Origin of the sequence: Xylanibacter rodentium, from assembly GCF_013166575.1 — a bacterium.
Taxonomy (GTDB): domain Bacteria; phylum Bacteroidota; class Bacteroidia; order Bacteroidales; family Bacteroidaceae; genus Prevotella; species Prevotella rodentium.
In genome coordinates, this window is sequence record NZ_JABKKE010000019.1 from 1 (window position 1) to 57,671 (window position 57,671).

Consider the following 57,671-nt stretch of genomic DNA (forward strand, 5'->3'; position numbering starts at 1 on the left):
AGGGTAATGGGTTACCTCACCGACTGACCGGTTCTTCCTTAATACGACAAAGGTAAGAAACAGTCTTGAGTTGTCATAATTATAACTCCTGTTTTTTTAAATATGCGACTGCGTCGCAATCTTCTGCAAACTTAGAGCAAGGGCAAAAGCATAAAAACATACAATACATAAACTGTAAACACCTGATAATTAATGCTTTTGCCCTTTCAGGGCGAGTGCGTACAATCGTGTTGTTCCCAGGGTGCCGCTTCGCTCTGCCCCGGGCTATGTGCTTGTTGCCTTTTCAAGGCGCATCCATCCTATATCAGGACGATTATGTAGTTTAATTTTGTTGACTAACTTATATCCTGACATGGTTGATGGAAAAAGAACCAAGGGTCTTAATCCCATTTCTAATGATTAGGATTTCGCCATTATGTATTTCATAAAGTGGATTGGCCTTGACAGCCATCGCTGACACCCATGGTTGATGGCTGTTTATAATGCTGTTAAATTATATTTTTGTTTTTACTGGAGATAGTTATCAAAGGTTCGCGAACGTCCCGTCATGTCATTATACATGCCTCTACAATCTTGCTCTCAAAACCTAATAGCAGCTATCTGCAAAAGAAATGGAGCGGCAGCTTCATATTTCAACAGTTCATCTGGACGTCGGACCGGAGTATGCGGATTACATGTTAGAGGGTATCGCCTGAGTATTGGATAAAAAATATATAGATTTTTCCCAAAAACGACATGCACGTGATACGTTGGATCAGGTGATGAAGATACATACAATTCCTCTTTTAACTACTTTAATGTTATCATAACATAAATGTTGTTTGACGGTTTGTAGCTTTTTCTTAACTTTGCATCCGTATTAATTCAAGGATAACAAATAACACAGGAAAAGCTATGCAAAGACAACATCAGACCGCAATCGGAGAAAGGATCATTGCACCGGTGCAGCAGTTTATCAATCAGGAGAAGTCGGGCGTCGTTGTGCTCGGATTGGCCATCGTCGTGGCTATGGTGATGGCAAATACGCCGTGGAGCGACGCCTGGCATCACTTCTTTGAACAGAAATTCGGTTTTGTATTCAACGGTGACTACTATCTGTATTACAGTCTGCACCATTGGATAAACGACGGGCTGATGTCTATGTTCTTCTTTGTTGTCGGACTGGAGCTGAAACGCGAGTTCATCGGCGGAGAATTGTCAGACCTTCGCAACACGATATTGCCCATCGGGGCGGCTTTGCTCGGTATGCTTGTACCTGCGATGATATACTTGTCGCTCAATATCGGCACGGGTGCCGCTGGCGGATGGGGAATACCTATGGCCACCGATATTGCCTTTTCGTTGGCTATAATATCACTGCTTGGCAGCAGGGTACCGATGTCGGTCAAGGTATTCCTTACCACATTGGCCATTGTCGACGACCTTGGCGCCGTGCTCGTGATAGCCCTGTTCTATACCTCGGAGATATCGCTGGTGAGCATCGCCGTGGGCATGGCCTTTCTGTTGGTTATGTTTGCGGCCAACAAGATGGGCATAAAGAATGTGATCTTCTATGGAGTTATAGGAATCGGCGGTGTGTGGACGGCGTTTCTCATGTCGGGTGTGCATGCCACGATATCCGCCGTGCTGGCCGCTTTTATGATACCGGCCGACTCTCGGTTGCCGGAGTCGGCCTATATAAAGAGAGTGGGGCGGCTGTTGAGACACTTTCGTGAGTTGAAACCCAACGATGTTCCTACGCTTGAGGATAAGCAGGTGGAGATAATAGACCGTGTCATAGACAATTCGCGTGCTGCCATTCCACCCCTGCAGCGTCTTGAGCACGCCATGCATCCGCTGGTGTCGTTTGTGATAATGCCCATATTCGCACTTGCCAATGCCGGTGTGTCGTTCGACGGCATTAATCTCCAGGATGTTTTCTCTACAAACATTGCAGCCGGAGTGATGTTCGGGTTGTTGGTCGGCAAACCAGTGGGAATCGTTTTGTCCACGGTTATGCTGTCCAAGTTGGGTATTGCATCACCGTCAGGTGGTCTGACCATACGCCGACTTTTGGGCATAGGTTTTCTTGCATCCATAGGTTTCACCATGTCTATGTTCATTTCCACACTTGCCTTTGCCGACGGGGCATCTCTTGTGCAGGCAAAACTTGGTATTTTCACCGCATCTGTAGCAGGTGGATGGATTGGCTATGTGCTGCTGCGCAAATCGTAGGGAAGTGGTGTTGTAACCGCCGTGAGAAAATGATGTTAATAACTTTACTCAGTAATCTTATTAATATTGAGGTGTAATGTTATTGACTTTAAACAGTAAAGTTATTAACTACATTTTGCCACGAGGCCGCCGTGACAGGCTGGCGAGGTCTCCGAAATCACTTTTGATGAGCATGGCGGAATGTTTCCCTGCCCTCTGCCAAGGCTTATATGGTTCTCCTTATCCGCCTTGGTATACAACTCCTTTAATTCCTGTTATTTATACCTTTATTTTCCAACTCAGCCTTGAGGAACCGCGGGGTGTATCCCTTCGTGCTCTCGGCCACTTCCTCGGGCGTACCCACGGACAGCACCTCGCCGCCGCCGCGTCCGCCTTCCGGTCCCATGTCGATGATGTGGTCTGCCAGTTTGATGACGTCGAGGTTGTGCTCGATGATTACTACCGTATTGCCGCGGTCCACAAGACGGCCAATCACCTCCATCAGTATCCTGATATCTTCAAAATGCAGACCTGTAGTAGGCTCGTCGAGTATGTAAAGAGTCCGGCCCGTGTCTTTCTTGCTCAGTTCGGTTGCCAGTTTCACGCGCTGGCTCTCGCCTCCCGACAGAGTGGTGGAAGGTTGTCCGAGCTTTATATATCCAAGTCCGACATCTTGAATTGTCTTTATCTTGCGCAGAATGTCGGGCACGTTTTCGAAGAACTCCACTGCTTGGTTTATCGTCATGTCGAGTACGTCGGCAATGCTCTTGCCTTTGTAGCGCACCTCGAGCGTCTCGCGGTTGTAGCGCTTGCCGTGACACACCTCGCATGGAACCATAACATCGGGCAGAAAGTTCATTTCGATGGTCTTGTATCCGTTGCCTCCGCAGGTTTCGCAGCGTCCGCCCTTTACGTTGAACGAGAAGCGCCCCGGCTTGTATCCGCGTATCTTTGCTTCGGGCAGATTGACAAACAGCGAGCGTATGTCGGCGAATACGCCTGTATATGTGGCCGGATTGGAGCGCGGTGTGCGTCCCAAAGGACTTTGGTCGACGTTGACCACCTTGTCTATATGCTCAAGTCCGTCGATGCTGTCGTATGGCATCGGTTTCTTGATCGAGCGGTAGAAATGCTGCGAGAGAATGGGCTGCAGCGTCTCGTTGACGAGTGTAGACTTGCCCGAACCGCTTACGCCCGTCACCACAATCAGCTTGCCAAGCGGGAACTCGACATCCACATGCTTCAGATTGTTGCCCGATGCACCTCTTATCCACAGGCTGTTGCCGTTGCCGGTACGTCGCTTGGCCGGTATATTGATGTTGCAACGGCCGGTGAGATAGGCGGCGGTAGAGCCGTCGATGCTGTTCTCGTTATGGGAGGGGTGGGAAAGATGGGAGGGAGTGGAGGGATGTGATGGCTTGGAAGATTTGGAGGAATTGGACAAGCCAAGCAGCTCTGCCGGTGTGCCCTGAAACACTACTTCACCGCCTTTGCGTCCGGCCTTGGGGCCGATGTCGATGAGGTAGTCGGATGCCAGCATCATGTCTTTGTCGTGTTCCACGACGATGACTGTGTTGCCGATGTCTCGCAATTCTTTAAGAGAAGATATCAGCCGTTCGTTGTCGCGTTGGTGCAGACCGATGCTCGGCTCGTCGAGGATGTATAGCACGTTGACCAGTTGCGAACCTATCTGTGTGGCCAGACGTATGCGCTGGCTTTCACCGCCCGACAGCGTTGCCGACTGGCGGTTGAGCGACAGATAGTCGAGACCCACTTCAAGCAGAAAGTCGACACGTGTGCGGATTTCCTTCAATATCTCTTCGGCTATCTGCCGCTGCTGACTGTTCAGGTGCTCTTTCACATGATTGAGCCATTCGCGCAGTTCGGCGATGTCCATGTCGGCCAGTTCGGCAATGTTCTTGTCCCAAATGCGATACGACAATGCCTCGCGGTTGAGCCTTTGTCCCTTGCACTCCGGACACCGGCACACGGCCATGAACTGGTCGGCCCACTTCTGCACAGTGGCCGAATCGTCGCTGTCTATCAACGTGCGCAGGTACTTCACCACACCGTCGAATGCCACGAAATAATCGCTCGATGTCTTCACAAGATCCTTGTCTATGCGCACGTTCTCAAGCGAGCCATACAGGATTTCGCTCATTGCTTCGTCGGGGATGTCTTCTACGGGCGTCTTTATGTCGCAGTCGTATTTCTTCAGTATGGCGTCGATCTGCCAGAAAATCATCTGGTTCCTGTACTTTCCCAACGGAACGATTGCACCGGCGTGTATGCTCAGCCGGCGGTCGGGGATGACCTTTTTCATGTCGATCTCGTTGATCTGTCCCAGTCCCTTGCAGTGTGGGCATGCGCCTTGAGGCGAGTTGAACGAGAAGTTGTTCGGTGCAGGATCGCTGTATGATATTCCCGTCGTCGGGCACATCAGACGTTTGGAGAAATATTTGGCCTCGTCCGTCTCGTGGTCGAGAATCATTATCAGACCGTCGCCCTGCTTCATGGCCGTGGCCACTGTCTTCTTCAGCCGCTCGTTGTCCTTGTCCTTGGGCTGTACCTGCATCTTGTCTATCACCACCTCGATGTCGTGGTTCTTGTAGCGGTCGGTCTTCATGCCGCGGGCAATCTCCTTCACCTCGCCGTCCACACGCACATGCAGATATCCCTTCTTGCGCATGCTCTCGAACAGTTCGCGATAGTGTCCTTTGCGGCTGCGCACGAGCGGGGCCAGTATGTATATGCGCCGGCCGGCGTAGTCGTCTGTTATCATCTCGAGCACGCGTTCCTCGGTATACTTCACCATCTCCTCGCCTGTGGCATAGCTGTAGGCGCGTCCGGCCCGTGCGAAGAGCAGGCGCATGAAGTCGTATATCTCGGTCGTGGTGCCCACGGTGGAGCGCGGGTTCTTGTTGGTTGTCTTCTGCTCAATGCTTATCACCGGGCTGAGGCCCGTAATCTTGTCCACGTCGGGCCGTTCCATGCCTCCGAGAAAGTTGCGGGCATAGGCCGAGAATGTCTCGATGTAGCGCCGCTGGCCCTCTGCGAATATAGTGTCAAATGCCAGTGACGACTTGCCCGAGCCCGAAAGACCCGTGATTACGGTCAGACTGTTGCGTGGTATCTCCACGTCTATGTTTTTAAGGTTGTGCACGCGCGCACCCCACACGTTGATTTTCTTGTCTTCTCTTTGCATAATCCTTTACGCATTAATATTCTGCTCCCCCTTCGGTATAGTCGAGAAGCACGTTCACATCGCGCTTGATGTTATATTCCCGGCCGTCGGCTCCCTTGGCCTTCACCAGCACAAAATACACTCCGGCCTTGACTTTCTTGCCGCCTTGGGTGCCGTCCCATCCGCCGTTGATGTCGGTCCACTCGTATATCTTGTGTCCCCAGCGGTTGAAGATGTAGGCTTTGAACTCTACGATGCTCTTATGGTTGGGCTTGGCCTTGTATATGTCGTTTATGCCGTCGCCGTTGGGCGAGAATGCGTTTGGCATCTCAAGCAGGCTCGTGCTGATGCTCACGCGTATGGTGCCTGTCAGTTCCGGTTCGCCGTCGCCATAGCTCACGTAGAGTGACACGGCCGTTGTTCCCGACTCGCGAAACTCAAACTCCGTGTTCTCTTCGTAGCGCACGATGTAGGCGTCGGTCTGTCCGTCCTTGACAAACCGCCATTCGTATGCCGGTGTCACACCGTCGTCGATGTGCGACGGGTTGGCCCTGAATGTGACCCGCAGCGGTGCCTGTGCGTCGACAATGGCTTCGGTCTCTTCCATTTCGTCGCCGTCAACGGTATAATATGCCGTCGGATTGAAGTCGGCAAAAGCGCTTGCCGGCAGCAATGCTGCCAGCAATACGGCCAATATAAGTCTTGTTCTAATTGTCATGGTTGCATTAAATAAAGATGTGGAATGCAAAGTTAAGCAGAAATTTCCGATTATTACTTCTGTCACCGTGATAAAATGAATGAGATGCCGATTAATCGAAGTAATCGTATTGAGAGATAAAGAAATCTTCGATTTGCCTTATCATATCCTTGTTGTTTTTCAGTGCATTTTTGTTTATGAGCATATATGCACTTTTGCCGATGTTCTCCTTATGATGGAAATATTCGTCGCTGAAGTATGTGGCTACAAGTTTTGAATACACCCTATACCGTTTTGTCCCACATTCATTTTCTCCCAGATTGTTGGAGCCGATAAATCCAAAAGATGCGTTTGGGTTTTCTTTGAATATGGAGAGCATTATCTTTATGCAGGTATTTATAATTCGTCGCGGTTCATAGGTATAGGTCAGCAGTCTGTATTTATTTTCAGACAGCCTGTGATTTTTGAGGTAAAATTTCACTGCATAGACGTCATATTTATACCGTTCTACGCGAACAATATAAACTAATTTAGATTTTTCCGACTTGAATCTGTATAGATGGGTTTCTAAAATACAGGTTCCATCTCCCTTTTCTTTCTGTATATAATGAAAAGGGTATGCGTTTTTAAGCATTATAATAAGTATGAATATACGGAAATTCTTCTTTTAAGAAGTTCTTCTTTTGGCACATCAGATAATTTGAATGAATTTTTATTTTCATTCCGTGAAGTAACATTGTCTTTTTGACAGTGTCTCTTCTCAATTTGTTTTGATACGATATTGCCCATGATTTGGTTCTTAAACGTATTTGTTTGCAAATATACGCATAATGGAAGAAAGAAACAAATTTATATGCCTTATTCCGCTTTTTTTTGTTAATTTTGTAGGCGATTTTATGTTTTTGACATTACTGTTATTACAAAAATGAGAATGAAACTGACATTACGATACTTGTTGCCATTGTTGGTGGCCGCGTTCTTCTGCGGAACCGTGACGGCGCAGACCACAAAGTGGAAAGAGATACACAAGGTAAAGAAGAAGGAAACCATCTTCGGCATAGCCCGCGACAATGGGATTACCGTGGAAGAGCTGGTAAAGGCCAATCCCGAGATGGCCAGTCCCGACTATAAGTTGAAAAAGGGCGAAACCATATTTATTCCTTATCCCGCTGCCAATGCCGCAGCGAAGCCGTCTGCCGGCACCGCAGCCGTAGCCAAGCCGGAGCAGCCCAAGGATGTGGACATGAGGAAGAGGGAGATACGTGTGGGCGTGATGCTGCCGCTGCATGATGTGAATGGCGACGGAAAGCGCATGGTGGAATACTATCGCGGAATGCTCATGGCCTGCGACAGTCTGAAGCAGAACGGCATATCGGTGGACGTAAGGGCGTGGAACGTGCCGGAGGATGCCGACATTGCCAAGACGCTTAGGGACAAGAACGCGGCACGGTGCGACCTGATAGTCGGGCCGCTGTACTCCAAGCAGGTGAAGCCGCTCTCCGACTTTGCCCGCGAGCACGACATCAAGGTGCTGATACCGTTCTCCATCAATGCCCCCGAGATATCTTCCAACAGGAACATCTTCCAGGTGTATCAGAGCCCGTCGGAATATAACGAGGCGGTTATAGGTCGCTTTCTGGAGAAGTTTTCCGGATATCACACGGTGTTCGTCGACTGCAACGACACGACGAGCAAGAAGGGTGTCTTCACGTTCGGACTGCGCCGCCGCATGGAAACAATGGGCCGCAGCCATTCCATCACCAACCTGAAGTCGACAGAGCAACAGTTTGCCAAGGCATTCAGCGCCACAATGCCCAATGTGGTGGTTCTCAACACGGGCCGCTCGCCCGAACTGAATGTGGCTTTCGCCAAACTCAACAACCTGGCTATGAACAATACGAAGCTGACGGTGACGATGTTCGGATATACCGAATGGATGATGTACACGAAGTACAATCTTGACAACTATTACAAGTTTGATACATACATCCCAGCTTCGTTCTATATGAACCCGCTTTCGGCAAAGACCGCGCGCATAGAGCAGAAATTCCGGTGGAACTTCCATACGGACATGCAGCAGGCTCTGCCGCGTTTTGCCATCACCGGATTTGACCACGCATATTATTTCATCAAGGGGCTGCACATGCACGGAAAGCAGTTCAACGGTGCGCGCGGCGTGGTGGGATACACACCCATACAGACACCGCTGCACTTTGAGCGCGTTGCGGAAGGCGGCGGCTATCGCAACGGCAGCATACTTTTCGTGCACTATACCACGGGTCACAGGATAGAGACGCTCAACTTCTGATGCATATGTTCGGCAGATTCATATTGTTGGCGGCAATGGCCGTAGGGTTTTCAGCCGGTGTCAGCGCACAGGTGGGAGAGCACCGCAGCGAACTGAGTGTGGGCGTGAACGGCGGATACGTGATGAGCAACGTGGGCTTCAATCCGTCCATACCGCAGAAGAGCCTCGGTGGAATTTCGGGCGGACTGACAGTGCGCTACACGTGCGAAAAATACTTCAACAGCATCTGCGCCCTTGTGGGTGAGGTGAACTATACGCAGACGGGATGGAAGGAAGACATACTGACGGCTGAAGACATGCCGGTGATAAACCAGGTCACGGGATTGCCTGAGGAGTATCAGCGCAGGCTCAATTATATCCAGATGCCGCTTATGGCGCGCATGGGGTGGGGGCGCGAGCGCAAGGGATTGCAGTTCTTCTGCCAGCTCGGGCCGCAGCTTGGACTGTTCATGAGCGACAAGGCAAAGGCAAACTTTGACTGGGACAAGCGGAACACCGCCGACCGTATAGGGGTGCAGCGCGACGCCACACAGGACTCTCTGCCAATACAGCGCAAGTTTGACTACGGTATTGTAGGCGGTCTCGGACTGGAGTACTCCCATCCCAAGGTGGGGCATTTCATCATCGAAGGACGCTATTATTACGGGCTTGGGGACATATTCAACAATTCGAAGCGCGATTACTTCGGGCGAAGCAATCTTAACAATATCGTCGTCAAGCTGACTTATCTTTTTGACATATCACGGACTAATAACCCTAAAATTAAATAATTATGTTTGAAGGACAACCTAAAGGTCTTTACGCGTTGGCATTGGCCAACACCGGTGAGCGATTCGGATATTATACGATGCTTGCCGTATTCGCATTGTTTCTGCGAGCCAACTTCGGTTTGTCAGCAGAGGCAGCCAGTTATATATATGGTGCCTTTCTGATGACTGTCTATTTCTTCCCGCTTTTCGGTGGTATGCTGGCCGACAAGTTCGGCTTTGGAAAGATGGTAACCACCGGAATTATAGTAATGTTTGCCGGCTATCTGCTGCTTTCAGTTCCACTCGGAGGCGACACCGTAGCGCTGGCTGTTATGATAGCCTCGCTGTTGCTCATAGGGTTCGGTACCGGTCTGTTCAAGGGCAACCTGCAGGTGATGGTGGGCAATCTGTATGACGATCCGCGATATTCGGTAAAGCGTGATTCCGGCTTCTCGCTGTTCTATATGGCCATCAATATCGGTGCGATGTTTGCTCCCACAATGGCGGTCAAGATAAAGGAGTATGCCGAAGTCTCGCTGGGCTATTCGTCCAACGATGCTTATCATTTCTCGTTTGCTGTAGCTTGTGCCTCATTAATTTTGTCGATGGTCATATATTATGTTTGCCGAGGCATGTTCAAGCATGCTGAAGGAGCTGGACGGGCTGTAAGCAAAGAAGGCGAAACGACTGTTGAAGAGCTTTCTCCGGCAGAGACAAAACAGCGCATTGTAGCTCTGTGCCTTGTGTTTGCCGTGGTAATTTTCTTTTGGATGGCTTTCCATCAGAACGGTCTTACACTGACGTTCTTTGCTGATGAATTCACTGCTACAACGTCCGAGGGTGTTCAAGCCATGGCTTTCGATGTATGGAATCTTGTGCTTGTCATCTTTATTGTGTATGGAGGATTCTCTCTTTTCCAGAGCAAGACATCAAAGGCAAAAGGCATTTCTGCCGCAGTGATTGTTGTTGCAGTTGGCATTCTTGTATGGAAGTATCAGCAACTTGCCGGTACGGTCAATGTTTCTGCTCCTATATACCAACAGTTCAATCCGTTCTATGTGATAGCTCTTACACCGGTATTTATGGCCATATTCGGTGCACTTGCCGCTAAAGGCAAAGAGCCTTCAACTCCACGTAAGATTGCTTACGGTATGGTTATAGCGGCTTCTGCCTTTGCTCTGCTGGTATTCTTCTCGTTAGGACTGCCTGCTCCTGCCACAGAGGCGGGTCCCGACGGCAAGCCGGTCGCTGTGCATGTTGCCGATGTCACGCCTAATCTGTTGATTGGCACTTACCTGATACTTACTTTCGCCGAACTGTTCATTTCTCCTATGGGCATATCGTTTGTTACAAAGATTGCTCCCCCTAAGTATAAAGGAATGATGATGGGCGGATGGTTTGTCGCTACAGCCTTGGGCAATCAGCTTGTGACTGTCGGAGGATTGTTGTGGGGACCGGTCGCTCTGTGGGTATGTTGGGCAGTGTTCATGACTGTATGTATCGTTGCCGCCATCTTCATGTTTGCCATGATGAAACGTCTGGAGAAGGTTTGCTGATAATATAACGTCTGCTTGTAGGGACATTTTTTGTATTTGTCCGTATTATATAATTTTATTACCGACAAATGCAAAAATATGTCCCTGTAAGTTGGTGGCGTTTACAATTATCTTTGTTGCTTTATTGACGGTGTATTCTTGATGCAGGACTGTCAATCTTCAATTTCTCATTTTCAGTTTTTAATTCTTCACTTTTAAGTTTTGATTTAGCAATGTTTCTCAGTCTGCTGCTGTCTTCATATCTCACTTTCGTGGAGTTGAACTGCGAGAATATGTTTGACTGCCGCCATGACAGTCTGAAAAACGATGTGGAATATCTGCCCGATTCCGGGCGGCACTGGACGCCGTGGAAGTATTGGCGCAAACTGAACAATATTTCCCGGGCGATTGTTTCGTGCGGCATACCGGTAGACGACCGTTATATCAGTAGTGCCGGTAATGTCAGTGGCGGTGGTTTCGATGATATTGCCTATGGAGGCGATTACCGTCTGCCCGACCTGATAGCGCTTTGTGAGGTGGAGAACGACAGCGTGATGTCCGATCTCACACAACGTTCTTTGTTGCGTACGGCGCGTTACAGATATATTATGACAGATTCGCCCGACATGCGTGGCATAGATGTGGCCTTGATGTATTCTCCTTTTTCGTTCTCACCGATACGTCATTATCCGCTCAGGGTAGATCCGGTTGCGGGTATGAGACCCACACGCGACATTCTGTATGTGTCGGGACGCACCGTTACGGACGATACGCTGCATGTGTTTGTGGTGCACGCGCCGAGTCGTTATGGAGGTGAGAAGCATTCGCGTCCGTTTCGTATGGCTGTGGCGGGCAGGCTGTGCGCGGCCGTCGATTCGGTGCGGGCGGTGTCACCCGACGCGGTGATTATCATTGCGGGCGACTTCAACGACTATTCCGGTGACGCAGCCATCGGCTTTATCACGTCTCGCGGCGTTGTCGATGTCACCCGTTCATCGCGCGGCCGCAACGGTGTGGCCAAGGGTACGTATCGCTATAAGGGCCGTTGGGGCAGTCTCGACCATGTTCTTATGAGCCGCAATCTGGCGGAGCGGGTGTGTTCGGCGTTTGTCAACGATGCTCCGTTTCTGCTTGAAGAGGACAAGAAATATGGCGGGTTCAAGCCTTTCCGCTCATATACCGGCTATCGCTTTTCGCCCGATGGCACGAGCGACCATCTGCCTCTGGTGGTGAAAATCGGGTTGTGAAGGGTGTAGATGCGTGATGCGCTTTTATCTGTTATATCCTGATTCGGGATAAAAGCGGCTGTAAGCACGATATGGATTAAAAATAGTAGGGACTTCTTGTATTTGTCCGCCAAATATATTGCGAACGGACAAATACAAGAATATGTCCCTACAAGTTCAAGTTTTTAATTTTACCACAGTCCCTACAAGTTATAAGAACTGATTCTTATCTTATGCCTTGATATTGGGCTCCTCCAGACCGAAGTGGTTCTTGCGGTCGATGGCTTTCAGGTAGATAGCCAGTATGAGAGCGGCCACACCGAAGCATGCGAAGATGACGAGCGGCATGGTGTAGTTGTAGGGAATGAACTCGTCGCCGGCCTCCTTGGCTGCAATTACGGCGGGGTTGTTGGCGTTTGAGCTGGCGAGCACGCTACCTATCAGCATCGGCACGAAGCAAAGACCGATGTTCTGCACCCAGAAAATGAGGCAGTAGGCGCTGCCGAGCACTTTCTCATCGATAATCTTGGGCACGCTGGGCCACAGCGCTGCGGGTACGAGGGCAAACGAAATGCCGAGCAGTACGATGGTAGAGTAGGCGATGACGTGGCTGTGGGTGGCCGGCAGCACAAAGGCGAATATGAGGTGGCAGGCTATCAGCAGGATGGCACCCCACATGAGCATTGTGGCGCCCTTACCCTTGTGGTCGAGGAACGAGCCGAGGAACGGCGTGATAACGGCGGCACCGATGGGGAACCAACGGAAGATGTTGGAGGCAGCGGCGGGTGAGATACCGTCAAGGTTGCACTGCAACATATTGGCACCGTAACGCTGAAAGGGGAAGATGGCCGAGTAGTAGAGCACGCAGAGCAGTGCTACCACCCAGAAAATCTGGCTGGTGAGGATGTTCTTGAGGTCGGCCACCTTAAACTCTTCGTCGCTTGTCTCATTGCTGCCGTCGGCTCCGAGCTGTGCGTCGAGCTTGCGGTCCATGAATGTGAAGACGGTATAGGTGATGAGACCGATGAACACGAGGGCGGTGCAGAAGCCTACCGGTGCGGCTATCGAACCCATCTTCTCGGCCAGTATCGGCGAAATTGAGAAGATGGCGAACACACCGACGCGGGCAATGGCCATTTCAAGACCCATGGCGAGGGCCATCTCCTTGCCCTTGAACCACTTGGCAATGGCTTTTGATACGGTGGTGCCGGCCATCTCGCAGCCGCAACCGAATATCATGAAGCCGAACGAAGCCAGCTTGGCGCTTGCGGGCATTGTTATCCACCATGAGTCGAGCCATGTGGCAAGACCGGTACCGGGGAACCAATCGCTAACGGCGTAGAACTTGATGGCGGCGCCGATGAACATCATCGAAGCCGACAGCTCGCCGGTGAAGCGGATGCCGCACTTGTCGAGGATGACTCCGGCAATGATGAGGAAGCCGAACACGTTGAGCAGATACTCACTGGCGGCGTATGTTCCGAATACGCTCGGACTCCAGCCGCGCTCCTGCTCCACGAGTGACTGGAGGGGCGACATAACGTCTACAAACATATAGCCGAAGAACATCATCAAGGCTATAAGGATAAGGGCCGTCCATCTCATGGCTTTAGAATCATTGATTCTTTTCTGAATTGTTTCTGTCATATTCTTGTTTTATTTTATTGTTTAAACGTTCACGTTTGTTTTTCTGTTTCGTCTTGCAGATTGCTTATTTGAGCGTCTTGTTTCTTCAGACTTACTTCTTCAACCATCGGTCGAGCCATCCGAAGAATGTGCGTTGCCAGAGAATTCCGTTCTGAGGTTTGAGCACCCAGTGGTTCTCGTCGGGGAAGATGAGCAGTTCGGCAGGAATGCCGCGCATTCGGGCGGCGTTGAAAGCACCGAAACCTTGGTTGGCATTGATGCGGTAGTCTTTTTCTCCGTGTATGCAGAGGATGGGAGTGTCCCACCTGTCAACAAACTTGTGTGGAGAGTTATCGTATGTTTTCTTTGCGTTTGCTGTGAGTGGCTTGTTCCAATAGGCGTCTTCATACTCCCAGTTGCTGAACCAGGCTTCCTCTGTGTCGGTGTACATTGATTCGAGGTTGAAGGCACCGTCGTGGGCTATGAAACACTTGAAGCGTTTGTCGTGATGTCCGGCGAGGTAGTAGACGCTGAATCCTCCGAAACTTGCTCCTACGGCGCCGAGGCGTTCGCGGTCGACGAAAGGCAGATTGTTTGCGGCATCGTCAATGGCAGAAATATAGTCGTCCATGCACTGGCCGGTCCAGTCACCGCTGACTTGCTCGTTCCACTCGGTGCCGAAGCCGGGGAGGCCGTGGCGGTTGGGGGCAATGACAACGTAGCCGTTGGCCGCCATTATCTGGAAGTTCCAGCGGTAGCTCCAGAACTGGCTCACGGGACTTTGCGGTCCGCCTTCGCAGAAAAGCAGTGTAGGGTATTTCTTGTCAGGGTTGAAGTCGGCCGGCAGTATTATCCAGCAGAGCATGTCCTTACCGTCGGTGGTCTTTACCCATCGTTGTTGTACCTTTCCGAATGTCAGTTGGTCGAGTATGTGTTTGTTTTCTTTCGTCACCTGTTCTATCTTTGTCTTCTTCACTTCTTTGCCTGGCGTGATGATGTATATGTCGGTAGGGGCTGACAGACTCTGACGCATGGCGAGCAGTTTGTTACCGTCGTTGGCGGGGGCTATGGATATGTAGTCGGCCCAGTCGTTGGTCAGCTGTTTCACTTCGCCTTTCATGTTGGTCTGATACACATTGATGCAACCGTGCCATACACCGACGAATGAGAGTGTCTTCGAGTCGGCACTCCAACAGAAAGCATCAACGTTAGAGTCGAACGACTCTGTCACATAGTCTTTAGCACCGCTCTCAAACGTATATATGCACAGGCGGTTGCGGTCGGCCTCATATCCGTCGCGGGCCATGCTGAGCCATGCCACGTGCTTGCCGTCGGGCGAGAATTGCGGGTTTGTGTCGTAGCCGGGATTGTTCTTCAGATTCTCATCGCTGTTTACCTTCTGGTCTTTCATGGTATGTGTGGGGGATACTGGGATGGGGGTGTATCCTTTTTCCTTGCAGAGATTCTGTGTCTCTTTGGTGTCCACGTTATACAGGTATATGTCGGAGTCGGTGGAGATGGCATAGTCGCGTCCGGTCTTTTTCCGGCATGTGTATGCTATGGTCTTCGAAGACGGGCTCCATGCCAGTTGCTCGATTCCTCCAAACGGCTCCATAGGACATTCGTAAGGCTCACCGTCGAGAATGTCTGTCATGACCGAACTGATGGTTCCGTCAGTATTCACGTCAGCGATGAAAGGATGCTGGATACTTTCCACGTAATGGTCCCAATGACGGTACATCAGGTCGGTGATACGGCGTCCCGTAGCAAGTGGAAGATCGTCAGGATTCTTCTTTATGATGTCGTTGAATGGCAGTGATTTCACTATGATTACCTTTTTGCCGTCGGGTGAGAATTTGAATGCTTCGACGGTCCCTTTCGTGTCGCTGATTCGGCGTCGGTCGGTGCCGTCATGTTCCATTGTCCATATCTCACCGGCCGACAGGTAGGCTATGCGTCCGTTTGTCCATGTGGGGTCAGTTTCGCTTTGGGTGCCGGTGGTGAGCTGGCGGTTGTTCTTGCCGTCGGCGTCGGTAGTGCATATCACCTGCCTGTTCTTGTTCTCCTTGACGCTGTAGTATCCTACCTGATATACAATCTTTTTGCCGTCAGCTGAGGCTTCGGCCGATGCTATCCGCCCCATGGCCCACATCGCTTCGGGGGTCATCATACGGCTGTTCAGTATGATATTGCTTTTACCGATGTTCACTGTGTTCTGTGCTTTGATGTTGCCGGTGTGCGGGAAAAGTGCTATTGCAGCGGCAACGATTATTTGATATGTTTTCATATGTCAGTGTAATATTAGGTTTCTTTTAAAGCACAGAGACGCAAATGCTCAAAGGATATATTACCGTTGTATGGATGTGTGCGGTGAATGACATTCTTTGAGCTTTTGCGTCTCTGCATATCTATTGAGGATATTTCATTTTTTGCTCGGGCTTTCTCGGTGCTTTGTCCGGACGGGTATCATTTACGTTTGTTCTGCATTTCGCGTTGTTGCCTTTGTATTTCGGCAGCCTGTTTCTGCATGGCTTCAAGGCGTGCGGCAAGACCGCTCGTCTTCTTCGGGTTCTTCTCGTTTTCCTTGTAGCGTGCCTCAAGAATAGAGAGAAGTTTGGCATCGTCGGTAGTCTTGCGGAGCGTCCACATGATGGCGGCACTGAAGAAGAGTGATATGAAGTAGTAGAAGTTGAGGCCGGCAGAGTAGTCGTTGAACATGAAGAAGAACATTACCGGCATGAGATACATCATCCATTGCATCATTTTCATCTGTTCGGCCTGTTGCCCGACCATCTGGTCGCGTTGCTGACGCATGCTCATAATCGAATAAAGTACGTTGGCCACGCAGAAGAGTATACATGTGAGGCTCAGATGGTCTCCGATGAGCCACAGGTTGGTATTCCATTCCCATATCGGGTCGTATGTGGACAAGTCGCTTATCCACAGGAAACTCTCTCCACGTAACTGTATGGCGTTGGGCACGAAGTTGAACATGGCAATCCAGATAGGCATCTGTATCAGCATAGGCAGACATCCCGACAGAGGGCTTACGCCATATTTGGAGTAGAGTGCCATCATGGCCTGCTGTTTCTGCATCTGGTCTTCGGGCTTGTCATATTGCTTGGTAGCCTCTTCGAGTTTCGGTCTCAGCACACGCATTTTGGCCGAACTCATGTAGCTCTTCTTCACCATAGGGAATGTGATGACTTTGAGTAGCAGCGTTATGAGGATGAGGACAATACCCATGTTTAGGCCAAATCCTGTAAGCCAGTCGAATACGTAAAGCGTAAACCATCGGTTGATTATTCGGAAGAGAGGCCATCCGAGATATACAAGCTGCTGCAGTTCGAGTTCCTTGCCGAAAGCACTTTCATCTTCGATGTCACTGAGCAGGCGGAAATCGTTAGGGCCTATGAACATTTCAAATTCTGTGGGTTTGGCTCCCGACGGATCGAAAGCGGTCTTCATCTTGGCTTCGTAGTGTTTCAGATATCCAGAGCCTTTCTCCTGTGGTATGCTTGTCATTAGCGAGTTGGCTGCAATGCCGTCCTTCGATATAAGGACGGCGCTGAAGAACTGATTCTTGAAAGCTACCCAGTCAAGAGCTTCCTCTATCTTTTCGTCGGTCTTCTCCGAAGTCTCGCTCAGATTGTCCGTTCCACCGTCTTTCTCCTTGTATGTCAGTGTAGCGTATCGGTTTTCAAACGTGAAACCTTTCTCCTGTTGTCGGCAGTTCTCGTTCCATTCGATGTCTACTTCGCGATAGTTGGGTGCGAACACTCCGGAAAGTCCTTCGGCACGTAGCGAAATGTGCATCAGATAGTCGCGTCCCAGTCTGTATTCGAGAATCAGCGCGCCGCCGTTGCCGGCTTTTGCGGTCATTGTGACTGTAGAGTCAGTTTGCCCCGATGGTGTGAAATACAAATCGGAAGTTATGATGTTGGTGTTTTTGCCCGCAAGCATGAAGTTCAGGTTTTGGTCATTGCCTTCGAACAGTGTCACGTCTTTGGCACCGTTGCGGTCTGTGAAGTTGAGTATCTTGGCTTTCTTTACTATGCCGCCTTTGGTGTCGAGGGTCAGCTCCACTTTCTCGTTCTTCAGTACAACCTGCTTGTTTACACCGTTCATCGACGGGTAAAACAGCGCTGTGGTGTCGCCTTGCGCGGCAGCCAAAGCCTGTGCTTTCTTCGTTATCTCTGCTATTTTCTTGTCCTTGTCGGCTTTCTCTTTCAGTACTGTGGCTATAGAGTCCTGTTTGCGTTGTGCTTCAATCTGTTCTTGTGTAGGCTGGTTGTACCAACTGAACACACCAAGTACGGCGAGTATCAGAATGAATCCGATAATGTTGTTCTTATTCATCTTTTTTGTTTTTGATGGCTGTTCTTATAAAATCTACAAATAGGGGGTGAGGGTTGAGTACGGTGCTTTGATATTCCGGGTGGAATTGCGTTCCTATATACCATTTCAGTCCCGGTATCTCGACAATCTCAACAAGGTTGCTCTCAGGGTTTCGTCCCGTACATAGCATGCCGTTGCGCTCGTACTCCGTCAGATAGTCGTTGTTGAATTCGTAACGGTGGCGGTGGCGTTCCTGTATATGTTCTTTTTTATAAATGTCCAATACGCGTGAGCCTTGTCTGAGCACACACTCGTATGCTCCCAAACGCATCGTTCCGCCCATGTTGGTGATGTTTTTCTGTTCCTCCATTATGTCTATGACATTGTGCGGTGTCTTTTCGTTCATTTCGCGGCTGTTGGCGTCTGAATAGCCAAGTACGTTGCGTGCAAACTCTATTACCATCATCTGCATGCCGAGACATATGCCGAATGTGGGGATGTCGTGTGTGCGTGTGTAGTGGGCTGCCACAATCTTGCCTTCGATGCCGCGTTGTCCGAATCCCGGACAAATCATGATGCCGTCCTGCCCGGAAAGTTTTTCGGCTACATTGTCTTCGGTAAGATTTTCAGAGTTGATAAAGGTAAGTATCGTCTTGTGGTCGTTGTATATTCCGGCTTGTGTGAGACTTTCGCGGATACTCTTGTATGCGTCTTGCAGATCGTATTTTCCGACCAGTCCTATGCGTATCTCTTTTGTGGCGTTGTTGCGCCGTTCGAGGAAGTTGCGCCACGGACCGAGTGTAGGCATATCGCCTATTTCCATTTGCAGTTTGCGCATTATGGCTGTGTCGAGTCCCTGTTTCTGCATGTTCACGGGTACTTCATATATCGACGGCAGGTCTTCGCTCTGTACCACGCAGTCCATGTCGACGTTGCAGAACGAAGCCACTTTTTTCAATATGTCGTTATTGAGATGTTTTTCTGTACGCAATACCAGCACGTCAGGTTGTATTCCCATGCTCTGCAGTTCCTTTACGGAGTGCTGTGTCGGTTTGGTCTTCAGTTCGCCGGCTGCTTTCAGATAGGGTACGTATGTAAGATGAACGCACACGGCGTTGCATCCCATTTCCCATTTCATCTGACGTATGGCCTCAAGGTACGGCATGCTTTCGATGTCACCGATGGTTCCGCCGATTTCGGTTATGACGAAGTCGTAGTGATACTTCTCGCCGAGCATCTTCACGTTGCGTTTTATTTCATTTGTAATGTGTGGTACCACTTGTATTGTCTTGCCCAGATAATCGCCGCGGCGCTCCTTGTCTATTACAGCTTTGTAGATGCGTCCCGTGGTGAGCGAGTTGGCCTTGGTGGTCTGTATGCCGGTGAAGCGCTCGTAATGACCGAGGTCGAGGTCGGTCTCCATGCCGTCCACCGTAACGTAGCATTCACCGTGCTCGTATGGGTTGAGTGTTCCCGGGTCGATGTTGATGTAAGGGTCAAACTTCTGAATGGTGATGTTATATCCCCTTGCCTGAAGCAACTTTCCTATTGAGGACGAAATAATGCCTTTGCCAAGCGATGAAACAACACCGCCGGTGACGAAGATATATTTTGTTTCTGCCACAATTAATATGATTTTTATGATTTATTTCCTAATACCTTAGATATTATACAAGGTGCAAAATTACTAAAAAAAAGTTGAATCGCACAAAGATTTAGATGAGAATTAATATTGAGTGGCATAGCATTATTAAAATTAAATAATAATCCGTATCTTTGCAACATAAACAGATTGTATAAGAATGAATCCCAAACATATATACGTATTGATGGTATTGATGCAGGTCGCTATGGCTGGCGTAGCTCAAAGGCGTGGCCAATACGGAACGATAAGACCGGTGAAAACCGATACTTCGCTGATAGTCAAGGCTTATATGGACTCGCTTGTGGCGTGCATGGAGCGTATAGACTCGGTAATAGAGATGGAATCGTTCTATGGTCAGATTCATCCCGACGGACGTCATTACCGGCTTTTTGCTCCGCTCACTTTCTATCATTCACCGGCAAGCCGCGTGTTGGAGTATGCTCCTCGTACTGTAGTCGACAAAGTGGTAGATGCGGTTGACGCTACCATGTTGCACATATATCTCAACAGGCCGGATCTTGTAGCCAATACCGAGAGCAGGCTTAAGAAAGTGGGAACGATACGTAACGACATTAAAGAGCCTGTGCATCACAATATCGAATTTATCGATAAAGTGGGTTCAGTGCCTGACGAACCGGTATATGTGCCGGTTGAGGTTATGGTGAAGCGGCCTAATTTTTGGACATTCGGCGGCGATGGAAACATGCAGTTCATGCAGAACTTTATTTCGGAAAACTGGCATAAGGGTGGCGAGAGCAACTACTCTATGGTGGCCGGACTTACACTTACGGCCAATTATAATAATAAGAAACGTCTGAAATTTGAGAATAAACTCGAAATGAAGCTCGGATTCCAGACTTCAAAGTCGGATACGTTGCATAAGTTCAAAACCAATAACGATATGATACGATATACCGGTAAACTCGGTTTACAGGCCACCAAGCGATGGTATTACACGTTGCAGGTGCTTGCCTACACACAGTTTACTACGGGATTGAAGAGCAATGACAAGAAAGTGTATTCGGATTTCATGTCACCGTTTAACCTCAACCTCGGTCTCGGTATGGACTATTCCGTAGAGGCGCTCAACAAGCGGCTTACCGGCAGTGTCAACCTTTCATTCCTTTCGTTCAACTTTCGCTATGTAGACCGCAAACGTTTGGCAAAGAGTCATGGTGTCCGGGGTAATCATCATACATTGGAGGATTTCGGTTCGCAGCTGACAACTTCGCTTACATGGAAAATTACAGACCAGATAAGATGGCAGACCCGTCTGTACGGATATACCACTTACGAGCGTGCTTTGGTGGAGTGGGAGAATACGATAACGATGAATGTAAGCAAGTATATCAGTACCAATATTTTCATATATCCCCGTTTGGACGACTCAAGAAAACGTGATGAGGACTGGAATTATTGGCAGTTTAAGGAATACTGTTCGCTCGGTCTTTCCTATCAGTTCTGACAATGTTGGCGCCATTCCATATCATCTGTACGATTGTGGAACTCTGCTTTTCCTTTCTTTATTACATTATATGAACGCACAACCGGCCGTCAGGAATTTTTTCCGACGGCCGGTTGTGTTAATTTCTGTGGTTGCAGAGTCGCTTTTTATTTTTTCACTTCTTCCATATCACCTTCTACATATAGGCGTGTCATTTCCACTTTGCCGTTTGTACGTACGGTGATTGATTTCTTGAAGTGTCCGGGAAATTTGCCTTCGCCATTATATGTTATTTTCAGTTCGCCTTTCTCGCCCGGTTTTACCGGTGTTTTGGTATATTCAGTGGCAGTGCATCCGCAGCTTGCCACAGCCTGATTGATTATCAGCGGTGCATCGCCCACATTTGTGAATGTGAATGTGCACGATACTTTTGGTGCTGATTCGGAGAATTTTCCGAAGTTATGAGTAGTCTTGTCGAACTTTATTTCTGCCTGTTTACCCCCGTTGGCAGTCTGTGCCGTAGCGAGCATTATGCCGCATACGAACATCAATGTCATCAATATAATCTTTTTCATAATAGAATAAATATTAATTAAATTGTCGCAAAAGTACCCTATTTTTCTTATAGTTGTATGTATCATGGCACTTATTTTGTAATAATTAACAAAGAAAAGCATATCTAAAGTACAATATAATGTGAAATGGAGCCGGCTGTGCTGGCATACAAACAAGGCTGTGTCTGATGAATTTAATTCAGACACAGCCTCTTTGGTGCTTAAACCGTCAGTACATTGACTTCTGTAGAAGTGGGTATGGCTGATGGTATATCCTTTTTCCCTTTCTATTTGCCAAGCAATTTATAGTACTCCACGGCACCGAGAAGAAAGCATCCCACACCGTAGTCGTCGAAGTCGGGGACCTTGTCGTATGTAACAGGTTGTCCGGCTGACGGGTCTTTGCCGGTTCCCTGTACGTAGCCGAGGAATCCGTCCTTGTGCACAGCATCCTTTACCATGGCCTCCCATGCCTTGTCTGCTATCGGACGGTACACCTTTTCTTTAAGATATCCCTTCTGCAATCCCCAGCTTATGCCGTAAAGGAAGAGGGCAGTGCCGGTTGTCTCTTTGCCTCCGTATGTGACGGGCGATACGAGACTCACGTTCCAGAATCCGTCTTCACGCTGGCACTTGGAAAGTCCGTCGCACATCATAATGAAGTCTTTTTTCACCTCTTTATATATCTTGTCCTTGGGCGAGAGCTGGTCCATCACACGCACGAGTGCCGCCAGCACCCATCCGTTGCCGCGCGACCAGTAGCAGTCCTTTCCGTCTTTCTCCTTGTAGGGCGGCACATAGTCGGCATCACGCCACCACAGTCCGTCCTTCTCGTTGAACAGTCCGCCTCCGCATTCGTTGCGGCTCCAACGGTACATCTTCATGCCGTGCTCGATGTATGAGCGGTCGCCCGTTATCTTGTACATCTGTGCATATATAGGCATGGCCATCTGTATGGCGTCAATCCATGTCCAGTAGCCTATCTTTGTTTCGGCCATCTGTCCCTGCAGGTTCTCACGTATAGGGCGCAACATGGTAGAGTCGCCTGTCATTACAAAGCGCTCGAGGTATGTCTGTCCGCAACACTGGTCGTCGGCATCGCGTGTCTTGATGCCGTTGCGCGGTGTCCATTGGTGAAAGTTGGCCCATGTGTCCGTATAGTCAATGTAGCGTTGCTGTTTGTCAATGCCGTATAGAGCCATCAGTCCCTCATAGTATACGGCACGTGTCCACAGGCTGCTGGGACGTATTCGTTTCACGTTGGTTGGCTCCGTCGGGTCTTTATACTTCGCCATAAAGTAGTCGTTTGCATTCCGCGCCACGTTCAGCACTTCCGTCTGTTTTGCATTTTGTGCCACAGCGGATAACGATATCGCCGTGACAGCAAATAGAGTGATAAGTTTTTTCATTTTAGTAAATTGGTTATTGTCGGCACAAAGATACGGAAAAAATTTGTTAATCTCCGCATTTTTGTATACTTTTGCACACCAGATAAGAACATCATATATAATAATTATGTATAGATCAAAGACTTGTGGAGAGCTTCGTCTCTCCGATACGGGCAGCGTGGTTACGCTTGCCGGATGGGTCCAGCGCAGCCGTAAGATGGGCGGCATGACGTTTGTCGACCTGCGCGACCGTTATGGAATCACGCAATTGGTTTTTAACGAGACTTTGGACAAAGAGCTTTGCGACCGTGCCAACAAACTCGGACGTGAGTTCTGTATTCAGGCCGTTGGGACTGTCAGCGAGCGTGAAAGCAAGAACAAGAACATAGCCACAGGTGACATAGAGATAATCGTGAGCGGGCTCAATGTGCTGAGCGAGAGCATCACACCGCCGTTTACCATCGAAGACAATACCGACGGGGGCGACGACATACGAATGAAATACCGCTATCTCGATTTGCGCCGTACGCCCGTGCGCCGCAATCTCGAGCTTCGTCACCGCATGACCATCCTTATCCGTAACTTCCTCGATTCCCATCAGTTCATAGAAGTGGAGACTCCTATTCTCATCGGGTCTACTCCTGAGGGTGCCCGCGACTTTGTCGTACCTTCGAGAATGAATCCCGGCCAGTTCTATGCGTTGCCGCAAAGTCCGCAGACACTCAAGCAGTTGCTCATGGTGAGCGGTTTCGACCGTTATTTCCAGATTGCCAAGTGTTTCCGCGATGAGGATTTGCGTGCCGACCGCCAGCCTGAGTTCACTCAGATAGACTGTGAGATGAGTTTTGTCGAGCAGGACGATGTAATCAATCTGTTTGAAGACATGGCCCGCCATCTGTTTAAGGAAGTTCTCGACGTCGAACTTCCGGCACGTTTGCAGCAGATGACATGGCACGAGGCAATGCGTCGTTTCGGCAGCGACAAGCCCGACTTGCGTTTCGGCATGGAGTTTGTCGAGTTGATGGATGTGCTGAAGGGTACCGGCACATTCCCCGTCTTTGACAGTGCAGAGTATATCGGCGGTATCTGTGTGCCGGGATGTGCCGGATACACCCGTAAGCAGCTTGACCAGCTTACCGATTTTGTGAAACGTCCGCAAGTAGGTGCCAAGGGACTCGTTTACGTGAAATTCAACGAAGACGGCACCGTAAAGTCAAGCATAGACAAGTTCTATGCACCCGAGGTATGGCAGCAACTGAAAGCCAAGATGGGCGCCAATGACGGCGACCTCGTTCTGATACTGAGCGGTGACAAGGCCAACAAGACACGTACACAACTGTGCACTTTGCGTCTGGAGATGGGCGACCGCCTCGGTCTGCGCAGCAAGGACAAGTTCGAGTGTCTGTGGATTGTCGACTTCCCGCTGTTTGAGTGGAGTGATGAGGAGCAGCGTCTCATGGCTACACACCATCCGTTCACCATGCCGAACCCTGACGACATTCCATTGCTCGACGAGCATCCTGAGCAGGTGCGTGCCAAGGCTTACGACTTCGTTTGCAACGGTATAGAAGTAGGAGGCGGCAGTCTTCGTATACACGATGGCAAACTTCAGGAGAAGATGTTCCGTATACTCGGTTTCACCCCGGAGCGTGCCATGGCCCAGTTCGGCTTCCTTATCAATGCATTCAAGTATGGCGCACCGCCTCATGCCGGTCTCGCTTTCGGTCTCGACCGCTTTGTCAGCATCTTTGCCGGACTGGATTCTATACGCGACTGCATTGCGTTCCCGAAGAACAACAGCGGGCGCGATGTGATGCTTGATGCTCCGGGTGAACTCGATCCCAAACAGCTTGACGAATTGCAGTTGCGCATTGATATATGTCAAGAATAATGCATGAAGTCTGTTTCTGCGGTTTAAAACATGCTGTTTTGTGCATAATAAATTTTGCAATTGGTATAAAAATGTTTACTTTTGCAAGCGAAATGATAAAAGAATGGTACAAGACCGTTCTATAAAATTATTTTTTATAATGTTATGGCAGAAAAGAAAACTGTAAAGAAAGAGACGGCTGCAAAGACAACCAGTACAAAAAAGACAGCTGTGAAGAAGACTGCATCACCAAAGAAAGTGACTATCGTGTTCAATGCAGAGAATGTAGGCTTTAAGGCAGGAGACGTTTATCAGGCATTGGCCGCTGCGGAACATCCGATGGCTTTGGCAGAGATTGCACAGGCGGCGGGTATCAGCGAGGAAGAGACATTGCTCGGTATGGGCTGGCTCTTCAAGGAAGGAAAGATCATTCAGGCGGAAGACAAGATAACATTGGCTTAAATTTTTGAATGTAAATACATGAATAAGGTCGGTAAAGCTGGGGAGCATTACCGGCCTTTTTCATCTTCCGTATCATACATACGATGTTTTAATTGATATATGACCGGTCTTTATGGAATACGACAAGCAGATACTCAAGATTCTCTCCGATGTGGGGGATGGCGGCATCAGCGTGCAGATGTTGGCCAAGCATGTCTACAACATGAATTGCAGCCTGTTCTTCACGCTCGACATGGCTGAGGTTTACAGTTATGTCCGTCTGTATATTGCCCGCAACTCACGGTCTCCCCAGCCACTGATAGAGAGCACGGGGCGTCGCGGATACTATCGTCTGAATACCGGCGGTTCGGCTGACGCACGCCAGTTGATGCTTGATTTCAAGGACGAGAAGAAAGAAGAAATAGAAGAGGAAAAGCCCCGTCAGGACCTTTCCCTCGATTTGTTTGCTTAGGTTTCCATTTGGTCTGTCCGTCAACAGATTCATTGCCGTCATGATTCCGTTCCGTTTCTGTGGTCAGTGAGGCTTGTGCCCGCTTGTTTCCATGTACACATCTTTGTAAAGTCTTAGTAGTTCTTCGGCCGTTTTCCGCCAGGAGAACATTTTCACACGCTCCAATCCTATATTTATCTGCCGTTCTCGGAAATCGTGATCGTTCTCCAGCCGCAGCATCATTTCGGTGATGTCACCGGCTCTTTCCGGGCTTGTCAGCGCCGCATCGGGGCCTGCTATTTCCGGCATGGACGATGTGTCGCTTGTCACCACGGGCGTTCCGCAGGCCATGGCCTCGAGCAGCGGTATGCCGAAACTCTCGCGCAGCGAGGTGTAGAGGAATGCGAAAGCGTCGTTGTAAATGTAGGGCAGGTCGCTGTTGACGATATACCCCGACGGCACTACATATTCTCTGATATGCTCAATGCCGTTGTCTCTCAGTATGGCATCGATGGATTCCTGCTTCAGGTCGGCCACGAGCAGTTTCCGTTTCACGTCCGACCTCTCCAGATATCCGGCATATGCCATGATGGTGCGTGCCGTGTTCTTTTTCGGGTCGGTGTTGCCGAGAAAGAAGAAATAGCCCCGTTCACCGATATACTTGCGGTATACACCGGCCGTGTCCTTCACCGGCCGGAACCAATCGTTGTATCCGTTGTATATCATTGCCATGCGGTCGCGTGGCAGTTTCAGTCTTCCTACGATGTTGTCCAGTTCAAAATTCGATACGGTTATTATCCTGCGGCACTTTCCTATGACCTTCGGCACCACCATCCTCCGGTATATCCGCCCCAAGTTCTGGTATAGAGACTTGTTGTGTTTGTCCCTCGGTTCGAGAAAGATGATGTCGTGCAGGGTGAGCACCAGCGGTATGCCGCCGCACCATACGGGAGCCGTGTTGCTCGTGCAGTGCAGCATGTCAACCCTGTCGCGCCTTGCCGCACGCGGCAGCGCATACTGTTCCCACAGTGGATACGAGGGACATCGCAGTTCCACTACATGCACGTTTGCCGAACTTTCCAGGCATATGTCCTCACCGGGCTTTACGTATACGAAATATTCGTTGTCCGTATCCATCCTTTGCAGCTCCCTTATCTCCTGCAGAACCACGTAGTCCATTCCGTGCTTGTTTTTGCGGAAGATGCGCTGCGCCTCTATTCCTATTCTCATGATTGCAGATTGTTTTATATCCGTTTCTTCACCACAGCCGGAACACCGGCCACGAGCGAACCGGCCGGCACGTCACATGTCACCACCGCTCCCGCTGCCACGACGGAGTGGCGGCCTATCCTCACGCCCGGCAGTACGACGGAGTTGGCTCCTATCCACACGTCGTCTTCAATGACAATAGGCCGTGTCGTCACGCCCTGTTCGTCTATTCTGCGTAGCGGGTCGGCAAAGTTGTGGTTGAGGGCGCTCACGGTGATGCCCTGGGCCAGGTGGACATGGTTGCCTATCCGCACCGGACCTATCACGGTAGAGTGCAGTCCGATGCGTGTATGGTCGCCTATGGTGACGTCGCCCACGGCATTGTTGATGCAGCAGAACGACTCCACCACGCTCCGGCGCCCTATGGCGAAGCGGCGGTATGGCGGTGTGTCCATGCGTACGCTGCCGTGAATCACGGATCCGTGTCCGCGCTTCTGATACAGCGGTGCGAGCATGCGGACATACCATCGCGGGCGGGTCTGCACGGGATTCATTATCAGCCGGTCCAACAGTTTTTTCAGTCTGGGGCTTGATTTAAGGCTCTCTCTGATGTTCTCTTTGTCCATTACGTAAGAATTGTTGCTACAAAAATACGGATAAAAAGCCGGTATTCCAAATTTTTGTAATATATTTGCACGAAAGACGATACATATGTTTCCGTAATCCGGGCCACCTTTGGTGTTCAGACATGGTTGCATAGAATGTATCAAACGAATCATAATCAAAATGAGAATACTCTTCCTCGTGTATCACGGCTTTTCGGAAGCGAGCGGAATAAGCAAGAAAATAAATTGTCAGGTGAAGGGACTCCGTCAGAACGGACATGATGTCCGGGTGTGCTATTACACCTTCTCTTCGTCGGGCCACCGCTGCCGCTATGTCGGTGACGACGTGATAGCAGACTACGGCAAGGGCCGCATGGCCGCTCTGCGCAGCCGTGTCGGCTACGGATGTATATACAAGTATTGCAAGGACAACGCTGTCGACTTCGTATATACCCGCAGTTTCATGAATGCCAATCCATGGCTGATACGCCTGTTCGGCCGTCTGCGCCGGTCGGGGATACGCGCTGTCACCGAGATTCCCACATATCCGTACGACGGCGAGTTTGTCGGTTTTCCGTTCACGGCACGCCTCGGGCTCTTCGTCGACCGCATATTCCGCCGCTCTCTCGCCGCCCGCATGAGTGCCATGGTTACGTTCTCCGATGCAACGGAGATATTCGGACAGCGCACTGTCAACATCAGCAACGGTGTCGATTTTGACAGCATTCCTCTTCACTGTTTGTGTCCGCAAGACGGCGGAATCCATCTGATAGGAGTGGCCGAAGTGCACTATTGGCACGGTTTCGACCGGGTGATAGCCGGTCTCGGCGAGTATTATGCCACAGAGAAGAATCCCCGCGACGTGTTTTTCCACATTGTGGGAGGCGTGGCTCCGAGCGAGATGCACAGCTCCGTGCATGCTCCCGGATTTGCTGAACTGATTGAAAAGTATGACATAGGCCGCCGCATCGTATTTCACGGACAACTTTACGGCCGCGAACTCGACGACGTATTCAACCGTTGTTCGTTTGCCATCGGTAGCCTTGGACGTCACCGCAGCGGCATCACAGTCATCAAGACACTCAAGAACCGTGAGTATGCCACGCGTGGTATACCATTCATATATTCCGAGCAGGACAGCGATTTCGACGGCCGGCCGTATGTAATGAAGGCACCGGCCGACGAATCTCCCGTGGACATAAGGGCTGTACTCGATTTTATAGACTCCAATCACGCAAGCCCTCGTGACATACGTGACACTGTCGCTCATCTGTCATGGAAAAATCAAATGGAAATTGTTGTCAGTCAAGTCATGAAATACTGAACGGCAGGTTTGGTTGTGTCTGTAAGTGATTGATAATCAATGGTGTTACAAAAGCGGTGGTTTCGGGCTCTGAAAGTGGCGGTTTTGCAATGCGAAAGCGGCACTTTCAGAGCCCGAAACCGCCACTTTCAGAGCGTGAAACTGCCCATATTGCAATCAGACAAGCGCGGACCTGTGGCGCATGTAAACAATATTCACAGTCCGTCTATAAGTTTCTGCCACTCTCGTGTGATGTTTTCCGGTTTGTAGCGTTCCACTATCTCTTGTGCTCCGGCAGCTTTTATGTCGGGGTCTTCCCACTGTGCCGCATCGTGCAGACATCCGGCCAGGGCGTCAGCATCACCGTTGTCGAAGTATGTGGCATAGTCGCCCATCACCTCAAGGCTCGACGGCAGACGCGATGAAATGACGGGCAGGCCGTGGGCCATGGCCTCCACGAGCACCAGCCCGAAGCCTTCCCACCGCGAGCTGAGCACAAACACGGCTGCTTCGGAATAATATTTCTGTATGTCTTTCGTGAACGGATGTATCCTCACCCTGCCCTCCATATGGTGTTCGGCGATGTATTTTCTGTACAGACTTTCCTCCGGTCCCTCTCCGACAATGTCGAGCGACCATTCGCTTTCGGTGGCTTTGAAAATGTTGAAAGCCCTGAGCAGCAGGTCGAACCCCTTGTGCCCGGGGGTGAAACGCCCTACGGCAAGAAACCGTTTGCTCCTTCTGTCAGACTGTCTGCCCGGCACAAGTGTGAGCGGATTGTATATCACGTCGGCATGCCGGCGCACGTCGGCACCGTATTTCGCCCTGTCGCAGCGGCATAGCATCACCACCCTGTCAAGCCGCAGATACTGATACTCGAAATGCTTGCGCAGTTCCGGCCCTGCATATGCCGAGTTTGCGGAGAACAGGGCCTCGTGCGAATTGTGTATCCATCCGATGGTCTTCACCCCCGGCAGACGCTTTCCTATGGTGGCCAGCCGCACGGTCAGCGGGGCATGCACGCCGATGACGACGTCGTAGCTGCCTCCCCGCAACTCGTCGGCAAGCGCCTTGCGAAGGCTCGGCACGAACGAACTGAGGGCGTAGAGGCGCGATGTCAAGCTTGTCTTCGGCAGCACTTTGCGGTAGAGCATGCTGCAGGCTTTGCACAGAAGCGTCTCGACGGTCCCCGCTTCGGGATAGCGGAAGAAGCGGAAGTGTATCGGTGACTCACCGAGATTGTACATCGACAGGTCTTTGGCGGCAGGGGCGTCGAATGTCACGATGGTGACATCGTTGTCGTCGGAGAGGGCTTTCGCTATCACGGACGTAACCCGCTGTACCCCGCCAAAGGAAAATACAGAGTCTGTCAAGAAGCATATTCGTTTCATATTATGTGCAAAAATAAGAAAAACTTTTGATTATTCAAAACTTTTTTCGTAAGTTTGTGGCACGGTTTATGGCTGTCTTTGCAGCTTTGCCATTTTGTTTATGAAGAGTGGAAACGGAAGATACCGGATAGTATATTGCACCCCCGCATTGTATATGGCGGGCGGTGTGGAGCGTGTGCTGACGCTCAAGGCCGGCTATTTTGCCGAGCACTACGGCTATGACATAACCATAATACTGACCGAGGGTCGCGGCAAGCCGTTGTTCTATCCGCTTTCCGACAAGGTTAAAGTGGTGAATCTCGACATCGGTTTCGAGGAGTTGTGGAGTTGTTCGTTTGTGAAGAAGATACCGGTATACCTGCGCAAGCAGCGTGAGTTCCGCCGCAAGCTGACGGCCGAACTGATGAGGCTGCGGCCCGATATTACTGTGAGCCTGCTCCGTAGGGAGATAAACTTTATCAATTCCATACCTGACGGCAGCGTGAAGATAGGCGAGATGCATATCAACAGGGCCAACTACCGCAACTTCGATGCCTCTGACACAAACCCGTTGAAGCGTGTTTTCGCACGGTTGTGGAGCCATAGTCTCGTGTCGCATCTGCGGTGTCTGGGCAGACTTGTGGTGCTGACGGAGCCCGACAGGCAGGCATGGACCGAACTGGACAACGTAGACGTGATACCAGATCCGTTGTCTTTCCGCCCTTCGGGCGTGAGCCGGCTTGCGGACAAGCGTATCATTGCCGTGGGGCGCTACTCGCATGAGAAAGGGTTCGACCTGCTGTTGCAGGCGTGGGCGGCCGTGGAGAAAGCCTGCGAAGGGTGGCGGCTGGATGTTTTCGGTGATGGCGACCGCACTGTATACGAGCATCTGATAGACGAGTTGGGCATCGACCGCAGCCGTTGCCGCCTCAACGGGCGTACTGCCGATGTCGAGGCGGAATATCGCAGAAGCTCGGTTTTCGTGCTCAGTTCGCGCTTCGAGGGATTCGGGCTGGTTGTTCTGGAAGCCATGGCCTGCGGTCTGCCGGTGGTGGCGTTTGATTGTCCGTGGGGACCGGGGGCCATAATTTCCGACGGCATCGACGGCATGCTCGTTGAAAACGGCAACACCAATGCGCTTGCCGATGCCCTGATTGGGGTGGCCGGCTCGGCGGAACTGCGCGGACGGATGGCTGCCGAAGCACGCCGGAGTGCCTCGGAATACGACATTGAGAAGATTGCCGCAAAGTGGCGCCGGCTCTTCGATACACTTATGAACGGAAAACACTGATATCGACATGGAATATGAAGTGACCATAGGCATACCTCTTTACAATGCAGAGCGGTTCATCGGCCGCACGCTGGAGACTGCTTTGACCCAGACATTCGGCAGCATCGAGATACTTGTTGTCGACGATTGCGGCACGGACGGTTCGGTGGAGACTGTCCGGCAGATGCAAAGCACGCATCCGCGTGGAAGCTGCATACGTATCGTATCGCAGCCGCGCAACATGGGAGTCGGTCCGGCCCGCAACCGTATCATAGACGAAGCCCGCGGCCGCTATCTCTATTTCATGGATTCGGACGACACGATAGTGCCCGGTACCATAGCTCTGCTGTATGACAATATGAAGAAGCACGATGCCGAAGTCGTGTTCGGCTCATACGAGAAGATTGAGGACTATGGCACGGAACGCCGCTCCGAGGTCTGCGGTTATCCGCGTATGGAGTTGTTTGGCGATGATATTCCGGCCGGATTTGCATTCAGAAAGTACGGCGGAATACAGGCGTCGGCATGGAACTATCTGGTTGCTGTAGACATGTTGCGGCGCAACGGACTGCGATTCATTGAGTCGAAATACTGGGAGGACATGGTCTTCACGTATACGCTGATGACATATGTGACGCGGGCAGTGCTGCTTCCGGACGTTACATACCATTATATCTGCCGTCTGAATTCGCTGTCCAACTATCAGAAGCGTGAGCGGATAAGCCGCACTGAGGTGCTTGACAATGTGCGCACGATAGACCGGTTGAAAGAGCAGACACCGCGGCTGCGGGACAAACCGTATCTCGGCAACTGGTGCTATAATGTGGTTATGACCGATTTCTATATAGTTTGCAACGTTCTGAAAAACCGTAATGTGATACATCCGCGCATCACTTCGGCGGCACTCCGCTCTTTCATGCGCCATCCGCTCACGTTTGGGCGAATCCTGCGACTGCGCAAGGCGATGACGGCAAATCTGTTTTTATATTCATTGGGCAAACTGCCGGCCCCTCTCTTCGTATGGATGGTGGGGCTGCTGGGCAGGCGTAAAGGACTTGTTTGACATTATGGCATGGTACGATAAATATCTTACGGTATACGGCAGACCGCTATCCGAGGTGCCTGCCGACGTTATCGACGGTGCGCGCGGACGTCTTGCGGCGATGCAGAGCGACAGCCCGCAGGTGTCTGTTGTGATAATAGCACATAACGAAGAGACACGCCTTTCGGCCTGTCTTTGGTCGCTGAGTGACATGCAGACGGGCTATCCGTTGGAGATAATAGGTGTGGACAACAACTCGGATGACGGCACGGCACGCGTATACGAGGCATTCGGAGTAAGGTGTATCGCCGAGAAGCGGCAGAGCCCGGGACATGCCCGACGCTGCGGACTGGACAACTCTCGTGGCAAATATCATTTCTTTATCGATGCCGACACGATGTATCCGGCACGCTATATAGACCTGATGATGGGGCGCCTGGGGCGTGATGGTGTGGCATGTGTGGGCACGTTCTGGAGCTTTTATCCCGACGCGCGCCACTCGCGGTTGCAGCTTGCGGTGTTTGAACTGATACGCGATACGTTCCTTTTCCTCCAGCATTTCAAACGTCCGGAGCTGTGCGTGCGTGGCATGACCTTCGCTTTCAGGGCTGACTCTGCCCGCGAGGTGGGCATACGCACCGACATCCGCCGCGGCGAGGATGGTTCGCTGGCTCTCGGACTGAAACGCTACGGGCGCATAGATTTCCTGTATAGCCGCCATGCCCGGGTTGTTACGGGATATGGAACGCTCAATGAGAGTTCGATGTTCCAAAGTCTTTTGAAGCGTGTGAAAATACAGGGCCGGGCTTTGTTGGGTATGTTCCATACGAAGGAACATTACGAAGATTCGGAAGACAATATTATAAGGTAAGGCAGATGAAGATAGTATACATACTCGATACTTTGGCACGTGTAGGCGGGGTGGAGCGTATCATGGCTGACAAGATGAACTGGCTGGCCGCGAACGGGCATGAGGTGACGCTGATTACGGCGGCTCAGGGTCAGCATCCGCATTCGTTCAGATTGTCGGACAACGTGCGTCACGTTGATATCGACGCACGTTTCCACGTGCAGTACCGGTATGGCTATCCCATGAGACTGTGGGTGAGATGGCGGATGAACCGCCGCTTTCAGCGCAATCTGAACAGGGAGATTAGCGCGACAGACCCTGACGTGATAATAGCTACTACTTATTACAAGGCCGATGTTGTGTGCTCACTGCGGTGCAGGGCAGCTAAAATAGTGGAGAGTCACTGTGCCCGCTCGTTTACGGGCCGTAGGGACGGAGTGACGAGAGGTAGGGTAGTACGGTGGTTTCATTATTTTTTTCTCGACCGGTATATCCGCAGGATTGAACAGCGGGCTGATGTTGTGGTGGCTCTGACGGATGGTGACGCACGCGAATGGAGCAAGGCTCGCAGTGTGTGTGTCATTCCTAACGTATATAATAATGAGTGTGCAGTGCCGGCTTGTCGTGGATTTAAGAGGGTCATAGCCGCCGGCAGGCTGGTCTATCAGAAAGGGTTCGACATGCTGATAGAAGCATGGCGAACTGTTGCAGAGCGCCATCCGGACTGGACCCTTGATATTTTCGGTGCCGGAGAGAAGGAGACAGAGTTGAAAAGACTGATTGACAGACTGGCATTGAGTGGCAGCATCTCTATCAAAGGGCCTACAAAACGTATTATCGAAGAGTTTTCCGGAAGCGATGTCTTTGTTCTGTCTTCGCGCAGTGAGGGCTTCGGGCTTGTGCTGATTGAGGCTATGTCGTGCGGCACGCCGTGCGTCAGCTTCGACTGTCCTTACGGCCCTGCTGATATAATACGCGACCATGAAGACGGAATACTTGTGGAGAACGGCAATGTGCAGCGTCTTGCCGAAGCCATCATATATCTGATTGAACACGAGGAAGAGCGCCGGGCTTACGGCCTTAGGGCGGCGGAGAATGTGAAACGGTTCCTGCCCGACAGGGTTATGCCGCGGTGGGTGGCTTTGTTCGAAGGACTTGTGAAGTAGTGTATGGGCGTTTCTTGTTATACGGTTATAGAATGAATATGGTGAGAATATTGAAAAGATGGTGTCCTTCGGGTAAGGCATCGGTGGATGCAGGAATATTGTATGCTTTCTCTGTGGTCAATTTGCTGTTCATGCACTATTATATAGTCATGGAGAACACAACGGAAGCCCCGCTCACTTTTGTTGATAATCTGGGAAATATCGGACATGATTGTACACAGCAACTACTTTGAGGAGGCCGGATGGGAGTGATATATATTCTTTATGGCATACAGCGGATAAACTTTGATATCATCATATTCCGAGAAATTCTCGAGTGATGTTCTGATACCCCATGCAATGTTTTTCTGCTGCATGAATATTCTCATACTCTGCATCGAACCTTTAAGGCCTGATTTTACTTCTATCGGACGAATCTCGCTACCTATCTGCACCACATAGTCAACTTCAGCATTACTGCTGCTCTTTTCCCTGTGCCAGCAATAGAGCGGCTGCTGTTGAAATACAGATTTGGCTTTGATTATCTCGTTACCTACGAATGTTTCGGCAATAGCTCCACGGTTGATGACCTTTATATCGGCAGACGGGCTGAAAAAGTCGGTGATATCCAGACCTAAAACACATTGTAACAGGCCGGTATCAAAGAATATCATGCGTTGGTAACGCTCATTGATTTCCGCTCCAAGCGGAATGCCGTTGGCCGCCGAGTGGGTGACAGGGTGTACTAATCCCGCAAGGATAAGGGTTTCAAGAGCCTTGCGTGTCTGTTCGGTATTGCCCTCAAAGTTTACATGACTGTATACAAACTTGCCAAGTCCTTGTTCGGCAACAGAACGGAAAACAGCATCTATACGCATGGACGGCACCTTGTTTCTGTATTTGGCGAAATCATCACGATACGATTGGATGAGTTCGCCAAGTATTCTTTGACATTCAATTATGTTGCCGGTTTCACAGAATGACGATACTACAGCCGGCATGCCGCCCACCACGAGGAATTGGCGCAGCAGTTTTAAGGCTTGTTCGTGGATAGGTTCTGGAAGTGGATTGGATGGGGAGGACTTGCTGATGAAGTTGGCAAGTGCCTCGTTACCCGTAGCCCAAAAGAATTCTTCAATGCTGAATGGATACATGAATATACTGCGTATGCGTCCCACACCATAGGATGGCATGGTTTCCAATGCAAATTCCAGCAACGAACCTGCGGCGATAAGGTGCTGCTCAGGATATTTCTCATAGAAATAGCGCAGACGGTTTATGGCTTTAGGGCAGGCTTGTATCTCGTCAAAGAACAGTAGTGTCTTTTTGGCTTCGACCGGTATATTCAGTTGTACTGACAGCAACTGGCAGATTTCCTGTGGTGAGTAAGTGCCGTCAAACATATAGTGGAGGTCGGTACGTTCGTTGAAATCCACTTCTGCAAAATACTCAAATCTTTGGGCAAGATGACGTACGGCGGTAGTTTTGCCTACTTGTCTTGCTCCTCGTAGCAGCAAAGGTTTGTGCTCTTTGCCTTCTGCCCATTTCTGAAGTTCTTCATCTATATGTCTTTTATAATACATTATTGCAATTCGGTATTTAGTTGATATTCAACTGCAAAGATATAAAAAACTATATAATTGGCACCATAGAATCACCAAAATATGATAAAATCGGCACCTTAGAAGTGTTAAAATTCGACGAAATTGGCACCATAGAATCATCAAAATCCGATAAAATTGGCACCATAAAAACCTTTTACATGGTTACCAGTCGGCTATTTCCTTGCCGTTTTCAAAGTGAAAATAGTCGGTTATCATGGAAAAATCATCGTCATGAAACTGCTGCTCCTTGCTTTCGAGAAAACACAAAGGTACCTCACCTATGAACGATGCCCAACGGCTGAATGTGCTGAAAGGACCTGTGATACGGTCGCAGATGGAGAGTGTGTATAGGTCGAGCACGGCGGCCGACGGCTCGTTGGCGAAGCGATAGCAGCTGCAACCGTGAAAGATGTTGAGCGGAATGTCTTCGTTGGAGCTGATGAAGAAAGCCACACGGCGGTCGGGAAAGCTGTCTTTTATGCGGAGCATGAAGCGGTGGTAGTCGTCGAGTGAGTAGAAGAAGCGGCCGTCGTTCCATGTGGCGTAGTCGCCGCGGCGTATGTGTACACCCACCACCATGTCGGCATTCCGCCTGATTCCGGCTATAAGAGCTTCGGCCTTATCGGTTATTTCCTTTTTGGGACGGAAGATGTATTGCAGTTCTCTTTTTGCAGTTTTAAGGTGACGTGTGTCTGTCCGTGTGTCCCATCCTTTGGTACAACCGAACAGTCTGAACACTTTCTCCATGCGGATGTTGTGGGTTGCTTTCCATGTCAGTCCTTTGTAGTTGTTCCATCCGTTGCCATGTTCAAGATACCACTTGTGATAAAGCGGGAAATATATGAACGGACAATGCAGCAGGTTCGGGAAGTCTTCTATAGTCCAATCATAGAAAAGTATAACCATGCGGCGGCGCTTGGCCACACATTCGGCTATGGAGGCAAGGTAGGTCCACAAGCGGTTGCACGTCTGTCCGGGGGCATCGCAGATTATTCTCATTTTCTGATTATATTGTTTATCGTTCTATATAGTGCCGGCTTTCGTGCCACAAAATATTTCATGCCGTCGGTGATGGCAAACATAGCGATGAAGTATGTCAGCATAAGAGGGATGAAAGTGATGGCGCCATATAATGTCAGTTTAAGGAAGTTGTCGGCAAGGGGCATGATTATGTACAGCCTGAGTATTATCGAAAGAATAAGGAATATGGTAAAAACGATGTAATATGGAGTCATTCCGGTCCAATATGCCGATACATTACGGTTGAGTCCGTGTGAGAAAAGAAAATATGGCTTCCAGAATATTGCAATGAAGAATACGCTGATAATCTTTGCGGCCAATATCCCTGAAATACCCCATAACGGTGCTAAGGCCAAGGTCATGATGATGTTTAGAATCAGTTCGGTCCATGCAGCCCATGTGTCGGAGAATAGTCCGCAGGCACTGATATACATCTCTACTACTCCGCGTGACAGCATGACGAACAGGTTGAATAGAATGAGATAGATGATTGTATCGGAGAGTCTGTATTCCGCACCGAGCCAGCAGGTGACAAACTGTTGCAAATACATGAGCAATGAGAAGATTACAAATCCTACAATGAGGAAGCGTATGGCGGTAAGTTCCCAAAACACTTTCATTGTGTTTTTCTCGTTGCCTTCGGCTATGAGGTTGCCGATGCCGGCATTCATGCCGTCTGACATTATGTTGACGAGATAGTTTATCTTGTTGATTATAATCATGTAGTTGTCATAGTAGGCCACCATTTTCATGGAAACAAAAGCAAAGACGAGTATCTGGTCGCTGCGGTATAGGATGAAGTTCTTTATCCTTTGGATGAATATCTGGCGTGTTTTGAGTAGTATTTCAGGATATTTTTTTAGCAGTGTCTTTCCTTTTTTAGTGTCTATCTGCAGCCATGGGTATTCTTTGTCTATGCGCTTGTTGAATACCACGCAGCCTATGACAGTGAAGACAAGGCCGGTGAGTACCCACATATAGATATTCCTGTAGTGCCATGCAAGCAATATCTGGACAATGCTTTGAACTATGGCTATGGTTTGGAAATATGAGTTTACAACGTATTGGCGTTGGTTGGCCGATACAAGGAGTTGGCGGTAGTTGATGATATATCCTGCTGCCGATGAGGCTAAAAAGGCGAAGAAAGTGAAATATACGGTGAATATACCGACAGATTGTTCTTTGAATATAAATGGGAAAAACAGGCTTATGACAATGCCTCCCAGAAATATTGTCTCACCGATTTTCCTGTAAATATATGACAGGATAGACATTATTTCGTTTATTCTGTCGTGATTGTTCTCTTGGAGCGGCTTATATAGAAAGTATGTGATGCTGGTTCCTATTCCCAGTTCTGCAACATTAAGGAAACTCAAGATGTTGTACAGTGTGCCTGACAGGCCGATGAACTCGACTCCAAGACTGTCAAGGAATATTTTTCGTGAGAAGAAAGCAAGAAACAATGAGAGAATGTAGAATAGCATTCCCACCTTGATGTTCATTATGCTTCTGTTCACACGTTGGCTCATTGTTGTATCGCTTTGAAGAAGTCGGCCGCATACCGCTCTTTGGTGAATGTTTTGGAACGGTGGAGTGAGGCAGTCCTCATATTCTGCATTTTGGTTCTGTCGTTGTAGAGACTGATTATCGCATCGGTGATTCTTTTACTGAAATCTATGTCGCAATCCAATATAATGGCATTGTCGCTTGTAATCTCTTCCGGTATTCCTCCACGGTTGGTTGTTATTATGGGCAGTCCCACAGCCTGAGCTTCAAGCACGGTAGTCGGGAAAGGGTCGTTCCATGTTGATGGTATTACGGCAACATCAGCCAATGAAAGATATGACGGAATATTTCTATATGGTATGAATCCCGTGAAGATAATGTTGTCTTTTATCAGTTTTGCCTTTTCCTTCAGACTGTCGATGAATGTATTTCCGGCAGTCTCGTTGCCGTAGAACGAACAGCCAAGTACAATAAGTTTAATATTTTTGTATTCTTTGAGCGAGAGCATGGCGTCTACCAGTTCCGATATGCCTTTTTCTTTGTTTATCCTGCCGCTGAATACCAGTACAAAGTCTTCGGCTTGCAGCCCCAGGCGTTTGCGTCCGAGTGAATTTGCCGTTACAGGAGAGAACGCCGAAACGTCAATGCCATTGTGCACTGTTGTTGTTTTGTACGGTGATTTGCCGGCAGCGTTTTCCTTGTCTTGCTTTATTGTGTTTACTCTGCCCGCAATATAATCCGACACGCATATTATGCGTGACAGTGAATTGTAGATATCTTTGTTTTTTGCCGTTTCATCGTTGAGCATGTCGTTGTGTAGATGCAGAACGATTCGTGCATTTGTCTTTCCTTTTAGTCTTAGAGCATAGCCCGGCCGGTTCTCTATGATTATCATGTCATAGTACTGCACGGCAATGCTTTTCATGGCGCGGTAAAGATAGTATTCTATAGTGTAGTGATAGTATTCCCTGTTTTTATTGATGAGATGAAGAATGCGTTTTTTTATCTTGGACATGAAACGGTTTGTGTCTATATATACATAATGGTTCACATCCGATGTCAATGCGGGATGAGTCCGTATGGCATTGTCTGATATGCTGTATACCGTGATGTCGTGCAACCGGTGGATGTCGTTGTATTCCATGTAGAAGTCAACGAGGTTCTCCACGGCTCCTCCCTGGACTGCCGGTACGGGCAATATACCTGATGTCAGGACGGCAATCTTCATTTATTGTGTGGGGTATGTATGAAATCTTTGTTGTTTTTATCTAAATGTCTCACGTTGCAGAGCATGCGCCACACCAATGCAGGCATTGCAGTCAGTGAGCAGAATACAGCTTTGGTGCGTAATCGTGCCGGTGTGGCCACGAGCAATGACAGTGACAGGCAGCAAAGCAGCACCCACCACTTGATGCTCCATGCAGGAATTACGACAAGTGTGATAACGGCCATAAAGAGGACGCCGGCGAGGAGTATGGAGCGCGGGATCAGCATCTGTTGGAATGCCAAGTCTACGAAGTCCACATCATGGCGCTTGAGAGCTTTGGGGAGCCGGGGAATCATATAGCAAAAGCTGTTGAACTGTGACAACATCCAACGTCGTCGCTGACCTTGGAAGCTATCCATACTGCTCACTTTCTCATCGAACACATGTATGTCTTCTTCATATTTTGTGTATAAGCAGCTCTTTATCAACATAATCTCCAGGTCTCGGTCTTCTCCCACATTATATATCTTTTTCACAGTTTTTCTGAACCAATCGTAATCAAAACTCATGCCCGAACCGATGAGTGCCGACGATACGAACAGGCGGTTGTGCGCCATGCGGAACAGTGTGTTGTTTATTTCTTCGCTTACAGCATCAAGTGTAGCTATGCTGTTGTTCATGTTTTTTGCGCAGCGGTGGCATTGTATTGCGTCGTATCCTTTGTAGTGGGCAAGGTTCAATTTTCTTAGAAATTCATTTTCCACGATGTTGTCGGCATCAAGGATAACCACGTTGTCATAATCCGAATGGCTGTACTGCATTGCATATTTCAGTGCTTCAGCCTTTGAACTCTTTTCGAATACAGGGGTGAGCAGAGTGATGGGCAAGGACAATAGCTTGATATTGGTTTCGTCGCTCATGTGGTCGGATACCACTGTTATGTGAAAAGAGTCTGACGGATAGTCCTGTTGGAGAAATGATTTTACGGATTCCAAGATTACCGAGTCCTCGGCGTAAGCTGGGAATATCACGAGGAACTTTCGTGGCCGGGCAGCTTTGTGTCTCTCTTCAAAGGGATTCTCTTCAATCTTCTTCGGTAATAGACTGACAATGGCGTAGAACATGACATACGCCACCGAGATGAACATGGTGATCCACAGAATAATTTCCAGAACATGTATGAATGTTGTAAACATGATTAATACTAGTATTAGTTTATATTTTCAAATTTCTTTTTACGTCGTGCTATTCTTGTTATGTTCAATAACGAGGCTATCATGATGACAGGTGCCTTGAGGAACGAACGTTCCCATTTGTCGTCAACGAGGTAGTCGGGAATGGCAAGAGCGAATACGAACATGATGAAAGCAAACATAATCCACCATTTCACGGCCAGTGTCAGGTAGATGAACGGCAATATGATGCTCATGACAACAATGATGGCCATCATTATCGTGCGTGGTATGAGCATCCATTGTATAATCTTGTCTATCATGTCATATTTCTTGTTGAACACTGCTGAGAACATATATCTGATGTTTGACAGGATGGCATGGAACTGGGTTGATGCCCAGCGTCCACGCTGCTTGTTGAACTCTTCGGTATGACGTGTCTTCTCGTCGTATACGAGTATGTCGTCAAAGTAGTCCACGTATATCTGTTGCCTCATCAGCAAAGCCTCCATTTCCTTGTCTTCCCATCCTGTGTTTACTTTAGTGATATTTTCCTTGAACCATCTGTATTCGTAGGCAATTCCGGAACCGGCGATGGCAGCGGAGATTCCGAGGGCAATGTGTCCGCGACGGAAGATGGAGTTGTTTATCTCTTCAAAAATGGCATCAAGATTGGCAATGGCTGTATCGCGGTTTCTTGACAGCCGGTGTGCTTGTATGGCTTTGGTGCCTGCCGATTCGAAGGCATCGTTCATCTGTTGAAGGAATTCCGGTTCGACAAGACTGCCCGCATCGAGTATTATCACGATGTCGTAGATTTTGAACTGCGGCAGATTGTTGATGGCCAGTTGCAGTGATTTGGCCTTGGTGCTGCGCTTGAAGTTCGGCGTGAGCAGCGTTATCGGATATTGGGCCAGTCTGAAATTGGTTATTTCTTTCTGATGGTCGGATATAACGGTCACGTCGAACAAGCGTTGTGGGTATATCTGTCCGAGTATGCTTTTTACAGTCTGCTCTATAGTGTCGTCCTGCTTGTATGATGGTATAAGTACGATGAAACGGTTCTGATGTTTTGCCGTTGATGATTTGGTGCGCCGGCAGAACAGTGAAGCTATCGAGAATACGGTTATATAAAGCACGGTAAGGGCGACAGCTGTGAATACTATCGCGTCGATTACAAATACTATCAACCACCATAAATTCATATTCTATGACTTTAAGAAGTTTAAGATACCTTTTATTGTTGCCTTTGCCAAGTCGTGACGGCCCGTTGCTGTATATCTGACAATATCTCTTGCGGCGACCATTCCTGTAAGATATATGTATGATATATATTTGCCGACGCCTTTGGCATTGCGCCTTACGAGCAGCAGTCTGTTGCGTGTGATGTAGAACGACTTGAGCGGACTGTCCTGTCCGGTGGACCGGCTTTCCTTGTGGAATACCGTACAACGCGGCTCATACCATATTTCATATCCTGCCCTGCTGACGCTCATCGACCAGTCAATCTCCTCGTAATACAGGAAAAAACATTCCGGCAGCAGTCCGGCCCGTTCCGTCACTTCACGTTTCATCATCATTGCTGCACCATGGGCATATGGTGTGGGGTGGGCGGTGTCATATTGTCCGCGGTCGTCTTCACCGAAACCTATGGAGCGGTTGCGTATGGTGATTCGTGACAATTGTGTGTAGCCGGCAAACTGTACCGGACACTTATCCCATGCAAATCGTATTTTGGGGCATACTACACCTATCTTCGGCGAACTTTCAAGGCGGTTTACCAAGTGTACTATGTCGAAACTTTTGAAGAGTGTGTCGTTGTTTATGAGAAACAGGTACCGGCCTTTAGCATGTTGTATGCCGAGATTGTTGCCTCCGGCATATCCGAGATTACTTTCCGAACGTATGGACTTTACGTGCGGATATCTGGTAGCTATCAGTGTCGCCTCGTCTTCGCGTGAGGCATTGTCCACGACAATCACTTCCACCGAAAATTTATCGTCGGCGGGTATCGAGTCAATCAATGTGCATGTGTCTTCGAATCCATTGTAATTGACTGTGATTATTGATATGTCATACTCTTGATGCACGTTTCTTTTCGAGTTTCAACCGTTTGCGCTCCTCCTGTTCCGCTATCAGTTTTGCTTCATGTTCGTTCCATTCATTTTCAATATACGGCATTATGTAGACCAGTGACAGACTGCCGTAGAATATCAGCACATTGGGGAACTGCATCAGTATCTGGTTACCGTAGCCACCCAGTTGTATTGCCACGAAAGCGCAGCATATTCCGGCCCCGGCGCCTTGTAAAGACTTGTTCTTTATTCTGAAAAAGACAATCCAGCATGCACCGAACAGCATAACGAAAGTTGTGACGAGGAATGTGGTGATGCCGATGATGCCAGTGTGAACCCAAATGAATACATATTCAGAATCGGGCGGTATTACGGAGAGTTTTCTGAACTTGTTGCCGGCCGGAACATTTTCGTATCCGTTGCCGATACCGATGCCCCAAGGAGCATCGTTCAGATATTTCTTCATCGCTTCCTGATTTATGGTTCGTGTTTCGGCCGATGCGTCTTTACGGTTGAATCCTGAACGCATGCGCCGTATCATGCTGTTGCTGTTCCCGATATGCGTAAATGCAAGAAGAGCAACGAACAGTCCGAAGACCACAGATACAGGTATGGCAATTCTGAATGATTTTGATAGAAATATATATACCATGAATCCCGCTATAAGACAGAACAATGCTGTTCGTGTGCCGGAAGAGAACATGGCCCATGTGCTTGCCAAAGCGGCAACGAGGAAGAATATCTTTTCTTTCTTCAGTTTGGTCGTTATGGCTACAATGTAAAATACTACGGCACTCGCAGCCATGTTGCATCCGAAGTTGGCCGCGTCACTGAATACAGAGAAGTATCGCGTTATGCCGTTTACGATGTGGGTGCGTCCGGCATATAGCAGGAATGACTTTTCGGGCGCGGAGAAACCTATCTTCTGTTGTTTCCATGCCCAAAACGCTGCAAACATTGACAATACAGCCCACACTCTCAAAAACTGCTTTACTCTTTGAGGTGTGGATATATATATGGTGCAGACGAGGAAGGCATACATAAGCTGGAAAGCCATCAGACGTGCTCCGGCATACCATGCCCCGATGTCTATACCAAGTCCGCAGGTGTCGTTGAGCACTTCGAGTGTGCAGAATATGCACCATACCGTCAGCATCAGCAGCATCGTGTTTGCCATTCTTTCGTAGTGAAGATCTTTTATCTCTATTACAGCAATGGCAAGAAGAAGTATTTCCAGCATCTCGTTGGGCAATGACGCCGGCAACGGCAGATACTGATATCTGCTGAGGAACATCACCATGTAGTTGACCACAAAGAGAGTCCAGAATGTGAACATCCTGTATCTGAATGCGAGTATTGCGAACAGCGCCGCTACAGGAACTGTGCACACCATGGCAAACCCTGTGATGCCTGTGGTACATAGCTGGTATATGGCTATTGAAAACAAGAGAAAGAGTACTGCCACTCTCCCCCCGTTTCCCTGTGTATATCCGTAAAAACTGTTCGAATACGTTTTATTCATCAGATGGCGTGACTGTTTTCCGTTGCTGTGAGTCCGAGTTGCGATATGCGGTATACGAAGTTCTTGAATTTTGTGTATGGCGGCAGTTGGCCTACAAACTCTTCTACGGCATAGCGGCTCGATTCGGTGAGATACATGTAGAGTGAATCCTTGTTGTCGAGCTGTGCCTGCAATTCCTTGAGAGCCTTGGTGTCAACGTCTTTCCATGTCCGGTTGGCGCGTGTCACCATCAGATTTACAGTGCCGAGATTGAGCAGTGCCGGCGCTATGGAGTGGTCGTTAAGATTCGGATATTCTATGATGGCAATTTCTTCGGGCAGTATGTCCGGACACAGATCGGTGATGCTCTTGGCCATGATATACTTGCTGTCTTCGGCAAGGAAATCCTCGTCGTATGCCAGACGGCGTACTTGCAGGCCGAGCGAAATCCAATAGTTTTCCAGCTCTTGCGCGATATAGCTCTTGCCGTTGGCCGCATCGGTGGACAACAGGTTGAGAACGTTTTGCTGTCCGGTCTTGAAATGAGGCAGCAAGGCTTTGCTTAGCTGTCGCAGCGACATATCGGAAATAATCTTGTTGTAGCGTCGGTAGCGCAGCGTGCTCTCCTTCGGATAGCATCCCATCACCGGTATCTTGGTGATGCGCTCTGAGCGCATGCGGTCACGTAACGTACGGTCGAGCAACTCGATTATAAGGAAGTAGAGCGATGTCAGCATGAATGTCAGCATGAACGCTCCGAGCAGAATCATCAGGCGGTTTGTAGGCTGGGCGTTCAGCGGGAACATCGGTGGGTTGAGCACGCGCAATGTTGCTGTGGTCATCTGTAGGTTGCGCTGACGCAGACGTGCGGCGTTCAGTGCCTTGAGCATCTCCATGTAGTTGCCCTCGACAAATCCGATGTGACGGTCCTTGCGGTCGAGTGTGGCTCCGATGGGTGCGTAGTATAATATCTGGCGGTCGAGCTTTTGGCGCATTATGTCCTGTGCTGTCATCTCGGCTTTGGTCTTCTCCAGCAGCAGCACCTGTTCGAGCCATTTTGACAGCATCGAACTGGCTTTTACTCCGGTCTCCGTGCTGTACGAGCCGGCTTCGATGTCCATTGTCAGGTTCTTCACGCGTTCGGTGGCAGTCTGCAACTGTTTCTGTGCCTTGGCCAGTTCCTGTTGCGATTCGGCCTCGTTACCGCTTCCTTCGCTGCTCATCAGTTGCAGATTGGATATTCTTGATTGTAGTCTTGATATGTCGCGCACCTGATTGGTGAAGTCCTTGTTGGCCCTGATAACCTTTGCCCGGTTGCCGAGCTGTCGTTCGAGATAGTCCATCAGGGCTTTGGTAGTGGTGTAGTTCATCAGCTGATCGTTGTCGGATGTCTGCTGTCTTGCGTCAAGCACGGTCAACTGCTTGGTCTGCTCGCCATAGTTGATTATTCTTTTCGATATGTTATATTCTATAAGGTCGTTTTCGGCGTTGGTCAGTATGCGGTATAGACGGTTCACCTCACGTTCGAAAAACTTTATCACGTTGTTTGTCTCACCGAATCGTATCTGCTGGTACTGGCGTGCGAAAACCTCGTTGAGAATGTCGAGCGTGTTGTATGCAATGCCGGCGTCGTTGGCCGAATATCCTATGTCGATGATGTCGCTGTTGTTCAGCTGCATCACTTTCAGTCTCGACGTGATGTTGTTGAGTCCGAAGTATGTATGGTAGTTGAGCAGCCCGAAGAGATAGTTGTCCTGCGACGGCTTTTCGTATGCTTTCAGATTGGCGTATGTGGCCGATTCGCTGTTACGGTTTATCAGGGCCTTGACATCCGCCGGCACCGATTTGCTGAGTTCGCGGAAGTGTTCGGCCGATATGTAGTTGTTGTCCTTGTCGGGATTGCCGTACATCATGCAGCGTGCAAACAGGCGCAGGGCCACCTCGTGTATGGTATTGTCGGTGGTGATGATGAGCATCAGGTTGTTGATGTTGGTCTGCGGATTGCCTCCGGCCACGCCCGTGCCACCCTCAATGTTGTATCCGGTGATCATGCCGGTATATATGGTGGTATTGGTATCGTATACACGTTCCATGTTGCGTGTCAGAAACCATGCTATGATCAAGGCTATCAACGGCAATATCGTGAGATACCAGCGTATGCGGTACAGAAATCTTACCAAGTATCTGAATGTGTCCATGACTTTATTTGTTTAATTGTTGCTATTTCGTTTTGTCTTCTTTACCGGACGTTTCGGCTGCCGTTTTTTCTGCTTCCTTATTCGCTTGTCTTTCGGCTTTCTTTTCCGCTTTTTCCATAGCCTCGTATTTCTTTTCCTCCTTTGCAGCGGTTTTCCTTATCTCTTTTTCCACCGCTTTGTTTTCTTTGGCTATCTCTTTTTCCGATTTCTCGACGGTGCCGTCGAGTGTTATGTCTGTGGTGGTGTTGGTTATTATCGGAGTATGGGTGAGTATTTCGAGTGTTATGATGTCTGTCGTGATTTGCGTCTGCATTTCCTGGTATCTTCTTACGGCCTCTTCCTCTCTCAGCTTTGTGTATGCGAAATCTTCGATGGACATGTTGCCCTGATGGAAGTCTTCCTGGTTGAGCGAGCCTGCGCCCTGATATATTGCAGCGTTCTCGCTGGCCGTTTTAAGTGATATAAGGCTGTTGGTAATCTTTACGTATAGTGATGCTATCTGCAGTTTGAGCTGGTCGTAGGCAATGTCTTTTTTTATCTGCGCCTGGTCTACGAGAAGTTTTTTGCGTTTCACGGCTGCACCGAGGTCAAGCAGATCTTCCAGCGGCACGTTCACATTTACGCCCACGTTCCAGTAGTTCTGTTCGCTGCCCTGAAACTGGTATATCATCTGATTGTATGTCGACGAGTTGTTCCCCCACATGTCGGTCTTGCCGTAACTATAGCTTGCATGTCCGCGTACGTATGAAAATATGTGTTTTTTCTGCTTGGCAACCTCTGCCTGTGCTATTTCCTGTGCCTTTGCCAGATCGAGAATCTGCGGGTTTGATTTGGCGTTCTCGAACAGTACCGCCAATGGTGGCAGATGGAACTTTGAGAAGTTGATGGTGCTTGTCTCGCTCGAGTCAAAGAATCCGGCACTGATACCGCTGTTGTTGAACTGCGCCGATGCGGAAATTCCGAATCCGGCCGTCATGACTGCTATTAATAGGTATCTCAGTTTGCTCATTATGCAGATGTTTTGATTTCTAAATGTTTGTTAATGTACGTGGAGGGATGGGGTAAGTTTGCTTCCCAACTTCGGACCGGCTTATACATCGTCCTTTTGTACGAAAGCGGTCAATGTACGCAGTATAATCTTCATGTCCATGGCGAAATTGTATGTCTGACCGTAGATGATGTCCAGTTGCTTGCGCTCTTCAGCCGACATGGCGCCGCCTTTTCCGCGCTTTTCCACCTGCCATAAGCCGGTGAGGCCGGCTGGTGCCATAAAGCGGTCTATGCAGTTGTCGTCAGTCAGTTTTTCGGCTTCGTATAGCGGCAGGGGACGGTTTCCTACTATCGACATGTCTCCACGCAGTATGTTGAACAGTTGCGGCAATTCGTCGATGCTGTATTTGCGAATGAACCGGCCGACTCTGGTGATGCGTGGGTCGTTTTCTATTTTTACGAACGCATTGTTGATGCTTTCGTCTTTCTGTTTGTTGAATTCACTTTCTGCCACCAGAAAGTCGTCTCCCACAAGCATCACTTCCTCGTTGTTTATCATTATTTCTGCTCCTACGCCGGTTGGCGTCATAGTCGGTTCTGTCTGTTCTGCGAGTGGCGATGTCTTGTTCGGAATATTGTCGTTGTCGGCAGTGGCTTTACGGGTATATTGATTCTGGGTTTTGCTAAGTTCCTTGAGTCGCTCGCTGGCGTCTGTATACATACTGCGGAATTTCAGGAAATCGAATATGGTGTAGTTGGTACCCACTCTTTTCGACTTGAACAGTACCGGACCCTTGCTTTCCATCTTTATTGCTATGGCCGTAATAAGGAACACCGGCGACAGTACTATTATTGCAATGCTTGAGAATATGATGTCGAAAATACGTTTCCATAGTGGCATCTTGAATTGCAGAATCTTGTATTTCGGTTCCTTGCTGTCGAAAAGAATTTCCTTTCGGTCGTAAATGAACTGTATTTTCTTGTTTATTTCCGTTACGGATGCCTCCTTGCTTATCGTATCGTTCACGCCGCATTGCTGATATTTTCTGCGGTCTTGTTCTGACAATTCGTTTGTCAGCAATATTATATATATGTTCTTGCAGTTTGTTTGCAGATACGTGATGGCTGTGATGTCCTCGTTGAGCACATTCTGTTCGAAGAAAACAATAAAATATTCTTTGTGGGTAATTTGCCGGGGTACACATGCCTTTGCCGCTTCCTTGTATGTCTTTGCAGTTGTTACAAGTTGTCCCGGAATGTATTTCAGGCGTTCCTCTGTTTTCGGATTGTTTCCTAAGTATACAACACCTATCATAATCAGCTTGATGTTTGGTTTTTAAGTTAATTCGGTAGAATTTTCTTCACTCTGATTTTCAGCTCTATCGGATTGAAAGGTTTTACGATATAGTCTTCGGCGCCGATTTCAAGCAGTCTGATGCGTTCGCTCGTACTGTCTTCACTGCTTAGCATTATTACGGGAATATGGCGGAAAAGTTCGTTTTGCTTGATCCATTCCAAAAAGTCATCGCCGCGCATTTCGGGCATTCTGATGTCTGATATAATAAGATCTGGTGTGTTGCCTTCCTGAAGCCATTTCACTCCCTGTAGTCCGTCGGGAAGCCATTGTACGTCATAGTCACTCATGAGATATATAGACAGTACTTTGGCTATAGTCTCCTTATCATCCAATATCAGTATTTTCTTTTTCATATTCGAATTTGATTAGTACGTTAATATTTTAAAGGACATACAATAAACATATCGGTCAGAATACGATAGACCGGCCGACAATCTTGTATATTCAATTTGCAAAGATAATAAAATCTTTTTTATAAAGTCAAGCGGTTCGTGTTTTTTTGTAAAATTTTCCAGGAAACATCTTTGTATTTCCGCTTTTCCCATGCCAAAAATTAGAAAACAGCCGGTTCTGTACTGATTGGACGAAGGTAAGATAACAAACCTGTCAATCGTACATAAACGGCCGGTCATAACTCCAACAGGTCTGTATAATAATACTTGAGATACTATGATGATGATAACGTGAAATATTGTCATTGTCTTGTTAATTCCGAAATTTTAACTTTTCTTTTTTCTCGAAATAGAAAAGCCGGGAGGCCTTCTCTGCTTTCTTGACACACCTTTTTTGCATGTCAGACATGCCGTAAGGGCCTCCCGACACTCCCGTAAGGGCCGTTTCGCATTGCAATAAGGCCGCCGTCGCAATGCAATAACGGCCTTATTGCATTGCAAAACGGCCCTCTCTGCTTTCTTGACAAAGCCACACTGACGTAACATGCTGATTATCAGTACTCCCCGTTTGGCTCTAAAATCGCTGTTTTCGGGGACATAGCAGAGAAATGCTCGTGTGATGTCGTTTAACACATGTTAAAGTAAAGATAAATGATGTTGCGGTTACGTACGATTAATTTATGAAAACCTGCTTACGTATTAAATTTGTTGAAGAACTTAATATACGGATTTTGTCGCGGTACGACGGCTTGATATGAAAAAATATCCTTGCCCTGAAAAAATATAGTGGTGGAGCAGGGGGAATTGATAGTAATAATCGTATTATATATACAACCGATAAATTAATTTATGGCAAACAGATATTTATTAGGATTCGATGTCGGAAGCAGTTCTGTAAAGGCATCGTTGGTAAATGCGGATACGGGCAAATGTGCAGCTACAGCTTTCTATCCTGAAAGTGAAGCACCTATCATTGCTGTAAAGGCAGGATGGGCCGAGCAGGATCCGCAAATGTGGTGGGACAACGCAAAATTGAGTTTGAAGAAAATAATGGCCGAATCAGGTGTCACGGCCGACGAAATAGCAGCCATTGGTATCTCTTATCAGATGCATGGTCTGGTATGTGTCGACAAGGACTACAAGGCCCTGCGCCCGTCCATAATATGGTGTGACTCGCGTGCCGTGCCATATGGAGAGCGTGCTTTCGTAGATCTTGGCGCTGAAAGGTGTCTCGGTCATCTGCTCAATTCGCCCGGTAATTTCACTGCTGCAAAACTTGCATGGGTGCGAGAAAACGAACCGCATATATATGAACGTATACATAAGATAATGTTGCCAGGTGACTATCTGGCTCTCCGTTTGAGCGGACAGGCCAATACCACGGTCAGCGGACTCAGCGAAGGCATGTTTTGGGATTTCCGTGAAGGGCGTGTCGCTGATTTTCTCATGGACTACTACGGATTCGACAGTTCGCTCATATCAGACATAGTTCCCACTTTCAGTATACAGAGCCGTGTCTCGGCCGCTGCCGCTGCCGAGACGGGACTTAAAGAAGGCACCCCGATTACATATCGGGCCGGCGACCAGCCTAACAACGCGCTCAGCCTGAATGTGTTCAATCCGGGTGAGATAGCTTCCACGGCAGGCACGTCGGGAGTGGTATACGGTGTGCTGGGTGATGTAAACTACGACCCGAAGAGCCGCGTCAATACGTTTGCACATGTCAATCATACTGCAGAGCAGACACGTCTGGGTGTATTGCTCTGCATCAACGGCACCGGCATCCTCAATGCCTGGGTGCGCCGTACGGTGGCACCGGAAGGTATCAGCTATGCCGATATGAATGACCTTACGGTTTCCGTGCCAATCGGTAGCGAGGGAATTACGGTGATTCCTTTCGGCAACGGAGCGGAGCGTGTGCTTGAGAACCGTGAGATAGGTTGCTCGGTGAGCGGCATAAACTTCAACAAGCACGGCAAGGCACATATCGTCCGTGCCGCCCAGGAAGGCATCGTGTTCAGTTTTTGCTATGGCATGGAGGTGATGCAGCAGATGGGCATGGACATCCGCAAGATACACGCCGGACGTGCCAATATGTTCCTCAGTCCGTTGTTCCGCGACACGCTGGCAGGAGTGAGTGGTGCCACCATCGAACTGTACGACACCGACGGTAGCGTGGGTGCGGCCAAGGGTGCGGGCATCGGTGCCGGCATATACAAGGACAACAACGAGGCGTTTGCCACACTCGACAAGTTGCAGGTGATAGAGCCAGACGAGGCACATCGTAACGAGTATCTTGAAGCATACGCACGATGGAAAGAGACACTGGAGAAACAGATTAAACAATAATAAAACCTTTTAAATTAAGAATATTATGGCAAAAGAGTATTTTCCGCAAATAGGAAAAATTCCTTTCGAAGGAACTGAGAGCAAGAACGTGATGGCATTCCACTACTACGATCCGGAGCGTATGGTGATGGGCAAGAAGATGAAGGACTGGCTACGCTTCTCTATGGCATGGTGGCACACACTGTGCGGAGCATCGGGCGACCAGTTTGGCGGGCAGACCCGCAGCTACGAGTGGGACAAGGCCGACTGTGCCGTACAGCGCGCCAAGGATAAGATGGATGCCGGTTTCGAGATAATGCAGAAACTGGGTATCGAGTATTTCTGTTTCCACGATGTTGACCTCGTTGAAGAGGGTGCTACCATCGAGGAGTATGAGGCTCGTATGAAGGCTATCACCGACTACGCACAGGAGAAGATGGCCGAGACTGGTATCAAACTGCTGTGGGGTACTGCAAACGTATTCGGAAACAAGCGATATATGAACGGTGCCGCTACCAACCCCGACTTCGACGTTGTGGCACGTGCCGGCGTGCAGATCAAGAACGCTATCGACGCTACCATCAAGCTCGGAGGACAGAACTACGTGTTCTGGGGCGGACGTGAGGGCTACATGAGCCTGCTAAACACACAGATGCAGCGTGAGAAGAACCATCTTGCAAAGATGCTGACTGCAGCACGTGACTATGCACGTTCCAAGGGATTTACCGGAACGTTCCTCATCGAGCCGAAGCCTATGGAGCCAACAAAGCATCAGTATGACGTTGACACGGAGACTGTTATCGGTTTCTTGAAAGCCAACGGACTGGAGAAAGACTTCAAGGTGAACATCGAGGTTAATCACGCTACTTTGGCAGGTCACACATTCGAGCACGAACTGGCTGTGGCTGTGGACAATGGCATGCTCGGTTCTATCGACGCCAACCGCGGTGACGCTCAGAACGGATGGGACACCGACCAGTTCCCCATTGACAACTACGAGTTGACACAGGCAATGATGCAGGTTATCCGCAATGGCGGTCTGGGCAACGGCGGTTCTAACTTCGATGCCAAGCTGCGTCGCAACTCTACCGACCCCGAGGATATATTCATCGCCCATATCAGCGGTATGGACGCCATGGCACGTGCGTTGCTCAATGCAGCAGCGATTCTTGAGGAAAGCGAGCTGCCCGCAATGCTGACCGAGCGCTATGCCAGCTTCGACAGCGGTATCGGCAAGGACTTTGAGGATGGCAAGCTGAGCCTGGAGCAGATTTACGAGTACGGCAAGAAGGTGGAAGAGCCGAAGGCTACCAGTGGCAAGCAGGAGAAATATGAGACAATCGTTGCGCTCTACACAAAGTAAGACGATAAGTTCTGAATTGAATAATTGAAGAAAAACCGGTAACTGCGCCTTCCGCCTCCGATGGGTGGGAGCGTGGTTATCGGTTTGTTTTTTATGGCGGGCAGATGATTTTGCCTGCGAATATAAGGCAATGTTCACGTAAAATGTAGGGACATATTCTTGTATTTGTCCGTTTATAATATATAGATATATATTGACCGGACAAATACAAGAATATGTCCCTACGATGTTTATTTATGGGCGCGTGTGCTCCGTTCTCCTCCCCTTTGGGGAGGTCGGGAGAGGCCGCCCCTTTACTCCTCCTCCTTATATGGCGTCATGTCGACGGCCTTGAACTTGAAGTCGCTGTCGGTTATGTAACGCACTTCGAACGGTGTCTTGGCTTTCACTGTATACTTGCGTTTCATCTTCATCAGTTTCTCCTCGACTTCTTTTTTCTTCTCTGAGAAAACCACGACACATGTTCTGTTGGGCATGTTCTGCATGTCGGTAAAATAGTTCTTCAACTGATAGGAATAGTTGTCGCGTCCCAAAAGGTAGTTACCTTTGCTCTCCACCCATGCACTGTCCACGGCCTGAACGTTGGTGAAGTATACAATGGAGTCGGTAAATGACGCCGAGAATCCGAACATGTATATTCTCGGCACCATCTTACTCTTTGCCGATACTCCCGTCGTTGCAGCAACGGCTGACAGGAATATGGCTGCGGTCAAGATGTACTTAAATGATTTCATTTATTGATATTATTGTCCTAAATATGGTTTCAGCGTATTGTTGTTTGTGCTGATACGCAGTTTGCGGATGGCCTTTTCCTTTATCTGCCGCACACGTTCGCGTGTAAGACCGTATTTCGCGCCGATTTCCTCGAGAGTCATTTCCTTACGGTTGATGCCGAAGAATGATTCGATGACGTTACGTTCGCGTATGTTCAGGCATCGCAGAACTCTGTTGATTTCTTTTCTGAGCGATTCTATCAGCAGAGGCTTGTCCACCATTGGTGTATCGTTGTCTGCCAATACATCAAGCAGGCTGTTGTCTTCACCGTCTGTGAACGGTGCGTCTACCGAAATGTGCTTGCCGGTGACTCTGAGAGTGTCGTCAATCTTTTCTTCCGGTATGTCCATATTCTCTGATATTTCCTCTATCGAAGGATGACGTTCGTGTTCCTGCTCAAACTTGCTCTGCATGCGGTTTATCTTGCTCATCGATCCTATCTGATTCAGCGGCAACCGTACTATGCGACTCTTCTCGGCTATTGCGTGCAGAATGCTTTGGCGTATCCACCATACGGCATAGGATATGAACTTGAATCCACGTGTCTCATCAAATTTTTCGGCGGCTTTTATCAGTCCGACGTTGCCTTCGTTGATAAGGTCGGGCAGACTCATACCCTGATTCTGATACTGTTTGGCCACTGATACGACAAATCTCAAGTTGGCCCTTGTCAGCCGTTCGAGTGCTTTCCGGTCTCCTTTGCGTATGCGTTGTGCCAGTTCAACTTCCTCTTCTACCGTAAGAAGTTCCTCACGGCCTATTTCCTGAAGGTATTTTTCAAGAGACTCGCTCTCCCGATTGGTGATTGACTTGATTATTTTAAGCTGTCTCATAGGCCGTATGGGTTTATCTTAGTTGCAAAGTTAAATTTATTTTTTAGAATGACAAAGAAAAAGGTGAAAAATGAGAAATGAAGAATTTACTATCGCCGGTTTTCTGTGTTTACCGCATTAGCAAATTCTTCATTCTTCATTTTTCATTCTTCATTTTCATTCACTCAGCGGTACAGCGGCATAAGCCTTCTTGCCTGTGGGCCACATGCCCTGTATGTAGAGCACCGGTTCTCTGCTTGTTGAAGCCTCTTTGACAATGTCTTGCAGTTCGTTGATAGTGGTCACATTCCGGTTGTTCACTTTCTGTATGATGAAGCCCTTGCTTATACCGGCTTCTTTCATCTTGCCGCTGTTAACCTTTATTACTTCAAGACCGTAGTTGATGCCCAACTGTTTCTTCTGAGCCTCTGTCACCTCGCGGAAGTTTGCTCCCAAAACGTCAAGGTCTGCGTTCTTCACCACTTTGGTGTTGCCCTGTTCGTTTTTCAGAGTCACCGTTTCGGTTTTCTTCTTCTTGTCGCGCAGGTATGTGAGTGTAACCTTGTCGCCGGGACGTTTCTTTGCTATCACTTCCTGAAGTTCGGCCATACGTGTCACTTTTTCTCCGTCAATGGCGGTTATAACGTCACCTTCCTTTATGCCGGCATCGGCAGCGGCACCGTCTTCCACAACCTTGGCCACATAGATACCCTCCATCGTGCCGAGGTCGATTTCCTTGCCTTGTTCTTTCTGCATGTCAACATAATTCTTGACGTCGCTGCCTTGTATTCCTATCATGGCACGCTGTACGGTGCCGTACTTCTTCAGGTCGTCCACAACTTTGTTCATGATGGTTGTAGGGATGGCAAAGCCATATCCGCTGTATGAACCGGTCTGAGAATAGAGCATGGCGTTGATACCCACAAGTTCACCGCGGGTGTTAACCAATGCACCTCCGGAGTTACCCGCGTTGATTGCGGCATCAGTCTGTATGAACGACTCTACACCGTTGGCGCCCAGTGAGCGTGCCTTAGCGCTGACGATACCGGCGGTGACAGTGTTGTTGAGTCCGAGCGGGTTGCCCACTGCAAGTACCCATTCGCCTACTTTGATATCGTTGCTGTTGGCTATGGTGATGGCCGGGAGATTTTTGCCGTCAATTTTTATCAGAGCCAAGTCGGTGGTTTTGTCCGTTCCGATGATGCGTGCCGAGTGCTCCTGGTTGTCGTTGAGCGTCACGGTCAGTTCATCTGCACCGTCCACTACGTGATTGTTGGTGACGATATATCCGTCTGCGGATATTATCACGCCCGAGCCGGTGGCGGTGCGTCTGGGAGTCTGCACCTGACGCTTTTGTGTGCCTCCGTTACCGCGTCCGAAAAATCCGCCGAATGGGTCGCTGAAGAAGTCACTGAATGGATCACTTTGTACGTCGACTGTCTTTATCTTGCTGTTCTGCACATACTTTATATGCACAACGGATGGCAGTGCTTTCTCGGCTGCGAATGTCAGGTCGACCGGTTGGCCGGCCGGAGCACTTGCTGCTGCCGCTACCGTTGTGGCCGCTCCGGCCTTGTTGAATGCTGCCACGGAAAAGACGATTGCTACGAGGCAAATCGCCGGTAATAAATAATTTGCAATCTTTTTCATCTCAATAAATAGTTTAATGTTATTCTGTTGATTGTTATTTCTGTGATTTGTGACTGCAAATATAGGAGCAAATTTTATGATTGTGTCATTTTGACATTTATATTTGTCGCAATTTAACAGTTGCTTTTATGCAGTTAACGGCTGTTTGCGCAGTGGCGTTATAATTTTACAAATATTAAAAAACGATTATTCTGCCAATATGGCTTCATGTGCATTATATGTTAAAATATTGTGCTATTATTTTGTTATCCCGCCAAATTGCTGTACTTTTGCATGTTGGAAAGTAGCGGTCCGGTCTGTCGCCGGCACTTTTGTGGTGCGGGAGGAAAGTCCGGGCAGTGCAGGGCACTCCGCTTCTGAAAATGGAAGCTGTCGGTGACGGCAGGATATGGCAGAAGAGAATGACCGCCGTGCGAAAGGCATTTGGTCCGGACCACGGTAAGGGTGAGAAGGTGTGTGTAAGAGACCACCGGCCGTCGGGTGATCGGCGGGCCGTGCCATCCGGAGGCTGCAAGTTCGCGTAAACCGTCGTCTGAGGGTTGCCCGCCCGAAAGCATGCTTACGTCGGAGGGTAGAATGCTTGAGCCGTGTGGTGACATACGGAGTAGATAAATGACAGACACCGCTGCCGTTAACGGTAGCGGGACAGAACCCGGCTTATAGGGCCACTGCTTTCTTTTTTTATTTTGTACAAGGGATTGTCGTAGGAATATAACGTGCACGGGGATTTCTTTTTTTAATTAAATATAAAAGCGGATGAAAAAAAAGATACAGGACATCATACATTTCATACAGACGGGAATATGGCAGGTGTCGCGTGACGACGTGTCTCCGTTAGTTTATCTTCTGTACAGTATATTGAAGAAACTGATACTGACCATACGTTTCTTCACTACAAAGCGTGTGATGAGTCAGGCTGCGGCACTCACTTATTCAACGTTGCTGGCCATAGTGCCGATAATGGCTGTGGTTTTTGCCATTGCCCGTGGTTTCGGCTATAACAAATATATAGAGATGTGGTTTCGCGATGCCTTCAAGTCGCAGCCGCAGGCGGCCGACATCATTGTTGAGTTTGTCAACAGTTATCTGGTTCACACCAAAAGCGGTGTATTCCTTGGTATCGGTCTTGTTTTTATGTTCTACACGGTACTCATGCTGGTGAGCAACATTGAGAGTGCATTCAACAGTATATGGCAGGTGAAGAAACAGCGGAGCATCTTCCGCACTTTTACTGACTATTTGGCCATGCTCTTGCTTTTCCCAATATTGATTGTTCTGA

Annotated in this window: 45 protein-coding genes and 1 other RNA gene (1 of these 46 running past the window's edge); 19 read left to right on the plus strand and 27 right to left on the minus strand. The window is 49.0% G+C overall.

Annotated features, from left to right (window positions below):
- Positions 1-894 precede the first annotated feature (894 nt).
- Positions 895-2,214: a Na+/H+ antiporter NhaA gene (nhaA, locus tag HPS55_RS10825; protein ID WP_172178091.1), complete on the plus strand. Its 1,320-nt coding sequence runs from the start codon at positions 895-897 to the stop codon at positions 2,212-2,214.
- A 244-nt stretch (positions 2,215-2,458) separates the two neighbouring features.
- On the opposite strand, the gene uvrA is transcribed toward nhaA, so the two are convergent.
- The 3 genes from uvrA to HPS55_RS10840 all read right to left on the minus strand — a co-directional run bounded on the left by uvrA (position 2,459) and on the right by HPS55_RS10840 (position 6,708).
- Positions 2,459-5,398, minus strand: a complete 2,940-nt coding sequence (gene uvrA, locus HPS55_RS10830) for an excinuclease ABC subunit UvrA (protein WP_172178093.1) — start codon at positions 5,396-5,398, stop codon at positions 2,459-2,461.
- A 13-nt stretch (positions 5,399-5,411) separates the two neighbouring features.
- Positions 5,412-6,095, minus strand: a complete 684-nt coding sequence (locus HPS55_RS10835; RefSeq protein ID WP_172178095.1) for a gliding motility-associated C-terminal domain-containing protein — start codon at positions 6,093-6,095, stop codon at positions 5,412-5,414.
- 91 nt (positions 6,096-6,186) lie between these two features.
- A complete protein-coding gene (locus HPS55_RS10840) occupies positions 6,187-6,708 on the minus strand; it encodes a hypothetical protein (RefSeq protein ID WP_172178097.1) in 522 nt (173 codons plus the stop codon).
- Positions 6,709-7,005: 297 nt separating this feature from the next.
- On the opposite strand from HPS55_RS10840, the gene HPS55_RS10845 reads away from it, so the two are divergent.
- The 4 genes from HPS55_RS10845 (at position 7,006) to HPS55_RS10860 (ending at position 11,913) form a co-directional block, all read left to right on the plus strand.
- Positions 7,006-8,382, plus strand: a complete 1,377-nt coding sequence (locus HPS55_RS10845; RefSeq protein WP_172178099.1) for an amino acid ABC transporter substrate-binding protein — start codon at positions 7,006-7,008, stop codon at positions 8,380-8,382.
- Complete coding sequence (locus HPS55_RS10850; protein ID WP_432766846.1) at positions 8,382-9,152, plus strand: porin family protein; 771 nt, start codon at positions 8,382-8,384, stop codon at positions 9,150-9,152. The genes HPS55_RS10845 and HPS55_RS10850 overlap by 1 nt, the downstream gene beginning before the upstream one ends.
- Positions 9,153-9,154: 2 nt before the next feature.
- A complete protein-coding gene (locus HPS55_RS10855; protein WP_172178102.1) occupies positions 9,155-10,687 on the plus strand; it encodes a peptide MFS transporter in 1,533 nt (510 codons plus the stop codon).
- Between the two features lie 212 nt (positions 10,688-10,899).
- On the plus strand, positions 10,900-11,913 hold the full coding sequence (locus HPS55_RS10860) for an endonuclease/exonuclease/phosphatase family protein (protein WP_172178104.1): 1,014 nt from the start codon (positions 10,900-10,902) through the stop codon (positions 11,911-11,913).
- A 210-nt stretch (positions 11,914-12,123) separates the two neighbouring features.
- Here the strand turns inward: HPS55_RS10860 and HPS55_RS10865 are convergent, their stop codons facing one another.
- From HPS55_RS10865 to HPS55_RS10880, 4 genes are all read right to left on the minus strand, one after another.
- A complete protein-coding gene (locus HPS55_RS10865) occupies positions 12,124-13,539 on the minus strand; it encodes an MFS transporter (RefSeq protein ID WP_172324960.1) in 1,416 nt (471 codons plus the stop codon).
- Positions 13,540-13,630: 91 nt separating this feature from the next.
- A complete protein-coding gene (locus HPS55_RS10870) occupies positions 13,631-15,805 on the minus strand; it encodes an alpha/beta hydrolase family protein (protein WP_172178108.1) in 2,175 nt (724 codons plus the stop codon).
- 179 nt (positions 15,806-15,984) lie between these two features.
- Positions 15,985-17,877 carry a membrane protein insertase YidC gene (gene yidC / locus HPS55_RS10875; RefSeq protein ID WP_172178110.1) on the minus strand — a complete coding sequence of 631 codons (1,893 nt, stop codon included), beginning with the start codon at positions 17,875-17,877 and terminating at the stop codon, positions 15,985-15,987.
- Positions 17,870-19,480 (minus strand): CTP synthase, encoded by a 1,611-nt coding sequence (locus HPS55_RS10880; protein ID WP_172178112.1) that lies wholly within the window; start codon positions 19,478-19,480, stop codon positions 17,870-17,872. Before HPS55_RS10880 ends, yidC begins: the two co-directional genes overlap by 8 nt.
- Positions 19,481-19,658: 178 nt before the next feature.
- On the opposite strand from HPS55_RS10880, the gene HPS55_RS10885 reads away from it, so the two are divergent.
- Positions 19,659-20,966: a DUF3078 domain-containing protein gene (locus tag HPS55_RS10885; RefSeq protein ID WP_172178114.1), complete on the plus strand. Its 1,308-nt coding sequence runs from the start codon at positions 19,659-19,661 to the stop codon at positions 20,964-20,966.
- Positions 20,967-21,112: 146 nt separating this feature from the next.
- Here HPS55_RS10885 and HPS55_RS10890 read toward each other — a convergent pair whose 3' ends face one another.
- On the minus strand, positions 21,113-21,520 hold the full coding sequence (locus tag HPS55_RS10890) for a DUF1573 domain-containing protein (RefSeq protein ID WP_172178116.1): 408 nt from the start codon (positions 21,518-21,520) through the stop codon (positions 21,113-21,115).
- A gap of 266 nt (positions 21,521-21,786) precedes the next feature.
- Positions 21,787-22,908: a glycoside hydrolase family 88/105 protein gene (locus HPS55_RS10895; RefSeq protein WP_172178118.1), complete on the minus strand. Its 1,122-nt coding sequence runs from the start codon at positions 22,906-22,908 to the stop codon at positions 21,787-21,789.
- 106 nt (positions 22,909-23,014) lie between these two features.
- On the opposite strand from HPS55_RS10895, the gene aspS reads away from it, so the two are divergent.
- From aspS to HPS55_RS10910, 3 genes are all read left to right on the plus strand, one after another.
- Positions 23,015-24,778, plus strand: a complete 1,764-nt coding sequence (aspS, locus tag HPS55_RS10900; protein WP_172178120.1) for an aspartate--tRNA ligase — start codon at positions 23,015-23,017, stop codon at positions 24,776-24,778.
- A 144-nt stretch (positions 24,779-24,922) separates the two neighbouring features.
- Positions 24,923-25,219 (plus strand): winged helix-turn-helix domain-containing protein, encoded by a 297-nt coding sequence (locus HPS55_RS10905; protein ID WP_172178122.1) that lies wholly within the window; start codon positions 24,923-24,925, stop codon positions 25,217-25,219.
- Between the two features lie 112 nt (positions 25,220-25,331).
- Positions 25,332-25,670 carry a hypothetical protein gene (locus tag HPS55_RS10910; protein WP_172178124.1) on the plus strand — a complete coding sequence of 113 codons (339 nt, stop codon included), beginning with the start codon at positions 25,332-25,334 and terminating at the stop codon, positions 25,668-25,670.
- A 63-nt stretch (positions 25,671-25,733) separates the two neighbouring features.
- Here the strand turns inward: HPS55_RS10910 and HPS55_RS10915 are convergent, their stop codons facing one another.
- Positions 25,734-26,879, minus strand: coding sequence for a glycosyltransferase family 4 protein (locus tag HPS55_RS10915; protein WP_172178126.1), 1,146 nt, complete (start codon positions 26,877-26,879; stop codon positions 25,734-25,736).
- 14 nt (positions 26,880-26,893) lie between these two features.
- The gene (locus tag HPS55_RS10920) at positions 26,894-27,484 is read right to left on the minus strand and encodes an acyltransferase (protein WP_172178128.1); all 591 of its coding nucleotides are present in this window, start codon (positions 27,482-27,484) and stop codon (positions 26,894-26,896) included.
- A gap of 160 nt (positions 27,485-27,644) precedes the next feature.
- Here HPS55_RS10920 and HPS55_RS10925 point away from each other — a divergent pair, with 160 nt between their 5' ends.
- Positions 27,645-28,787 carry a glycosyltransferase family protein gene (locus HPS55_RS10925; protein WP_172178130.1) on the plus strand — a complete coding sequence of 381 codons (1,143 nt, stop codon included), beginning with the start codon at positions 27,645-27,647 and terminating at the stop codon, positions 28,785-28,787.
- A 194-nt stretch (positions 28,788-28,981) separates the two neighbouring features.
- Here HPS55_RS10925 and HPS55_RS10930 read toward each other — a convergent pair whose 3' ends face one another.
- A complete protein-coding gene (locus HPS55_RS10930; RefSeq protein WP_172178132.1) occupies positions 28,982-30,157 on the minus strand; it encodes a glycosyltransferase in 1,176 nt (391 codons plus the stop codon).
- A gap of 100 nt (positions 30,158-30,257) precedes the next feature.
- On the opposite strand from HPS55_RS10930, the gene HPS55_RS10935 reads away from it, so the two are divergent.
- From HPS55_RS10935 to HPS55_RS10955, 5 genes are read left to right on the plus strand one after another with little or no spacing between them, the layout of a single operon-like run.
- Positions 30,258-31,427, plus strand: coding sequence for a glycosyltransferase family 4 protein (locus tag HPS55_RS10935; protein ID WP_172178134.1), 1,170 nt, complete (start codon positions 30,258-30,260; stop codon positions 31,425-31,427).
- Positions 31,428-31,434: 7 nt separating this feature from the next.
- Positions 31,435-32,469 (plus strand): glycosyltransferase family 2 protein, encoded by a 1,035-nt coding sequence (locus HPS55_RS10940; RefSeq protein WP_172178136.1) that lies wholly within the window; start codon positions 31,435-31,437, stop codon positions 32,467-32,469.
- A 4-nt stretch (positions 32,470-32,473) separates the two neighbouring features.
- Positions 32,474-33,319, plus strand: coding sequence for a glycosyltransferase family 2 protein (locus HPS55_RS10945; RefSeq protein WP_172178138.1), 846 nt, complete (start codon positions 32,474-32,476; stop codon positions 33,317-33,319).
- Between the two features lie 5 nt (positions 33,320-33,324).
- Complete coding sequence (locus HPS55_RS10950; protein WP_172178140.1) at positions 33,325-34,464, plus strand: glycosyltransferase family 4 protein; 1,140 nt, start codon at positions 33,325-33,327, stop codon at positions 34,462-34,464.
- 38 nt (positions 34,465-34,502) lie between these two features.
- Positions 34,503-34,697, plus strand: a complete 195-nt coding sequence (locus HPS55_RS10955; RefSeq protein ID WP_172178142.1) for a hypothetical protein — start codon at positions 34,503-34,505, stop codon at positions 34,695-34,697.
- Here HPS55_RS10955 and HPS55_RS10960 read toward each other — a convergent pair.
- The 12 genes from HPS55_RS10960 to HPS55_RS11015 form a co-directional block, all read right to left on the minus strand.
- Positions 34,689-36,026, minus strand: a complete 1,338-nt coding sequence (locus HPS55_RS10960) for an ATP-binding protein (protein ID WP_172178144.1) — start codon at positions 36,024-36,026, stop codon at positions 34,689-34,691. The genes HPS55_RS10955 and HPS55_RS10960 overlap by 9 nt on opposite strands.
- 183 nt (positions 36,027-36,209) lie before the next feature.
- Positions 36,210-37,046, minus strand: coding sequence for an alpha-1,2-fucosyltransferase (locus HPS55_RS10965; protein ID WP_172178145.1), 837 nt, complete (start codon positions 37,044-37,046; stop codon positions 36,210-36,212).
- Complete coding sequence (locus HPS55_RS10970; RefSeq protein WP_172178147.1) at positions 37,043-38,584, minus strand: lipopolysaccharide biosynthesis protein; 1,542 nt, start codon at positions 38,582-38,584, stop codon at positions 37,043-37,045. Before HPS55_RS10970 ends, HPS55_RS10965 begins: the two co-directional genes overlap by 4 nt.
- An 8-nt stretch (positions 38,585-38,592) precedes the next feature.
- The gene (locus tag HPS55_RS10975; RefSeq protein WP_172178149.1) at positions 38,593-39,801 is read right to left on the minus strand and encodes a glycosyltransferase family 4 protein; all 1,209 of its coding nucleotides are present in this window, start codon (positions 39,799-39,801) and stop codon (positions 38,593-38,595) included.
- Positions 39,798-40,976 carry a glycosyltransferase family 2 protein gene (locus HPS55_RS10980; RefSeq protein ID WP_172178151.1) on the minus strand — a complete coding sequence of 393 codons (1,179 nt, stop codon included), beginning with the start codon at positions 40,974-40,976 and terminating at the stop codon, positions 39,798-39,800. The genes HPS55_RS10975 and HPS55_RS10980 overlap by 4 nt, the downstream gene beginning before the upstream one ends.
- A gap of 14 nt (positions 40,977-40,990) precedes the next feature.
- Positions 40,991-42,157: a glycosyltransferase family 2 protein gene (locus HPS55_RS10985; protein WP_172178153.1), complete on the minus strand. Its 1,167-nt coding sequence runs from the start codon at positions 42,155-42,157 to the stop codon at positions 40,991-40,993.
- Between the two features lie 3 nt (positions 42,158-42,160).
- Positions 42,161-43,042, minus strand: coding sequence for a glycosyltransferase family 2 protein (locus tag HPS55_RS10990; protein ID WP_172178155.1), 882 nt, complete (start codon positions 43,040-43,042; stop codon positions 42,161-42,163).
- Positions 43,026-44,549 (minus strand): O-antigen ligase family protein, encoded by a 1,524-nt coding sequence (locus HPS55_RS14340; RefSeq protein ID WP_172178157.1) that lies wholly within the window; start codon positions 44,547-44,549, stop codon positions 43,026-43,028. Before HPS55_RS14340 ends, HPS55_RS10990 begins: the two co-directional genes overlap by 17 nt.
- Positions 44,549-46,726, minus strand: coding sequence for a GumC family protein (locus HPS55_RS11000; protein WP_172178159.1), 2,178 nt, complete (start codon positions 46,724-46,726; stop codon positions 44,549-44,551). The genes HPS55_RS14340 and HPS55_RS11000 overlap by 1 nt, the downstream gene beginning before the upstream one ends.
- A gap of 22 nt (positions 46,727-46,748) precedes the next feature.
- Positions 46,749-47,735, minus strand: coding sequence for a TolC family protein (locus HPS55_RS11005; RefSeq protein WP_172178161.1), 987 nt, complete (start codon positions 47,733-47,735; stop codon positions 46,749-46,751).
- An 81-nt stretch (positions 47,736-47,816) separates the two neighbouring features.
- A complete protein-coding gene (locus tag HPS55_RS11010; RefSeq protein ID WP_172178162.1) occupies positions 47,817-49,031 on the minus strand; it encodes a sugar transferase in 1,215 nt (404 codons plus the stop codon).
- Between the two features lie 26 nt (positions 49,032-49,057).
- Positions 49,058-49,426, minus strand: coding sequence for a response regulator transcription factor (locus HPS55_RS11015; protein ID WP_172178164.1), 369 nt, complete (start codon positions 49,424-49,426; stop codon positions 49,058-49,060).
- An 888-nt stretch (positions 49,427-50,314) separates the two neighbouring features.
- Here HPS55_RS11015 and HPS55_RS11020 point away from each other — a divergent pair.
- Positions 50,315-51,814, plus strand: a complete 1,500-nt coding sequence (locus tag HPS55_RS11020; protein WP_172178166.1) for a xylulokinase — start codon at positions 50,315-50,317, stop codon at positions 51,812-51,814.
- A gap of 22 nt (positions 51,815-51,836) precedes the next feature.
- A complete protein-coding gene (xylA, locus tag HPS55_RS11025; RefSeq protein WP_172178179.1) occupies positions 51,837-53,156 on the plus strand; it encodes a xylose isomerase in 1,320 nt (439 codons plus the stop codon).
- Between the two features lie 293 nt (positions 53,157-53,449).
- On the opposite strand, the gene HPS55_RS11030 is transcribed toward xylA, so the two are convergent.
- From HPS55_RS11030 to HPS55_RS11040, 3 genes are all read right to left on the minus strand, one after another.
- Positions 53,450-53,890 carry a hypothetical protein gene (locus HPS55_RS11030; RefSeq protein WP_172178168.1) on the minus strand — a complete coding sequence of 147 codons (441 nt, stop codon included), beginning with the start codon at positions 53,888-53,890 and terminating at the stop codon, positions 53,450-53,452.
- Positions 53,891-53,899: 9 nt separating this feature from the next.
- A complete protein-coding gene (locus HPS55_RS11035; RefSeq protein WP_172178170.1) occupies positions 53,900-54,763 on the minus strand; it encodes a sigma-70 family RNA polymerase sigma factor in 864 nt (287 codons plus the stop codon).
- Positions 54,764-54,919: 156 nt separating this feature from the next.
- Entirely contained in the window at positions 54,920-56,392 is a 1,473-nt protein-coding gene (locus HPS55_RS11040; protein WP_172178172.1) for a Do family serine endopeptidase, read from the minus strand.
- A 283-nt stretch (positions 56,393-56,675) separates the two neighbouring features.
- Between HPS55_RS11040 and rnpB the strand changes: the two genes are divergently transcribed.
- Together rnpB and HPS55_RS11050 are read left to right on the plus strand one after the other, a co-directional pair.
- An RNA gene (rnpB, locus tag HPS55_RS11045) (RNase P RNA component class A) lies at positions 56,676-57,068 on the plus strand.
- 80 nt (positions 57,069-57,148) lie between these two features.
- A protein-coding gene (locus tag HPS55_RS11050) for a YihY/virulence factor BrkB family protein (RefSeq protein WP_172178173.1) crosses the window boundary here: on the plus strand, positions 57,149-57,671 show its 5' end (the start). 797 nt of this gene lie beyond the right edge of the window; only the first 523 of its 1,320 coding nucleotides appear in the window; it begins with the start codon at positions 57,149-57,151; its stop codon lies off the right edge, out of view.

Bases quoted from the DNA above. Each gene is read 5' to 3' on its own strand.
- HPS55_RS10965 (WP_172178145.1), bottom strand. From the start codon at position 37,046: ATGAGAATAATCTGCGATGCCCCCGGACAGACGTGCAACCGCTTGTGG.
- HPS55_RS10840 (WP_172178097.1), bottom strand. From the start codon at position 6,708: ATGCTTAAAAACGCATACCCTTTTCATTATATACAGAAAGAAAAGGGA.
- HPS55_RS10865 (WP_172324960.1), bottom strand. From the start codon at position 13,539: ATGACAGAAACAATTCAGAAAAGAATCAATGATTCTAAAGCCATGAGA.
- HPS55_RS10895 (WP_172178118.1), bottom strand. From the start codon at position 22,908: ATGAAAAAACTTATCACTCTATTTGCTGTCACGGCGATATCGTTATCC.
- HPS55_RS11030 (WP_172178168.1), bottom strand. From the start codon at position 53,890: ATGAAATCATTTAAGTACATCTTGACCGCAGCCATATTCCTGTCAGCC.
- HPS55_RS10905 (WP_172178122.1), top strand. From the start codon at position 24,923: ATGGCAGAAAAGAAAACTGTAAAGAAAGAGACGGCTGCAAAGACAACC.
- nhaA (WP_172178091.1), top strand. From the start codon at position 895: ATGCAAAGACAACATCAGACCGCAATCGGAGAAAGGATCATTGCACCG.
- HPS55_RS11010 (WP_172178162.1), bottom strand. From the start codon at position 49,031: ATGATAGGTGTTGTATACTTAGGAAACAATCCGAAAACAGAGGAACGC.
- HPS55_RS10835 (WP_172178095.1), bottom strand. From the start codon at position 6,095: ATGACAATTAGAACAAGACTTATATTGGCCGTATTGCTGGCAGCATTG.
- HPS55_RS10925 (WP_172178130.1), top strand. From the start codon at position 27,645: ATGAGAATACTCTTCCTCGTGTATCACGGCTTTTCGGAAGCGAGCGGA.
- HPS55_RS10860 (WP_172178104.1), top strand. From the start codon at position 10,900: ATGTTTCTCAGTCTGCTGCTGTCTTCATATCTCACTTTCGTGGAGTTG.
- HPS55_RS11035 (WP_172178170.1), bottom strand. From the start codon at position 54,763: ATGAGACAGCTTAAAATAATCAAGTCAATCACCAATCGGGAGAGCGAG.
- HPS55_RS10915 (WP_172178126.1), bottom strand. From the start codon at position 26,879: ATGAGAATAGGAATAGAGGCGCAGCGCATCTTCCGCAAAAACAAGCAC.
- HPS55_RS10885 (WP_172178114.1), top strand. From the start codon at position 19,659: ATGAATCCCAAACATATATACGTATTGATGGTATTGATGCAGGTCGCT.
- HPS55_RS11015 (WP_172178164.1), bottom strand. From the start codon at position 49,426: ATGAAAAAGAAAATACTGATATTGGATGATAAGGAGACTATAGCCAAA.
- uvrA (WP_172178093.1), bottom strand. From the start codon at position 5,398: ATGCAAAGAGAAGACAAGAAAATCAACGTGTGGGGTGCGCGCGTGCAC.
- HPS55_RS10930 (WP_172178132.1), bottom strand. From the start codon at position 30,157: ATGAAACGAATATGCTTCTTGACAGACTCTGTATTTTCCTTTGGCGGG.
- HPS55_RS10935 (WP_172178134.1), top strand. From the start codon at position 30,258: ATGAAGAGTGGAAACGGAAGATACCGGATAGTATATTGCACCCCCGCA.
- aspS (WP_172178120.1), top strand. From the start codon at position 23,015: ATGTATAGATCAAAGACTTGTGGAGAGCTTCGTCTCTCCGATACGGGC.
- HPS55_RS10950 (WP_172178140.1), top strand. From the start codon at position 33,325: ATGAAGATAGTATACATACTCGATACTTTGGCACGTGTAGGCGGGGTG.
- HPS55_RS10920 (WP_172178128.1), bottom strand. From the start codon at position 27,484: ATGGACAAAGAGAACATCAGAGAGAGCCTTAAATCAAGCCCCAGACTG.
- HPS55_RS10975 (WP_172178149.1), bottom strand. From the start codon at position 39,801: ATGAAGATTGCCGTCCTGACATCAGGTATATTGCCCGTACCGGCAGTC.
- HPS55_RS10845 (WP_172178099.1), top strand. From the start codon at position 7,006: ATGAAACTGACATTACGATACTTGTTGCCATTGTTGGTGGCCGCGTTC.
- HPS55_RS10960 (WP_172178144.1), bottom strand. From the start codon at position 36,026: ATGTATTATAAAAGACATATAGATGAAGAACTTCAGAAATGGGCAGAA.
- HPS55_RS11040 (WP_172178172.1), bottom strand. From the start codon at position 56,392: ATGAAAAAGATTGCAAATTATTTATTACCGGCGATTTGCCTCGTAGCA.
- yidC (WP_172178110.1), bottom strand. From the start codon at position 17,877: ATGAATAAGAACAACATTATCGGATTCATTCTGATACTCGCCGTACTT.
- HPS55_RS10955 (WP_172178142.1), top strand. From the start codon at position 34,503: ATGGTGAGAATATTGAAAAGATGGTGTCCTTCGGGTAAGGCATCGGTG.
- HPS55_RS10870 (WP_172178108.1), bottom strand. From the start codon at position 15,805: ATGAAAACATATCAAATAATCGTTGCCGCTGCAATAGCACTTTTCCCG.
- HPS55_RS10985 (WP_172178153.1), bottom strand. From the start codon at position 42,157: ATGAATTTATGGTGGTTGATAGTATTTGTAATCGACGCGATAGTATTC.
- HPS55_RS10910 (WP_172178124.1), top strand. From the start codon at position 25,332: ATGGAATACGACAAGCAGATACTCAAGATTCTCTCCGATGTGGGGGAT.
- HPS55_RS10980 (WP_172178151.1), bottom strand. From the start codon at position 40,976: ATGTTTACAACATTCATACATGTTCTGGAAATTATTCTGTGGATCACC.
- HPS55_RS10855 (WP_172178102.1), top strand. From the start codon at position 9,155: ATGTTTGAAGGACAACCTAAAGGTCTTTACGCGTTGGCATTGGCCAAC.
- HPS55_RS10850 (WP_432766846.1), top strand. From the start codon at position 8,382: ATGCATATGTTCGGCAGATTCATATTGTTGGCGGCAATGGCCGTAGGG.
- HPS55_RS11000 (WP_172178159.1), bottom strand. From the start codon at position 46,726: ATGGACACATTCAGATACTTGGTAAGATTTCTGTACCGCATACGCTGG.
- HPS55_RS14340 (WP_172178157.1), bottom strand. From the start codon at position 44,549: ATGAATAAAACGTATTCGAACAGTTTTTACGGATATACACAGGGAAAC.
- HPS55_RS10940 (WP_172178136.1), top strand. From the start codon at position 31,435: ATGGAATATGAAGTGACCATAGGCATACCTCTTTACAATGCAGAGCGG.
- HPS55_RS11005 (WP_172178161.1), bottom strand. From the start codon at position 47,735: ATGAGCAAACTGAGATACCTATTAATAGCAGTCATGACGGCCGGATTC.
- HPS55_RS10945 (WP_172178138.1), top strand. From the start codon at position 32,474: ATGGCATGGTACGATAAATATCTTACGGTATACGGCAGACCGCTATCC.
- HPS55_RS11020 (WP_172178166.1), top strand. From the start codon at position 50,315: ATGGCAAACAGATATTTATTAGGATTCGATGTCGGAAGCAGTTCTGTA.
- HPS55_RS10890 (WP_172178116.1), bottom strand. From the start codon at position 21,520: ATGAAAAAGATTATATTGATGACATTGATGTTCGTATGCGGCATAATG.